This is a genomic window from Actinomyces sp. oral taxon 181 (assembly GCF_018370895.1).
GTDB lineage: Bacteria > Actinomycetota > Actinomycetes > Actinomycetales > Actinomycetaceae > Pauljensenia.
In genome coordinates this window covers 1-57,671 of sequence record NZ_JAGYZL010000003.1, presented here as the reverse complement: position 1 = coordinate 57,671, position 57,671 = coordinate 1, and the positions used below count along the sequence as shown (strand labels likewise).

Sequence of the window (57,671 nt, the reverse complement as noted above, 5' to 3'; positions counted from 1 at the left end):
GGAAGCGCCTTAGTTAGCGCGGCGAATTCTTGCGTGTGGGAGGGACGAATGAAATGTGAACGCCAGTAGCGAACCGCGGTCTGAGCGCGCAGCGCCTGTGCGGCCTCGTCGATAGAATGGGCGCAGCTCACTAGGCGGCAAACGAAGCCCAGCGCGACCACTCACCGACCACGCGCGAGGGCTAAGCAAGGAGGACTCATGGCTGGCGAATCATTCTTCACGCACGATCCAAACGAGGAAACACGCGCAGCGCGTGCGGAAGATGACACCCAGCTTCACGGCACGATTCCCGCAGATCTTATTCCCTACCTTGAAGAAGCTGATCGCGTTGATGATGAAGAATCAGTCAGCGACGATCAGCAAGAAGAAGTGAGCGAACGTGATCTTGCCCTGGAGGCTTTGGCTCTGAACTCCATGCTCTTGGGTCCGGATCCTTCTATTGTTGCTGAGCTCGAAGGCGACTACTCGCAGTGGGGTGAGGACTGGGAGGAAGAGCTTGCTGAACGCCGCGCAGAAGATGCGCATCGCGAGGCCCTTGATGATGCCGCACACACAGCAGCAGTCCTCGAGCGAGTTGAAGAAATCTACCAGCAGATCATCGCTCGCGTTCCTGAGCACCAGGTTCAGCCGACCCTTGATCGCGTGACCGAAACCCTGGACATCTTGGGTGACCCTCAAAATAGCTACCCCAGCGTCCACATCACCGGAACGAATGGGAAGACCTCCACGACCCGCATGATCGATGCGCTCCTGGGTGCTTTTGGCGTGCGTACCGGTCGCTTTACCTCGCCGCATCTGGTTGATGTTCGTGAGCGCATCACGATCGAAGGTGAGTCAATTTCTCCCGATGAATTCGTTCGCACGTGGGAGGATATTGCACCCTACATCGAGATGGTTGACCGTGCCCACGCCGAAACTGACGGCACGAAACTGTCTTTCTTCGAAGTCTTTACTGTCATGGCCTTCGCGGCATTCGCTGATCACCCCGTCGATGCTGCCGTCGTCGAAGTTGGTATGGGTGGTCGCTGGGACGCAACGAATGTGATCGATGCCGGTGTTGGCGTCATCATGCCCATCGCGATCGATCACGAAAAATGGTTGGGCTCGACAATTCGTGAAATTGCGGAAGAAAAAGCAGGCATTATCAAGCCTGGACAGATCGTGATTGTTGCTAAGCAACAAGAAGAAGCTCTCCGCGTCATTGAAGAGCGCGCCGCCCAGGTCGATGCGATTGTTCGCCTTGAAGGCAGGGACTATGAAGTCCTGGATCGTCAGCTGGGAGTCGGTGGGCAGATGATCACCGTACGTACGCCCGCCGCGGTCTACGAGGATGTTTTTGTCCCTCTCTTCGGTGATTACCAGGCAAGCAATGCGGCAGCTGCCATCGCAGCGGTTGAGGCCTTCATGGGAGGTCGTGCGCTAGACGCCAAGGTTGTCGAGGCCGGAATGCTGAGCGCCACATCGCCGGGGCGCCTTCAGGTCGTGCGTCACTCGCCGACGATTATCGTTGACGCCGCGCACAACCCCGCGGGCGCGCACACTCTGGGTGAGTCGATTTCCGAGGCCTTTGACTTCGAGCGAGTGGTCGGCGTGTACTCGGCAATGGGGGATAAGGATATCGAGGGAGTTCTCGGTGAGGTCGAACCCTATCTGGATTCCATCGTTATCACGCAGATGCCGGGGACTCGCGCCAAGCCTGCAGAAGAAATTGCACAGATCGCACGCGAAGTTTTTGGCTCCGACCGCGTGGATGTTCAAGAAGACATCCTCGAAGCAATTGCGACCGCAGTGAACCTTGGTGAATCTGGAGATGAAAGTGCACCTGTGACGGGTGTTGTCGTCTTCGGTTCGGTTTTATTGGCCGGCGAGGTTTTGCGATTAATGGATATTCGCCCCTGAACACCCGAGTTCTCTACTCGAATGCCCTAGTATTTTCAGGATGTACGCGGGTATTATGAAGCGAAGGTCCTGATCAAAGGGGTGGATACGGTTGACTGAATCGCAAGTTGTCATCACCGTCCGCTCAGATTCGCACCCTGCCCTCGCGTTCATTTCCGGTGGCGGTGGCGGACATGAGCCCCTTGACTCCGGATTTGTTGCTCCTGGGATGCTTCATGCCTGCGTGACGGGGCCTCGTTTTACATCACCCTCAGCACCTGACATTGCCCAGTTGATGGAAGAAGTTACCGCCGAACTGGGCGTGAACACGATTGTCGCATTGGTGAAGAACTACACCGGCGATGTAATGAATTTTGAGTTGGCCGCAGAGCTGGCGGCAGCTTCCGGGCTTGAATGCATAATGATTCGCGTCTGTGACGATTGCGCGACTCAAGAGGTGTCTCAAGGCGCTCGCGGAATTGCGGGGACCGTGCTCTATGAGAAGATTCTGGGCGCTGCAGCATGGCTGGGACAGACCAGCGAAGAACTCGCCTCGCTTGCCAAGCAAATCAGCGAATCCATTGTCAGTTACGGCGTCGCCTTCCGTGCTCCCTCATATGAGCAGGGTATTCCCGTTTACGATATCCCCGCAGGACAGGCCGAGCTGGGAGTGGGGATCCACGGCGAGAGGGGAGTAGATCGTCGTACCTTCTCGCAGCGCCGCGAAGTGATTGAGCACTGCGTCGATGAAGTCTTTTCCAAACTTTCCCCCGGAGATGATCCTTTGATCGTTTTGGTCAACGATCTTGGACAGGCAGACCCCAATGACATTGAAAGCGCGCTTCTGAGCGTCAATGAACGCGCAGAAGGCCTAGGTATGAGTATTGCGCGCACCAAAGTTGGACGATTCGTCACCAGTGCGGACATGGACGGGCTGTCAATCACACTTATGCGCGCAAATCCCGATATCCTTAGCCTTTACGATGCTCCGACACTTGCCCCCTCATGGAGTGAATAATGACCACCATCAACACACAATGGCTCGAGCAATGGATGGACCTTTGTGCCACCGCTTTGCTTCGAGATGAAGAACGACTGACCGAACTTGACCGACAGATCGGTGACGGTGACCACGGCATCAATATCACGCGTGGCTTCTCTGAGGTTCGTCAACTCCTTGGACAGCAGGCTCCTGCCTCCCTCTGCGAAGGGCTCACCCTGGTCGCAAAGACCTTGCTTGCTCACGTTGGCGGGGCCTCGGGTCCACTGTATGGAACCGGCTTCCTTCGCGGAGGTCGCGCCATTGCAGAGCATCCCGACCTCGGCGCCAGCGAAACAATTGCCCTCCTGTACGAGGCCATTGCGGAAGGTATTGCCCACCGAGGGAATGCCGAGGCCGGGGATAAGACCATGCTTGACGCGTGGCTTCCTGCCGCTCATGCCGCTCGCGATGCGTGTGAGAAAGGTGCCTCTGTTGATGAGGTTCTCTCCCGCGCTGCCCAAGCTGCGCAGCGCGGCGCTACCCTCACCGAAGGAATGAAGGCTCTGAAGGGGCGCGCATCCTACCTGGGTGAACGTTCCGTTGGGCATCTAGACCCGGGTGCCGTTTCATCCGCAATCATCATCATGCAGGCAGCGCGCGCTGCCGCTGAAGAATAGGACACCCCAATGGCGCGTGTTTCTTTTGTGATCATTTCTCACAGCCATGAACTGGCAAAGGGAGTCGTTGACCTCGCGACGCAGATGGCCCCCGATGTTCACTTTGAGATCGCGGCTGGAGATGACACTGGTGCTTTGGGTACATCCATGCACAAAGTAGAAAACGCGCTCGATCGCGCTTTGGCGCAGGTTCACAAACCAGGTGATGAAGAATGCTGCAGGGGTGTTCTTTTGATGTGTGACCTTGGCTCGGCAACCATGGTGGCCCAGACAGTCCTTGAACTCCGGGGCGATCCAAAAGACTGCATGTGCATCAATGCACCACTTGTTGAGGGCACAATTGCTGCAGCTGTTGCTGCACGAGGCGGATTGGGACTTCGTCAAGTTGCTGCAGCTGCCTATCAGAGCGTCATCGATATGGCGGGTAGAGCGCGCAGTGAACTTGGGCAGATCACTAGCGTGAGCCTTGATGCGAATTCGAATGTTCTTTCATCCCTTGATGCATCGAAGAAGTTTCGCGAAGCCGATATGGTTGTCACTGATCCTGCAGGCTTACATGCACGTCCGGCCGCTCTTCTTGTCCGTGCACTCGCATCCTTGGACGTCCAGGTGTGGATCAACGATGTCGATGCCTCGTCTGTTCTTGAAATTATGTCCCTGGGAGTACGTCATGGTGAGCACGTCCATGTTCGCGCTCAGGGGCCTGATTGCGACAAAGCGCTGGAACTTGCCCGCGATATGCTCGAGGGTGGCACGCATTGATCAATAATCCGCTGAAAACCTCCAGGAAGCTTTAGGCTGGGTCTCGTGCACCTGAAAACCCTGTCCCTGAGAGGATTCAAATCCTTCGCTAGCGCAACGACTCTTCGCCTTGAACCGGGGATTACCTGTGTCGTCGGTCCGAATGGTTCCGGCAAATCTAATGTCGTTGATGCTCTTGCCTGGGTGATGGGGGAGCAGGGGGCAAAAACTCTTCGTGGTGCCAATATGGCGGACGTGATCTTCGCCGGCACATCTGGCCGGGCCGCATTAGGGCGTGCTCAAGTCGATCTCACCATTGACAATTCAGATGGTCTTCTCCCCATTGACTATTCCGAGGTCACTATTTCGCGCACGCTTTTTCGCGGAGGTGGAAGTGAATACGCCATCAATGGAACTCCCGCTAGGCTCTTAGATATTCAAGAGCTCCTGTCGGATACCGGTATGGGCCGACAGATGCATGTCATTGTCGGCCAAGGCCAACTGGATACGATTTTGTCCTCGACTCCTGAGGAACGACGTGGCTTCATTGAAGAAGCAGCAGGCGTGCTCAAGCACCGCAGGCGGAAAGAGCGCGCGCTTCGAAAGCTCTCAGATATGGATCAGAACCTGGTTCGTGTTCTTGATTTAACCAGTGAGATTGAACGTCAATTACGTCCGCTTGCCCGTCAGGCAAAGATTGCCCGGCGTGCGTCGATCATTCAGGCGCGGGTACGTGATGCGAAGGCACGATTGCTTGCTGATGATTTGGTGATTGCTCGCGACAAGCTTCGTCGAGGTTCCGAGGACGCGGGCACACAGCATGAACGCTTGACCTCCCTTCAAGAGGAAGAAGCACGTGCACAGGCGCGTATCCGTGAATTGGAAGCAGAGGAAGAGCAGCGCCATCCGCATGCCGCGCAGGCAATGGAAGAATGGCAAGCTCTCACCGCAATCGCTGAACGCCTCAACGCGACAATGACGATTGCTCGCGAACGAGTATTGACGCATTCTCAGCCAGAGTTGGCACCGCAAAGCGAAGACCCAGCTTCTCTGGACGAACGTGCGCAGGCAGCAAGCCATGAGGATGCGCAGATCCTTCAGCGCGTGCAAAGTGCTTCAGAACGCGTCGATCAGGCGCTAAGACAGCGCGGTGAGGCTGAAAAACGTGATGACGAGGCCCAGCGTGCCCTTGCGCAGGCAAATCGTCTGCTTGCCGATTATCGCGAAGCAAGCGCACGACTGAGTGCTGGGGTGGCCTCGGCTGCATCACGTCTTGATGCTGCGCAATCGGAAGCGCAACGTGCGGCGCATCAACTGGATGCGGCGCGAGAGCGCGAGGCTCAAGCTGCGCGCGAGGCCGAAGCCTATTCGGAAAGCGATCCCCAAAACGATTCAACTGCCTCGAAAGCCCTGAATATCGCGCAAGCAAAGCGAGAGGAAGCACGCGAAAAGGTCGATGAACTTCTGGTGCGAGAGCGCGATGCTCGGGCAGAACGAGCTCGCTGGGAGGCACGCCGCGACGCGCTCGCCCAAACGCTTACTCCCAGTGACGGCACCGCCTCGTATATGAGTGCTCCCGGTGCGAAGGGTGACCTACCCAGCGCACTTCACATCCGTGCTGGCTATGAAAACGCAATCGCCCAATTGCTTTCTCCTTTTGCCGATGCCCTGGTCATCGATACCCCAGAATATGCGTGGCAGACCGCTGCCGATGCACGTCAAAAGGCGCAGGGCCAAGTGCGTCTTCTCATCGACGATGCCTCGAATTCTCAAAAAGCGCCGAAACTTGATGGCCTTGCAGGTGCATGGGCAAAGGATCTCGTCACTTCGACAGCATTCGATGGGCTTGTCGATGCTCTTCTCGTGGGTTCATGGGTCTGTGAGACTCTGGAGCAAGCTCGCCAAGCCTTGACACATCCAGAAATCGAACGTGTTGCCACGACTCGGGGAGATGTTCTCTCACGGACATCCATGTTGGTTGCAGGCGAAGAAAGCGCATCACCACTTGCACTTCGCGCGCAATATGAGGAAGCAGCTGGCGCAGCAAGCGCAGCTATGGAGGAAGAACGACGTGTCCAAGAAGAACTGACACGTGCCAACGCCGGACTCGACTTGGCAGTTCGCGGTGCGAATCAGGCTCTGAAGACCCTTCGTGAAGAAGATGCGCGTCAAGCAAAGATTGCGCAGGAAGCCGCGCGCGTTCACAGTGCCCTTCGAGCTGCCCGCGCTGAGACGACTCGCGCCGAGGAGACCCTCAAACGCGCGCAAGAACAGTTGGAGCAGGCGCGCGAATCTCATGAGAATGCACAGGAACGGCTGAAAAACGCAGCCATCGAGGCACCCGATGTTGATCTTGAGACCGCTAGCCGTCACGCCGAAGAGTGCGCGGCAGCCGCACGTGCAGCCCGCGACGAAGAAACCCAGGCGCGCTTGGCTTTACGAGCTGTAGAAGAAGAGTCACGAGGCGCCGCGTCCAGAGCGCGAAATCTTCGCCAAGCCGCCGCACGAAGTCGTGAAGAACGCATTGCTTATCAGCGGCGGGAGGAACGCCGTCGGCGTGAACTGTCACGCGCTCAAGGAGTCTTGGAGGAAGCGCAGAAAGGTTATGCTCGCGCTCAGAGCGCGGTTGCCTCAGCAAAAGCGCGCCGTGATGCGATTGAAGAATCACGAAAGGCTGATTCGGAGAAACTGACTGCCGTACGTCGAGAACTTGATGACGTTCGCTCGCAGATCTCGCAGCTTACTTTAGCCTCGCAGCAAGCTGAGATTCTGCGTGCCGAATTGCGGATGCGGGTTGAACAATTAGAGACGCGTGCCATGGAGGAGCTCTCTTTAGAAGGCGATGAACTGATTGAGCACTACGGTCCGCACAATCTTGTTCCTGTTTTGAGTGAAGAATCCGCAGAATCAGATGTCGAGGCAGTAGACGATGCTGATATCCCTGCTCGACCCTATGTTCGTGAAGAGCAGGTTCGTACCCTTGATCAAGCACTGAAAGAGCTTGAAAAACTTGGACGCGTCAATCCGCTGGCCTTGGAAGAACATGCAGCACTTGCCAAACGCCATGAGTTTTTAGTTGCCCAGGTACAGGATCTAAAGAAATCTAAGTCTGATCTGTTGACAATCATCGACGATGTTGATCGCTTGGTCCAGGAAGCATTTGAGGAAGCATGGGCGGACACCGCGCGCCACTTTGAGCATGTTTTTAGTGTTCTTTTCCCCGGGGGAGAGGGACGTCTGGTTTTGACCGATCCTGATTCCATGCTTGATACGGGGATCGAGATTGAGGCGCGACCTGCTGGGAAGAAAGTTAAACGGCTCTCTTTGCTTTCGGGTGGAGAGCGCTCTCTGGCAGCTTTGGCATTCTTGGTTGCAATCTTTAAAGCTCGTCCTTCTCCCTTCTACGTGATGGATGAGGTTGAAGCGGCTTTGGACGACATCAATTTGTCGCGTCTGCTGGAAATATTTAAAGAACTTCGCGCGACTTCGCAGCTGATTGTCATCACTCACCAAAAACGTACGATGGAGATTGCGGATGCACTCTATGGTGTGACGATGAGAGATGGCGTGACGCGTGTGGTTTCTCAGCGCCTCAATGATTGAAACGAATAAATCGTGTCCACTTGGCACAGTCGCGTGTGGGATGGGAAAGTTAAGGCATGATTGAAGGAATTGCGGTCTACATCGTCACGATGATCGTCATGCTTGCCATCGCCTCGGCCGTCATTTTAGGTTTTGCATTGCACCGGCGAAGTGCTGATCAGTGGAGAGATCATCTGCGCAATCAGTCCGGGCAAGAGATCCCCACCCAGATTCCGCACATTAGTGTTCGTGAAGAGAACATGAACGCTGTCCTTGAGTCCTCAAAGGGCTCTCGTGGGTACATGGTGGCCGATGGCCTTCCAGGTTTTGAAGCCGTTGAAGCAATGACTGAGCGCATTGAAGATATCGCTACCAGGCGTGGGGCACACGCGAAGCCCGCCCCAACTGAGGTCGATACCTCGAAAGATGCATAAGAGAAGCGCACTAAGGGAAGATTGACCTATGCAGGCTGTCATGGACTTTATTCATAACCCCGTGGCCCCCATCATTTTGGCGGGCGTCATTGTCGTTCTTGTCGCGGTTGTTTCGTTTGTTGTGCGTTCGCTCAAGTCGTCACGCACACACAGTGAAGTGCCCCCATCGACCTCCGTTGTCGTAGAGGCTTCGCTTCCGCAAGCTCAGGAAAGTGAAGCCGAAGGCGCGCAGCGTTCCCGAGATGGTCCTACAGCGCAAACCGCTGACCACTCCGAGGCTGCTGCCCCTCATGGCGAGCACGTGTCTTTGCAGGAGGAAACCCCGGCCTCGGGAATTGAAGAGGCACGCCCGGGAACCGCTTCTGTTGAGGTCCCCGAATCCATTCCTTCACGAATGGGACGTCTTCGTGCACGCTTGGCGCGTTCGGGAGCTTTGGGTAAATCCCTTCTTTCTTTGCTCTCTCGCGGCGATCTATCCGCTGCGGATTGGGAAGAGATGGAAGATTCTCTTCTGGTCGCAGATTTGGGCTTGGAGGCAACCGATGAGTTGATGGAAGCCCTTCGCACGCGAGTGAAGGTTGAGAACACTTCAGATCCACAGGTTGTGCGAGCTCTTTTGCGCGAAGAACTGCTCAAGCTTGTTGATCCCAATATGGATCGCTCTGTGAACTTAGCGGTTCGAGATGTTGACGGCGTTCAAGTCCCCGCGACTATCTTGATGGTTGGCGTGAACGGAACTGGTAAGACGACAACCACTGGAAAAATGGCACGTATTTTCCGCGCCGAAGGACACGAGGTTCTGCTGGGGGCGGCGGATACTTTCCGCGCTGCTGCCGCTGAACAGCTTGAGACTTGGGGAAGTCGTGTCGGCGTTGATGTTGTCCGTTCTGATCGTGAAGGTGCTGACCCGGCATCCGTTGCATTTGAATCGGTTGAAGAAGGTATTCGACGGGGCTGTGATGTCGTCATGGTCGATACCGCGGGCCGACTTCAAACAAAGTCTGCGCTCATGGACGAGCTGGGTAAGGTCAAGCGCGTGATGGAAAAGCGTGCACCAGTCAGCGAAGTCCTTCTGGTTCTGGACGCGACGACCGGTCAAAACGGTCTTCGACAGGCCGAAGTTTTTGCTGAGGTCGCTGGGGTAACAGGTATTGTGCTGTCCAAGCTGGATGGCTCAGCTAAGGGCGGAATTGTTGTTTCAGTCCAGCGAGCATTGGGTGTCCCCGTCAAGTTTGTGGGACTTGGAGAAGGGCCGGACGACCTTGCCCCCTTTGATCCGCAGTCCTTTGTTGATGCAATCGTGGGCTAAAACCCACTACTCTTAACATTTAGTTATTTAGAAATTGTGCTCGTGAGGAGTAGTCACAGTGGCTTTCTCGGATCTTTCTGATCGTTTGACCGCGTCTTTTAAGAGGCTCCGTTCGCGCGGAGTTTTGACGGAATCTGATGTCGATCAGACTATTAGCGAGATTCGTCGTGCCCTGATCGATGCTGACGTTGCTCTTCCTGTCGTTCGTCAGTTCACCACTCAGGTTCGCGAGAAGGCGTATGGAGCGGCTCGTTCCCGCGCGCTTAACCCCGGCCAGCAGGTTGTCCGTATTGTTCATGATGAACTTGTTGAGATCCTGGGTGGCGAAACCCGAGAGCTGCATTTTGCTCAGCGAGGCCCGACAGTTTTCATGCTCGCGGGTCTGCAGGGTGCCGGTAAGACGACTTTGGCCGGAAAGCTTGGTAAGTGGCTGCGTGAAGAGGGAAAGAGCGTCCTGCTTGTCGCCTCTGACCTTCAGCGTCCCAATGCTGTCGGCCAGCTTCAAATTGTCGGTGAGCGCGCGGGCGTTCAGGTGTGGGCCCCCGAGCCGGGTAACGGTGTTGGTGATCCGGTTCAGGTGGCGCGTTCCGGTTTGGACTATGCGATCACTCACGGCATCGATGTTGTGATTGTCGATACCGCGGGCCGTTTGGGTGTCGATCAAGAGATGATGGATCAGGCGATTGCTATTCGCCAGGCCGTCAATCCGCACGAAGTCATGTTTGTCCTTGACGCTATGATCGGTCAGGATGCGGTCAATACCGCGACCGCATTCCGTGACGGTGTTGGTTTCACCGGTGTCGTGCTTTCCAAGCTCGATGGTGACTCCCGAGGCGGTGCCGCCCTTTCCGTGCGCGGCGTAACGGGGGCTCCGATCCTCTTTGCCTCGACGGGTGAAGGTTTGGACGACTTCGAGCGTTTCCATGCCGACCGTATGGCATCTCGGATCCTCGATATGGGCGATATCATGACGCTCATCGAGCAAGCCGAAAAGCGCTTGGATGCAGAAGAAGCTGAGAAGATGGCCAAGAAGGCCATGTCTGGTGAGCTCACGCTTGATGACTTCCTTAGCCAGCTTCAGCAGGTCCGCAAGCTTGGGTCAATGAAGAAGGTTCTGGGCATGATTCCCGGAATGGCTCAGATGCGCGATCAGCTTGAGAACTTCGATGAGCGCGAAGTCAATCGCGTCGAAGCGATTGTCCGTTCAATGACTCCCGCTGAGCGTGCCGATGTTTCGATTCTCAATGGCTCTCGTCGCTCGCGCATCGCTCGTGGTTCGGGCGTGACGGTCGCTGAGGTCAATAACCTGGTCAAGCGTTTTGAGGCCGCAAAGACCATGATGGGGCAGATGGGTCAGATGGGTCCGGGAGGAATGCCCGGATTTGGTTCGATGCCCGGTAGCGGCGGTAAGGCGAAGCAAAAGGCCCAGGCGCGTAAGGACCGCGCTCAGCGCGCACGTGTTGCGAAGAAGGCGCGAAGTGGTAACCCGGCGAAGCGTCGTCAGCAGGAATTGGAGGCGATGCTTCCTCGTGAGCAGCGTCCTTCATCCCCGGCGGGATCCGCATTTGGTGTCACTGAAACACCCGCGCAGGCCCCCAATGCTCCGCGCCCAACCTTGGATGACCTTCCCGAAGATATCCGGCGTATGCTCGGCCGAGGCTGATGTATTTCGACGGGCATCTTTTTACTGATTCAGGATGGGTCAGTGGTCAGTGGAATTTAACTCCAGTAATCTCGCCCGTCGATGAGATTCCTACCTATTCGCAAGTTCTCAGTGGGTGGGCTGCACCCGCTTTCGCAGATGTCCACTGTCATATCGGTGTCGGTGCAGCTGCGACGTCTCTTGGCCGCACTCAACAGCGTGAGCAACTTGATGCCATGCTTCATGCGGGGGTGACTCTTCTACGCGATTGTGGATCTCCCGTCGACACTTCGTGGGTGAATGGTGAGTCCCGATATCCAACTCTCATTCGGTGCGGTCGTCATATCGCAAGGCCAATGAGGTATATCCGAGGTCTTGCGCGTGAGGTCAGCGATGTTCGTGAGCTACCAGATATTGCGTGTGAAGAGTGTGCCCGCGGTGACGGGTGGGTGAAGATCGTTGGTGACTGGATTGACCGTAGCGGGGGAGCACAGGCCGATCTTGAGCCTCTGTGGCCCCGCGAAATTCTTATCGATGCCGTCGCCGGAGTCCACGAGGCGGGAGGTCGTGTGGCGGTTCATGCCTTTTCCTCGCGCGTCATTGATGACCTCATTGAAGCAGGCGTTGATGATATTGAACATGCTAGTGGCATGGATAAAGATCAGATCTGCGAAGCGAAAAAACGCGGGATCGCGGTATCTGTCACCATGCTTCAGCGCGAATTGTTCAAGGAATTTTCTGAGCAGGCGGCACGTAAATATCCCAGATATTCAGCGACAATGAACACGCTGTGGCAACGCAGATACGAGCAAGCTCAAGAGCTCTTCGACTCTGGAATTACGGTCTTGCCTGCAAGTGATACGGGCGGCTACCAACAACCCGGAAGTATTCTTGCGGAACTGCGTGCCTGGGGTGAACTTGGATTGAGGCCTCGTGAAATTCTTCAAAGGGCAACGCTGGAAACGCGCCGCTATCTGGGAATTGGTGAAGGCCTCGTTGGAGGAAGCGCTGATCTTGTCGGATACTCAGCTTGTCCCGACGATATTGATGCGCTTCTTGCACCCCTTTGGGTGTGCCGAGGTGGAGAGCTTGTCGCGCTTTCGTCGACGTCTTCGCGTAAGCGGTGACCAAGACCACCGTGAATTGGCTTAGTCTGGCGCCGATTGGCTTGGAAAGACCAGCTAAAACTGGCATAATTAATCGCTGTACTCGACGTGCGAAGAGCCCTCTCATCTGAGTTCGTCGCGTCCCGGGATAATCATCGTCTGTGTTTCCCTACCTGACGTATGTCTATTCCACACCGATTTGAAACAGGAGTGACCACAACAGTGGCAGTTCGCATTCGTTTGAAGCGCATGGGCAAGATCCATGCACCCGTTTACCGTGTCGTTGTCGTTGACTCGCGCAAGAAGCGTGACGGACGCGTCATCGAAGAGGTCGGTCTGTATGATCCGACCCCGAACCCCTCGACCATCGAGATCAAGTCTGACCGCGTTCAGTACTGGCTCGGCGTTGGCGCACAGCCTTCGGACCAGGTTCGTAACCTGCTGGTCCTGACCGGTGACATCGCTCGCTTCAATGGCAAGGCAGACGCAGTGTCCCGCGTGCAGTACGCAGATGCCGACAAGGCAGCCGCTGCTGCTCAGGCGATCAAGGACGCCGAAGCCGCTGCTGAGAAGCGCAAGGCAGACGCCTCCGCCAAGAAGGCTGAGGAAGAAGCTGCTCGCAAGGCTGAAGAGGAAGCCGCACAGGCTGCTGCCGCTGAAGAAGCTGCAGAAGAGCCCAAGGCTGAAGAAGCCGGCGAGGAAGCCTGATCATGCTTGCTGATGCACTCGAACACCTGGTCAGCGGAATCGTTGATCACCCCGAGGACGTGCGGGTTTCTTCTCGCAATATGCGTCGTGGGCAGATGCTTGAGGTTCGTGTGAACCCTGAGGATCTGGGGCGTGTCATCGGCCGCGGAGGTCGTACGGCCCGTGCGCTGCGCACGGTAATGAACGCGCTTTCTCCCCGGGGAAATGTCCGCGTTGATGTCGTTGACACCGACCGCGAGTGACAACTTAGTGATCTCAAACGGGGACCTGACTTAAACAGGTCCCCGTTTGGCATACCCCCGAAAAGGATTCATCCCATGCTCATGACGGCAGCACAGATCGGACCCGCACACGGACTGCGTGGGGAAGTCATTGTGGATATTCGAAGCGACGATCCGCAGCTTTTTACCCCTGGAGAAAGCTTCTCGACCTCGAATACGGAGTTCCCCACGCTCACGCTTTCTTCAATTCGTCAGCAAAAAGATCGTGTCATCGCCCTTTTTGATGAGGTTTCAAGCCGCGAGGACGCCGAAGTACTGCGCGGCGCTCGTCTGCTTGTCGACGAGAGGGAAGAAGAAGATGCGTGGTATCCGCACCAGCTCAAGGGGCTGCGCGCACTTGATCCTCAAGGGAACGAATTGGGCGTGGTTCAAGGGCTTCAAATGGGTGCCGCTCAGGATCTCCTCTTAGTGAAGACCTCCGCAGGCACTGTCATGGTTCCCTTCGTCCATCAACTTGTTCCCAGGGTTGACATCCCAAACGGTACTGTGACGATCGAGCCGCTCCCCGGGCTTTTTGATGATCAAGCCATTGAGGCCCGCTGAGGAAGAGAAAGCCTATGCGTATCGATCTGCTGAGCATTTTCCCGCAGTACTTTGCCGCTCTTGACCTCTCTCTCATGGGGAAGGCCCGTCAAAGCGGTCAGCTGGACATTCGAGTCCATGACCTGCGTTCATGGACTCATGATCGTCATCGAACGGTTGATGACACCCCGTATGGTGGGGGTGCGGGTATGGTCATGAGGCCTGATGTCTGGGGGGAGGCGCTGGACACCGTCATCGGAACAGAGCCGGGAAAGTGCGTTCTAGCAATCCCCACCCCCTCCGGAATCCCCTTTAACCAGCGAAAAGCTGAGGAACTTTCACATTTCGACCGAATCATCGTCGCCTGCGGACGATACGAGGGCATTGATCAGCGCGTTGCTGATCACTACCGTAACCGAGGTGTCGTCGTTGAAGAATTCTCCATCGGGGATTACGTCCTCAACGGTGGGGAAGTGGCAGCCTTGGTCCTGGTTGAAGCTGTTGGTCGATTGATTGACGGAGTGATTGGGAACCCCGATTCTCTGGTTGAAGAATCCCACAGCGGTATTGGTCTCTTGGAATACCCGGTTTACACGAAGCCACAAGAATGGCGCGGGCACCAGGTTCCCGATGTATTGATGTCCGGGGATCACGCAAAGATCGATCGTTGGCGTTTAGATCGCAGTCTTGAGCGAACAGCGCAACGACGTCCGGATATCGTTGCCCGTATAGCGCACTCTTCAGCTGATCAGCTGAGTACTCGGGACAGGGAAATTCTGGCGGAAAACGGTGTGCTGATGCGTGAGGATCGCGTTGCACCCGTTGAGATTCGTGCTGCGCGCCCTGACGAGGCCGAGCGCATCAGTGAGCTTGCGAGCCTTACTTTCCCCATGGCACCTCCGGACTTTATTCCTGAGGAAGATGTCCAGGCTTTTATTTCTGATGGGTTGAATCCTCAGGTTTTTGAGGAATATCTTGCTGATCCCAACGCGCGCTGTTTCCTTGCAGACAGTGAAGGCCAGCTGCTTGCCTACACCTTGATTTTCTTGCATAGCCCGAAAGAAATGCCGCGTGGAAATGGCAAGTATCCCTTGGATGATCATGCTGCCTATCTTTCAAAGTGCTATGTGCGCGAAGAGGCTCACGGAACTGGTATTGCTGGTGCGATTCTGGAGCACACGATTCGTAGTGCCAGAGAAGAAGGCGCAAGCCAAATCGTTTTAGGAACACACATCTATAACGAACGCGCACAACGTTTTTATCGCAAGCATGGTTTTAAAAAGGCAGGAAGGCGTCATTTCCGTTTGAGTGCCAATACTGAGGCCACCGACGTCGTCATGATTCGTCCCATGGAGAGTTAGCGAAATCACCGCTTGGTGCTCACACTTCTGGGCTTTCGGGGTGTTCTTTAGTACCTGAGCTGTGGCAAAATTATACGGTCTGTGTGTGGCGTATCCTGCCGCGGGGGGCCGCCGGATCATGCAGATACATGAAGAAACGCAGGCTTGACCTGCCGAAAAGACGTGACTGACCTGCGGCAGAAGCGTCAAGGAGTGAAAATGCAAAAGCTGGACGCCGTCGATGCAGCATCGCTGCGCGAAGACATCCCTGCTTTCCGTGCAGGCGATACCGTTAAGGTTCACGTGAAGGTTATCGAAGGTAACCGCTCACGTATCCAGGTTTTCCAGGGCGTTGTTATCGCACGCCGTGGCCACGGTGTTTCCGAAACTTTCACCGTCCGCAAGGTTTCCTTCGGTGTCGGTGTTGAGCGTACCTTCCCCCTGCACGCCCCCACGATCGACAAGATCGAGGTCGTGACCAAGGGTGACGTGCGCCGCGCAAAGCTCTACTACCTGCGTGAGCGCCACGGTAAGGCCGCAAAGATCAAGGAGCACCGCTCCGGATCTGCCGAGTGACACTCGCTCGCGATATAAGCCCGGTATCCTTAAGGATGCCGGGTTTTCGCATACGTGTGAGAATTTACGGTAGACATAGGAAAGGGATCTGTTTATGAGTCGATCAGGTGCACGTGGGAGAGCCGTCCGAATGCCGGTTGCTCACGGCCCTTCGATTAAGGACATTGAGCGCGAAGAACGCCGGGCACGGAAGAACCCCTTTAATTGGCTGCGTGAGCTTGCCGTTATTGTCGTCTCTGCCTTGGTGATCTCCTCGCTTCTACGCGCCTTCATTGTGCAGGTCTTTTGGATCCCTTCTGCATCGATGCGTAATACTCTGGTTGAAAAAGACCGCATCGCTGTATCTCGAGTTTCCCACTTTACGGGAGACATCAAGCGCGGAGACGTTGTCGTTTTTGACGACACGTTGGGATGGCTTGCCAAGAGCAAAACAGATACCTCTTCGCCGTTGCGAAAAGTGGCTGAATTTACCGGATTGCTTCCGGCAGGTGGAGAACAAACCTTAGTGAAGCGAGTGATCGGTCTAGGCGGTGATCACGTGACTTGTTGTACAGCAGATGGCAAGCTTCAGGTCAATGGCGTCACGATCACCGAGCCCTACATTGCCAACCAGGGTGCGGCCTCGGCAATAACTTTCGACATCACTGTTCCTAAAGGCTCTCTGTGGGTTATGGGAGATAATCGTTCAAATTCTGCGGATTCTCGTTATCACATGGGGAATGGACAAACCCCATACGTGCCTGAAAGTGCAGTAGTCGGGCGTGCTTTCGCAGTAATTTGGCCGAGCAAACGCCTCAGTTGGTTGGGGGATCGCTCAGTCTTCGCTGATGTACCCGATACCAAATGAACGCATATCAGCAGACTTCCTCAAGCCGCGGAGAAACACCGAGGCGCTCGTCGAAAATTACTCCCACCCGTGAGTGGGAAGAAGAGCTCCAAGGTAGTTTCGGTGTGGTCGCCGGCATGGACGAGGTTGGACGCGGATCTCTTGCCGGTCCGGTATGCGTTGGCTTGGCTTTCGCTCCTCCTCCCGGGATTCCAGTTCTTCCGGGGCTTGCTGATTCGAAGATGCTCACTCTTCGCGCCCGCGAGGCTTTATTCGAGCCCGTTTTTCAGTGGAGTCCCTGTATCCAAATTGGTCAGGCAAGCAATGATGAGATCGATCGTTTTGGAATTATCGCTGCGCTTCGACTTGCCGGACGGCGTGCTTTGAAGGCCGCATCCGATCGTGGTTTTCAAGCAGATCTTGTCATTTTGGATGGAAGTCACGATTGGCTCAGCGATTCTCCGGATCTTTTTGATGATCTTGATGGTCCGCTTTATCCCGCAGTCTCTACGCCAAAGGTTTTTACTCGTGTTAAGGCGGATGCATCGTGTGCGACGGTGTCTGCTGCTTCAGTTGCCGCGAAAGTTTTTCGCGATCGCATGATGGAAGAATACGAAGACCCGGGATATGGGTGGGCATCGAACAAAGGCTATTCTTCGGCCGCGCATGTCGATGCTTTGAAGCGTTTGGGGCCCTCGGAGCTTCACCGGCGCTCATGGCGGCTTCCGGGTGTCGAAAGCTGAATTACTCGGTCGCGCTCTAAGATACTGGGAGCAACACAGGAGGCGATCATGGCTGGCGATATCGAATCGTATGAAAACAACCTCGAACTTGAACTGTTTCGCGAATATCGCGATGTCATTGGTTTGTTCAAGTATGTCGTCGAAACTGAGCGTCGCTTCTATCTGTGTAACCACGTCGATGTGCAGGCTCGTCCCGTTGGCGGGGATATCTTTTTTGAATTGACCCTGACCGATGCATGGGTCTGGGATATTTACCGTTCCTCACGATTCGTGCACTCAGTGCGCGTCGTTACCTACAAGGATGTCAACGTTGAGGAACTCAATAAGCCTGAGCTACCTCTCGCTTAAGTTGGTGTTGCTCGAGGAAAGCACGTGTCGGGTCATCCGATGCGTGCTTCATTGTCTGTTGCGCATCTCGTTGTCTCGGTGGGCGTATTGTCCACAGGGCTGACGCCTCATCGGTGTTTTCCACAGAATTTCATGTGAGCACTTCCCTGTAATCTCTGTTTTGTCATCCTTCCTTCAGCGGGAAGGAGCTGTGTTGGACTACAGAAAATACCTCGGTCAAGCGGGGGAAGACTATGCTTGTCGTTTCATTGAAGAACAAGGGCTAGAAGTTCTTGAACGGAATTGGCGCGACTCAAACCGCGGAGAGCTCGACATTCTTGCTCGCGAAGGAAATACCGCAGTCGTTGTCGAGGTTCGCACTCGCGTCGGTAGCTCCTACGGCAGCGCACTCGAATCAATTGATACACGGAAGGTACTGAAACTCCGCCGGCTTGCGGCCCAGTGGGCTCGCCAGCGCAGGCTCTTCTCAAAACTGCGTATCGACATTATCGCGTTGACGGTGTCTAGAGCCTGCGGACAAGAACTGCGAGAAGGCGGAACTGCAGATTTCTTGCGATATCCCCCGAAGATCGAATGGTTCAGGGGGATCGCATGACTTCTTCGCTTGCGCGCACTCGCGCAATCGCTCTGGTTGGCCTAGATGGAAATATCGTCGATGTTGAAACGCACGTGGGCCGTGGGTTAGTGAATTTCACTCTAGTCGGGCTTCCGGATGCATCCTTAAGAGAATCGCGCGATCGTGTTCGCTCAGCGCTCCAAGCTTGTGAGTTGGAAGTTCTCGACCGACACGTGACGGTCGGACTTTCTCCCGCTGGGCTACCAAAATCGGGCTCCGGATTTGATTTCTCCATCGCCGCCTCGATACTTCTGGCGACTTCTAAGATCCGAAGCGCAGGAGTTGCAGGTGAAGTATTCATCGGTGAACTTGCTTTGGATGGTAGTCTGCATACTCTTCCGGGGATTCTACCCGCGGTAATTTCGGCGCGACGATCGGGTATTACCCGAGTATTCGTTCCTCTTGAGGCGCGAAACGAAGCCCTTCTCGTTCCAGGGATAGAAGTGTGCGCATTCGCCCACCTCGCGGACTTCGTCCAGGCATTTGGTGGGCAAGCAAAACGAGCGCCAGTGCTTGGGGTAGCCGCTCAAGAATCGGTGCTTAAAAACACCGCGGAAGAAGAAATGCGAAGTGTGGGAGCAGGAGACTTTTCTCAAGTACGTGGGCACAACTGCGCAATCGAGGCTGTCGCCATCGCGGCCTCGGGTGGCCATCATCTCATGATGATCGGAGAACCTGGAAGCGGGAAGACGATGATGGCTTCCAGACTCCCTTCAATCCTTCCAGAACTCGAGCAAAGCGATGCCTTAACCGCTAGCGCTATTCATTCGATCGCCGGGGACTTGAGTAGCGGAGAATTGCTGACAGAACCACCATTTCAAGCCCCGCATCACTCCATGTCGATCCCTGCAATGGTCGGTGGAGGCAGCGGTCTCATCCGCCCAGGTGCCGCTTCATTGGCACATGCAGGAATTCTGTTTCTTGATGAAGCGACAGAATTTGCGCCGGCAGTTCTGGATTCTCTTCGACAACCACTGGAGTCAGGGTGGGTGCGTATCCAACGTTCAGGCCATACGGCGCGTTACCCGGCTTCTTTCCAATTGGTGATGGCAACAAATCCCTGTCCGTGTGGGCACCTGGGTGGACGAATCCGTTCGTGTTCCTGCTCTTCCATCCAAAGGAGGCGTTACCTGGCACGTCTTTCGGGACCTCTGATTGATCGCATCGACATCACACTGTCAATGCGTGTTCCCAGCCAGGCGGATCTTGCTTGTGCATCTCACTTCACCTCGCATTCACTTAAAGACAAGGTCTGCGAAGCACGTGAACGAGCTGCTCATCGGCTTAAAGATACTCAATGGCGACTGAATCGGGATGTCGCGGGCTCGTGGATTCGATCGCTTCACCCACCTTCGGATCACATCCTGAGCATGATTGACCGCTCAGTTGATCGAGGACGGCTCTCAATGAGGGGAGCGGATCGCTTACTGCGACTTATGTGGACCTGCGCAGATTATTCGGGAAAAAACTCGATTGGACTGGATGAGTTCTCTGCTGCTCTCCAGCTCAGGCAAGGAGGGGAGAACTATGGCATCGGATGAGACACCTGAACTACTCGACGAAATCTGGTGGAATAGCGTGAGCGAACCATCGGATATGCATCTTGATCTTTTACGACAGCGTTTGGGAGACGAAGAAGCAAAATCCTGGATTTTAGCTCCGGCGCCCGTAATCCCTCAGTGCTTGAGAAATGAGGAAGAAGTATTTCGTTCCTGCTGGAAGCGCTGGCGACCGCGCGCTTTGGCTGCGAATCCACACGTTGAATTGGAGATCTTGAATAAAATCGGTGGGCGTCTTGTTCTTCCGAGTGATCCTGACTGGCCACGTGGGTTTGAAAAACTAGGGGAGGGGCAGCCTCGAATACTCTGGGTCATCGGTGAGATGCCAAAGTCTCCTTCTATTGCAATCGTTGGTGCTCGAGCCTCATCGCACTATGGAAACGAAGTAGCTAGTGAACTGGCTTCGGAGCTGTCTCATCATGGTTATGGGACAATCTCGGGCGGAGCAATAGGAATAGATACCGCGGTGCACCAGGGAAGCGTGAATGTCCGAGGCCAGACCTGCGCCTACATGGCTGGCGGGTTAGGAAACCTCTACCCAGCCAGTAATAGCGACCTTTTTCGTGCGATTCTCAGGTGTGGAGGGGCATTAGTATCCGAAGTCCCCTGCACTTTCCGGCCCGCTAAGTGGCGCTTCTTAGGAAGGAACCGCCTGATCGCTGCCGCTGCCGCTGGGGTTGTCGTCGTCGAGGCTTCGCTGCGCTCGGGTGCACTAGCAACTGCGCGTTGGGCACTTGAGATGGGGACCCCCGTTGGCGGTGTTCCCGGTTCGGTCTATGCTGAGGCCTCACGAGGCGTCCATGAACTGTTACGTAATGGCGGGATAATCGTTCGTGACTGGGCAGATGTCATCGACATGATCGGGGAGAAGCTTCCTGAAGAAAACCAGATGCCACTATTTGGGGACCCAACAACTCCCGATGATGGGATCGATGCGCTCGAACCGCTGATGCGCAGAGTATTTGAGGCGCTTCCGCAGAGGCGTTCAATGACGATTGAAAGAGCGGCAGTTGCTGCTGGTCTGGATGAGGAAAGCGTGAAGATTGCGCTTGTTCGGCTTCAATTAGAAGGTTATGTCGCAAACGATGAGCGCGGCTGGCACCGAAGTAAAACCCCGCATCGCTAAACTGCACGGTATGGAGGAAAGACTGCTGGAGGCGTGGGAGACCTACCTGCGCGCTAATGTTGCAGTTTCTCCGCATACCTTGCGTGCCTATACCGCAGACTTGCACTCATTTCTTCAAGATTCCGGTACTGAAGAGATCACAGCAGAAAACGTCAATGATGTTGTTACCTTGCGCGCAATTCGTATGTGGCTTGCAGATGAACTTCGCAAGGGGAATTCACGGTCAACTGTGTCACGCAAGACTGCCTCGATACGCTCATTCACGGCGTGGGCGCACCGTCGGGGTTATCTCACAACTGATCCTGGACTGCTCGTGACCAGCGCTCGCGGTGATCAGAAGCTTCCTCAGGTCCAAACAGTTTCTGACACTGAACGCCTCCTTGCATGTGCTGCGCGCCAAGCCACTGATGATCCCTCGCCGGCAACAGTACGAGATTGGGCGATTCTGGAGACCATTTACGCAACTGGAATACGTGTGAGCGAAGTCTGCTCCTTGGATACGACTTCGGTTGATCAACAGGGAATGACCCTTCGCGTGATCGGTAAAGGAAACAAGGAACGCATTGTTCCGTTTACTCGAACTTGTCTCAACGCCCTTCAGCGTTGGCTCAATGGGCCAAGGCAAGAGCTTTCCCATCCAGAAGCGGGGAAGGCGCTCTTTGTCGGAGACAAAGGTAAACGCATCGATCCGCGCGTAATCCGAGGAATGCTCCACCGCATGTGCGCACGTGCCGGGGTTCGAGATATTGCACCTCACGCCCTTCGGCATACCGCGGCAACGCATATTTTGGCTGGGGGAGCCGATCTTCGGGCGGTGCAAGAAATGCTTGGACATTCCTCGCTTCAGACGACACAGAGGTATACGCATGTTGATGCCCAGCGTCTGAGTGCGATTTATCGGCAAGCGCACCCTCGTGCCTAGTGTGTTCAAAGGGTTTTAAGCCGTGGGTGCCCAGTGAGCATTCGCAATGGGTTGATATATCGAGTGCGTGAGACTTTCGCGCCCCAGTGAATCTCTCCCTCTCGAATAGATGTGCTTGTCCATTCGCTCCCTAAGGGAAGAACTGACGCAATTTGCTCTCCGCGCCTCACGCTTTGGCCGGTGTGCAGCGTGGTAACCACCGGTTCGAAAGTCGAATGGATCCCGCCGCAGTCAATTGAAAGAACCTTTCGACCAGCGAGCTCGGCACCGTAGATCACCCTGCCGTCGCATGGTGATTCGATTGTTCCTTGTGGATTATGGAGGTTGAGCCATACTCCCCGAGATCCACTGAGCCAGGTCTTATCCGGTGGGTTAAAAGCTTTAACCAGGGTGAAGCCGCCTCTGAAAGGCTGGTGCCACTGCGAAGTGGAATCGTGCGGAGAGGCACCATATGTTGGTTGGACTAGAAATCCGAAAACGACGAATGCCACCAGCCCTATGTGTGTCAGCATCTTGCGAAGATCAGGAAATGTCGCCATAGTCCACGATCTCTCTAAAAGTCATCTGTATGCATGAGCATGCTTGAACCTGTGGAAAACACGGAGAGGACGTACGACCTGTGGATAAAAAGTGAGCAATCACAAGCTCAATTTCGTCATTGCACACCTTCTGAAGGCCGAATCTCCGTGACGAATACGGTAGGATTGAACAGCATTCGCTATGCGGATGACTTCGCGTGCCATTTTCCGAGCACCTCACGGAAGTGAAAGTGCCGGGGCAGTTGCGTCACGGTCCAATGGGTCGCAACGTCATGGCACCAGGGCCGAAAGGCACATTAACCGAGAAAACCGGGGGAAACCCCATGATCCCGCTCAGCGGGGAAAGGACGATGCAATGGCAATCGTCACCATGCGCCAGCTTCTGGAATCTGGCGTTCACTTCGGGCACCAGACCCGTCGTTGGAACCCGAAGATGAAGCGCTTCATCCTGACCGAGCGTAACGGCATCTACATCATCGACCTCGAGCAGACCATTGCCGATATCGATATCGCCTTCGACTTCGTCAAGGAAACCGTTGCACACGGCGGAACCATCCTCTTCGTCGGCACCAAGAAGCAGGCACAGGAAGCTGTCGCCGAGCAGGCACAGCGCGTTGGCATGCCCTATGTGAACCACCGCTGGCTCGGTGGTATGCTCACCAACTTCTCCACCGTTTCCAAGCGCCTCCAGCGTCTGAAGGAACTTGAGCAGATCGACTTCGATGATGTTGCCTCTTCCGGTCGCACCAAGAAGGAACTGCTTATGATGCGTCGCGAGAAGGACAAGCTCGCTCGCACCCTCGGCGGTATCCGCGATATGGCCAAGGTTCCTTCCGCAGTGTGGATCGTTGACCCCAAGAAGGAACACCTCGCTGTTTCTGAAGCTCGCAAGCTCAACATCCCGATCGTTGCCATCCTGGACACCAATGCTGATCCGGACGAGGTCGACTACCGCATTCCCGGCAACGACGACGCGATTCGCGCGGTTGCACTGCTGACCCGCGTGATTGCAGACGCAGTTGCTGAAGGCCTGCTTGCACGCAGCGCCGGCCGTAAGAATGCTTCTGAGGATTCCTCTGCAGTTGAGCCTCTGGCTGAGTGGGAGCGCGAGCTCCTCGAAGGTGAAGTTGCGGCTGACGAGTCCGCAGCAGAAGCCGTTGTCGAAGAGTCCGAAAAGCCTGCACAGGACTGAGCTGAGAAAGGAATTCAGTAATGGCTAATTTCACTGCCGCTGATGTGAAGGCTCTGCGCGAGAAGACCGGCGCAGGCATGATGGACGTCAAGAAGGCTCTCCAGGAAGCCGATGGCGATGCCGAGAAGGCTCTCGAGATCATTCGCCTCAAGGGCCTCAAGTCGCTGTCCAAGCGTGAAGGTCGTCAGGCATCTGCAGGCCTGCTTGCCGCTTCGGTTCAAGATGGCGTGGGTGTTATGGTTGAGGTCAACTCCGAGACCGACTTCGTCGCAAAGAACCAGAAGTTCATTGACTTCGCTAAGTCAGTACTCGAAGCTGCAGTCGCTTCTGGTGCTTCTGATGTCGACTCGCTGCTTGCAGCCCCCATGGCTGACTCCACCGTTAAGGAGCAGCTTGATGCAATGGCCGCAGTTATCGGCGAAAAGCTCGAGATCCGTCGCGTGATTCGTGTTGAGGGCGAGAACGTTGATCTCTACCTGCACCAGACCAGCCCCGACCTGCCCCCGCAGGTTGGCGTCTTCGTCGTCACCGACGCAGCTGGAGCAGGCGTTGCACACGATATCGCGATGCACGTCGCTGCCTACATGCCCGCTTACCTTGACCGCGACTCGGTCCCGGCCGATATCTTGGAAAAGGAACGCGCCACCCTCGAGAAGATCACCCTCGAGGAAGGCAAGCCCGAGAAGATCGTCCCCAAGATCGTTCAGGGACGTCTTGAGGCATTCTTCAAGGACAACTGCCTGGTCGATCAGGCATTTGCTCGCGATCCTTCAAAGTCCGTCGGACAGGTCCTGCGCGAGGCTGGTGCAAAGGTCACCCAGTTCGTGCGCGTCCACGTCGGCGCCTGATTTCGTGTGATGGCCCCGCTTCTGGCGGGGCCATCGCCCTATCTCTTTCGACTCAGCACATATTCAAAGGAGAAGAATTCATGCCAGCTGCTCGTCGTGTCCTGCTCAAACTCTCAGGTGAGGCTTTCGGCGGAGGTTCCGTCGGTCTCGATCCCACGGTAGTCCGCTCAATCGCAGAACAGATTGCAGATGCCGTTCACGCTGGGATCCAGGTTGCAGTCGTCGTTGGTGGCGGTAACTTTTTCCGTGGTGCTGAGCTCTCTCGGCAGGGGCTTGACCGCTCCCGCGCAGACTACATGGGAATGCTCGGAACCGTCATGAATGCCCTGGCGCTTCAAGACTTTATTGAGCAATCCGGTGTTCCGGCGCGTGTTCAGAGCGCGATTGCCATGCAGCAGGTCGCGGAACCTTACATTCCTCTGCGCGCAATCCGTCACTTGGAGAAAGGCCGTGTTGTTCTTTTCGGTGCTGGTGCGGGCCTTCCATATTTCTCCACCGATACTGTCTCTGCGCAGCGAGCCTTGGAAACTCATTGCGATGAACTGCTTGTCGCAAAGAATGGCGTGGACGGCGTCTATGATGACGATCCCCGCATTAACCCCGATGCGAAGAAACTTGACTTTGTCACCTACCAAGATGCCTTGAGTCGGGGCCTGAAAGTTGTCGATGCGGCAGCGTTTGCTCTTGGGCAGGAAAACGGTCTCACAATGCGCGTTTTCGGCATGTCCGAAGCTGGTAACGTTACTGCAGCGCTACGAGGCGAAAAAATCGGTACGCTTGTGCTCAGCGAATCACACTGAAAGGAACACTTCCGTGATTGATGACATCCTGCTCGAAGCAGAAGACAAGATGGATAAGACGGTCGAGGCTGCCCGCCACGAGTTTGGAAATATCCGTACTGGCCGCGCAAATGCCGGCATGTTTGAACAGCTCTTGGTGGACTACTACGGTGCCCCGACTCCCATGCAGCAACTTGCTTCTTTCCAGATTCCCGAGGCCCGCACGGTTCTGATTTCTCCTTTCGACCGCACCGCGACTCAAGAAATCATTAAGACCCTGCGCGAGTCGGATCTGGGCGTCAACCCGACCGATGATGGCAATGTTGTCCGTGTGGTTCTGCCTGCGCTGACTGAAGAACGCCGTAAGGAATACGTGAAGCAGGCTAAGAACAAAGCCGAAGACGCTCGCGTTTCTGTTCGTTCTATCCGTCGTAAGGCCAAGGAAGCTCTTGATCGCCTGAAGAAGGACGGCGACGCAGGTGAAGATGAGGTCGAACGCGCAGAGAAGGCTCTCGAATCCGTAACGAAGGCGCGAGTTGAGCTGATCGACAAGCTCTTGGCTACGAAGGAAAGCGAACTCCTGACAATCTGATGTCGGCTTCATCCCATCAACCGCGTCCCTCAGTGTTTTCGCGCGTCTTCTCTCCGGAGCCGCGCGAAAACACTCAGCCACTTGCACCCACCGGGCGTGCGGGTCGGAACCTTCCGGCAGCCATTTCTTCCGCTGTCGTGCTGATTGCTCTTCTTGTCGCTTCACTGCTTGTTGTTCAAGGTATTTTTGTCGCCTTTGTATGCTGCATTGCCCTCCTCGGTTTATGGGAGTTGGGTGGAGCCTTTGCTCGCGTGGGCACACGTCTTGCCATGGCGCCGCTGTATCTTGGCGCAATTGGGATGATGGTGTGCGCGTGGTTCTTGGGCCCCGAGGCCGTCACAATGGCGCTGTACTTGACGGTTTTTGCTGTCGTCGCATGGAGACTGGTTGATGCGCCGACTCCTTCCAGAATCACTGACATCATTGCGAGTGTCTTCAGTGCCGTTTACGTTCCTTTCTTGGCCTGCTTTGTTGTCCTCTTGCTGCGAGATTTTCGCTCGCCCGCGGTGATCGGTGTTTATGTCCTTATCACCGCCTTTAATGACATCGGTGGATGGCTTGCGGGAATTATGTTTGGTAAACACCCCATGGCACCGCGACTGTCTCCGAAGAAGTCATGGGAAGGCTTTATCGGCTCTTTGCTTTTTTGCATCCTCACGGGAATCGGCGGATTTATGCTGCTGGGCGCAACGTGGTGGTGGGGTGTTATTGCCGGTGTCTGTGGCTGTGTGTGTGCGACGATCGGGGACCTTACCGAATCTTTAATTAAGCGTGAGGTTGGGCTCAAAGATATGTCGGGATTGATCCCCGGGCACGGTGGTGTGCTTGATCGTATCGATTCACTGCTGATGACCGCCCCGGTTTTCTATGTGATCTTTATTTTCGCTTTGCGTTAAGTTCGCATCTGAATGAAAGCACTTGAGGGTGCATGCGACTAGGCTATGCACGGGGAGAGGAGGAGCAACGAATGAGCACAAGCAATCGAGTAAGACGAGAAGTTCGCCCGACAGACCAGTTACCTGAGGGTGCGACCTCGCCTGATGCGAAGCCTCGAGTTACTTTTACAGCGCGTCGGCGCGGTAAGGCTCCTCGCCACCTTGCAGATTTCGATCAGAAGGACCGCAAGGAGTTTGTGTCCGAGGCCGGACTTCCTTCCTTCCGCGCTGATCAGTTGTCGCGCCACTACTTTGAGCGTCATGTCAGCGATCCTGCCTTGATGACGGACATGCCAAAGAGCGCCCACGATCTTATTGCATCGACTCTCCTTCCCTCTCTCGTTCGTGAAGTTGCTGTTCTGGAAGCTGATGGCGGAGAAACACTCAAACACCTATGGGAGCTTTATGATGGCGCCCGTGTTGAATCTGTTTTGATGCGTTACACCGACCGTACGACGCTTTGCATCTCTTCCCAAGCTGGATGCGGTATGGGCTGTCCTTTCTGCGCTACAGGTCAGATGGGACTCACCCGAAATCTCTCAACCGCTGAGATTATTGACCAAGTGCGCGCTGCTCACCAGGCATGTGAAGAAGGGCAGGTTGGGGGCTCGCCAACACACCTGTCAAATGTGGTCTTCATGGGAATGGGGGAGCCTTTAGCGAACTACAAGGCAGTAGTCGCAGCCCTTCACCGCATCATCGATCCCGCACCTGCCGGTTTTGGGATGTCTGCACGGAACGTGACGGTTTCAACGGTCGGTTTGGTTCCCGCAATTGATCGTCTCTCTCAAGAAGGTCTGCCGGTGACTCTTGCGGTCTCACTGCACACCCCGGATGATGATCTTCGTGATGAGCTCATCCCCATTAACTCCAGATGGAAAGTGGGAGAGCTTCTGGATGCGGCACGTAGGTACTTTGTAGCTACTGGTCGGCGTATTTCTATCGAATACGCGCTGATTAAAGACATGAACGATCAGGTTTGGCGTGCTCAGTTGCTGGCAGATGAGCTCAACAAGAGAGGCAGGGGATGGGCACACGTCAATCCCATTCCTTTGAATCCCACCCCTGGTTCGATCTGGACCGCATCCACCCGTCGGGCGCAGGATGCATTTGTGAAGACGCTGCGAGACAATGGAATCTCGACAACGATTCGAGACACACGTGGTTCCGATATCGACGGGGCTTGCGGCCAGCTCGCAACGGCTGTTAATAACCGTGAGCGTGCACGTCAGAGTGCACGTGAGAATAGTGCATACGAAGAGGAGAAGTGATGGGCGACGCTTTCCCGACTACGGGAATCTTCCGGCGCGGTTACGGTAGGGATGCCGTAGATGAGTTCTTCATCGATGCTCGTCATGCATACGAAGGAGGGCTTCCGGCTGAACAGTTCAGTGCTGAACAGGTTCGTCAAGCGTCCTTCCCAAGGCAACGTAATGGCTATGACACCCAAGCGGTAGATGCGGCAATGAGTCGACTTGAAGCTGCTTTTGTTCAGCGTGACCGCGCCGACCATATCGCTGTTAATGGCGAAGGCGCTTGGTACGAAAAAGTAGCCGATCGTGCGACGACACTGTATCCGCGTCTGCTCCGCCCCTATGGACAGCGTTTTTCGCACCCTCGTTCGGGAATTGGCTACAACGCTGAGCAGGTCGATGACCTTTTGGATCAGATTGCAGCTTTCTTTGATGATCGTGAGGATCTGGCTGCTGACGATGTGCGGCATACGCTTTTCAAGTCCGCGCGTGGTAAAAAGGCCTATGCAATGGGTCCGGTCGATGCCTATCTAGGGCGCGCCGTTGAAATCCTTCTTTCAGTCAACTGACACATGAGTACACAGGTTGTTCTTCTTGGTTCTACGGGATCAATTGGTACACAGGCGCTTGAGGTTATTGACCAGCACCACGAAAATTTCGAAGTTGTTGCCCTGAGCGCTGGCGGCCGTTCTCTTGAGCTTTTGGCAGAACAATGCGTTCGTTATCGACCTCGGGTCGTTGGAATCCACGATGGTGATGCGCACAGGCTTGAGCGCCTGATTGCTGCGGCCGCTGGTGAAATTCCAGAGATTTTGGTCGGACCGGATGCTTCATCACAAATTGCGGGGTCCTTCCCTCGCGCAGTCGTCCTCAACGGTATTACCGGCGGTGTCGGACTTGGTCCCACCCTTACTGCCCTCGAGGCCGGATCGACTCTTGCCTTGGCAAATAAAGAATCTCTGGTTGTTGGTGGGCCTCTAGTCCGGCGTGCAATGAAGCGTGATGGGCAAATTGTCCCTGTCGATTCAGAACACTCGGCCATTGCCCAGTGTCTCGCCAGTGGAGTTCACGAAAAAGGCTTGACCGCACAGCGAGTCACCGGCAAGAGCGAGCTTGCGCAATTGGTGCTCACGGCCTCGGGAGGGCCTTTTAGGGGGAAGAAACGTGCTGATCTGGCGGAAGTAACCCCGCAGCAGGCGCTGGCGCACCCAACGTGGAATATGGGACCCGTTGTCACCATTAACTCATCCACTCTGGTTAATAAAGGCCTAGAACTCATCGAGGCACATCTTCTGTTCGATGTTCCGGCCTCGGATATTGTCCCAGTCGTTCATCCTCAGTCCATCGTCCACTCGATGGTGACTTGGAAGGACGGGGCGACGATTGCGCAAGCCTCACCCCCCGATATGAAGCTTCCTATCGCATTGGGATTGACATGGCCCAAGCGGCTTCCAGATATCGAAAAACCGGTGGATTTCCTTCAGCGACAAGAATGGACTTTTGAGCCGGTTGATTCCCAAACATTCCCAGCAATCAATCTGGCACGAGCGGCTGTTAGTGAATCTCCGACCCATCCGGCTGTGTACAACGCTGCAAACGAAGTTTTCGTTGAGGCATTTCTACGCGGAGAGCTTGCGTATCTGTCGATCGTGGATCTTCTTGAGGAGGTTCTGGCCGAGCACCAAGGCATCGATGAGCCTACGCTGGACGATATTCTTGGCGCCCAAGAGTGGGCCAAAGCTTCTGCTCGTTCTCGCATTATGTGAGAGGAAAGAAAAGGTTTTTCGTGGGAATTATTGGTGTTCTCGTCATCGTCGTGGGGTTGTTGATCTCTGTCGCACTTCACGAATGCGGCCATATGATTCCTGCAAAAAAATTTGGCGTTTACGTTCCTGAGTTTGCTGTCGGTTTTGGACCTCAGATTTTTGGCGTCAAAAAAGGGGAGACAACCTATTCTCTTCGAGCGATTCTTTTGGGTGGCTACGTCCGGTTGGTAGGGATGTTTGCACCGGCTCGCGACGGGGTGAAAACGACGAATCGACGCGGGAAACCGACCCTTGCACAGGAAGCTCGCGAGGCCAGTATAGAAGAAATTCCGGAAGGCTACAGCTCTCGCGCATTTTATCTTCTTCATCCCGCACAGAAGATCATCGTCATGATCAGTGGTCCTCTGGTCAATCTGTTCCTTTCGATTCTCTTCCTATCGATTGCTCTGGTTGGGATTGGAATTCCCAAAGCCTCTTTGACCCTGAGCGAGGTTCCCCAGCAGTTGACTACCCAGGGGGCCACTATCGATGCGCCGGCGTACGCCGCAGGTATTCGAGCGGGGGATACGATCACGGGAGTCAACGGTAGCGCCGTGACCTCGTGGGAGCAGATGCGTCAAAGCATTGCAGGCTCACAGGGCAGTATCGATATTGACTACCTGCGAAATGGCCAACTTTTCCATGTGAAAGTTGATCCGTTGCGATCGGGAGATAGCGTCAGCATTGGTGTCATTGCGGGGACTGAATATCAAGCCGCCGGCGTAGGAACTGTCGCCTCCGCCGTAGGGGAGACCTTTACCGGCACAGTGAGCGTTGTTGCCCGCCTACCAATTGCCCTGTGGGATGTTGGCCGTTCGATTTTTACGGGTGCACCCCGTGATTCGGGTGGCGTCATGTCGGTTGTCGGTATCGGCAGGATTGCTGCAGATGCAACGTCGTCTGATGTCACGGCAAGTAGCGGTGGCTGGATGCGATCGGCGGCGCTATTACTGTCGATTCTGGCTTCTCTCAACATGGCGCTCTTTGTGTTTAATCTTCTTCCTTTCCCGCCGCTCGATGGAGGACATATCGTTCCGGCAATCTATGAATGGATTCGGCGAGGCCTTGCTCGGGTACGTGGAAGGAACGTGCCGCCACCGGTCGATACTGCGCGGCTCATGCCACTGACATACGCGATGGGCACCATCTTGGTAGCGATGACGGTTCTGCTGATGATTGCAGATATTGTCGTTCCAATCAGCCTGCAATAGGCTGCTCACAGCATTGCGAGCTTTCATCGGTTTCATCAGCGTCTGGTTGGCCCGGGTGCCAGCTGCATACAAGTGGGAGATAATGACAAGGTGACTGAAATTAACTTAGGGATGCCCAGCGTCCACGAAGCTCCTTTTCCGCGCCGCAAGACTCGTCAAATCATGGTGGGGGATGTGCCTGTTGGCGGGGGTGCTCCCGTTTCTGTTCAGTCGATGACCACAACGAAGACCCACGATATCGGCGCAACGCTGCAGCAGATTGCAGAGCTCACCGCTGCGGGCTGTGACATTGTTCGTGTCGCCTGCCCGACCGATAAGGATGCTGAAGCGCTGCCGATTATTGTTAAGCAATCGCGTATTCCCGTTATTGCTGATATTCACTTCAACCCGAAGTATGTTTTTGCAGCGATTGAGGCCGGTTGCGGTGCGGTTCGTGTGAACCCCGGAAATATTCGTAAGTTCGATGATCAGGTCAAGGAAATTTGCCGCGCTGCTTCCGATCATGGAACCTCGCTACGTATTGGTGTGAATGCGGGTTCTTTGGATCCGCGTCTTCTTAAGAAGTACGGTCGTGCGACCCCCGAAGCACTTGTTGAATCAGCGGTCTGGGAAGCATCGCTCTTTGAAGAGAACGACTTCCATGATTTCAAGATTTCGGTTAAGCACCACGATGTTTTGACCATGATTCAGGCCTACCGTTTGCTCTCTGAAAAGGGCGATTGGCCGCTTCACCTTGGTGTGACCGAGGCCGGGCCGGCCTTTCAGGGAACCATTAAGTCCTGCGCGGCTTTCGGTGTGCTTTTGGCTGATGGTATTGGCGATACGATCCGTGTTTCTCTTTCTGCACCTCCTGTTGAAGAGGTCAAGGTCGGTACGAAGCTCTTGGAATTCATGGGCCTACGTGAGAAGACCCTCGAGATTGTTTCCTGTCCGTCCTGTGGGCGTGCGCAGGTTGATGTCTGGACGCTGGCAGAAAATGTCACTGAAGGCCTCAAGGATCTGACTGTTCCCCTTCGCGTTGCCGTCATGGGCTGCGTTGTGAATGGGCCAGGCGAGGCTCGTGAGGCAGACCTCGGTGTGGCCTCGGGCAATGGCAAGGGACAGATCTTCATCCGTGGGGAGGTCGTCGAAACCGTTCCTGAAGATGACATTGTCCCAACCCTCATTAAGCATGCGAACCTGCTTGCTGAAGAAATGGGACTTGAAGAAGGTGAAGGATCTGTCGAGGTTCTTCCGGTTATTCGATAAAGGCACCAACCGCGAAAAATTCACGTATCCTTCCGTATAAGAACATTGAATGTAACAGCCTGATCAAAGGGGATTTGTTATGAAGATTCGTACCGTAGCTGCTCTGGGGGTCCTGGGCTGTGCTGGCGCAATTTACGCGACGGGTTTTCCGCGTCGTATTGGACTGACTCGTTCCGAGGCCTCGGTTTCCCTTCCCGGTGATCTTGAGCTTCCCAATGCCGATGTCGTCGTTGATCGTGCGGTAGAGATTGACGCACTGCCGACTCGCGTGTGGGAAGTCATCGATGCTGCTTTTGAAGAGGATGAGGACGGTCGTGTCCTGATCCGCCAGGAGGGCGATTGCCTGGTGATCCGCGTTCCCGCCCCGGGACGCAATTTGGAGTGGGAAGACGAAGTGGATGAGTACACCGGTACTTGCACTTTTGCTCTTCTTCCCGAGGCCAATGGCCGTACCCGCCTTCACCTGCGTGAGCGCCACCAGGCTAGCGAGTCGACTCCGCTCTGGCGCCTCTGGGCTGGCGTGTGTGCCGAGTCCTACTCAACCATGTCGATGCTGCGTGATTTGAAAGAAGCAGCAGAGGCTTTGTGAGCTGAACAATAGTCCACGGCGGGTGCAGGCTTCGTGCCTGTGCCCGCTGTGCTTTAGGATTGAGGTGTGTTAAGAACTCTTTCCTCTTTCTTCCTGCGCACGCTGCGCGAAGATCCGGCTGATGCCGAAGTTGTTTCCCATAAGCTCCTTGTCCGTGCGGGCTACATTCGTCGTACTGCCCCCGGTATCTACACGTGGCTTCCTCTTGGCCTGCGTTTGTTGCGCAAGGTAGAGGCAATTGTTCGTGAAGAGATGGACCGTATCGGTGCCCAGGAAGTCCACCTTCCTGCACTTCTTCCTGCAGAGCCCTACAAGGCGACCGATCGCTGGGATGAATATGGCCCGACCCTGTTTAAGCTGCAAGACCGTAAGGGCGGGGACTACCTCTTGGCTCCTACCCACGAGGAGATGTTCACCCTCTTGGTGAAGGATCAGTACTCCTCGTACAAGGACCTGCCTCTGACGATCTACCAGATTCAGACGAAGTATCGTGATGAAGCCCGTCCGCGCGCGGGTCTGATCCGCGGCCGTGAGTTCATCATGAAGGATGCATATTCCTTCGATATTGATGATGCTGGTCTGGATGCTGCTTACCAGAATGAGCGCGATGCCTACGAGCGCATCTTTAAGCGTCTGGGCTTGGAGTACGTCATTGTTTCCGCTATGTCGGGTGCCATGGGTGGTTCTCGTTCCGAGGAATTCCTTCACCCCAGCCCGATCGGTGAGGATACTTTCGTGCGCTCTCCAGGAGGCTACGCCGCCAACGCCGAGGCCGTGGTGACGCCTGCTCCGCAGCCGCTTCCGTTCGATGGCATTCCCGAATCTGAGATGCGCGAAACTCCTAATGCGCCGACTATCGAGGCCTTGGTTGAGCGCTCCAATGAGCTTTACCCCCGTGATGATCGCCCGTGGCAAGCCTCGGATACATTGAAGAGCTTCGTTGTCACGCTCACGCACCCTGACGGTGAGCGTGAGGTTGTCCTCTTGGGTGTGCCCGGTGATCGTGATGTCGATATGAAGCGTCTCGAGGCTTCGGTCGCGCCAGCAGAAGTTGAGATGGCCGGTCCGGAAGATCTGGCAAAGCACCCTGAGTTGGTTCCCGGTTACATCGGTCCCATGGCTGCAGGACCGAATTCACCTGCTCGCCACCTTGATGAGGATGGTAATCCTGTGGGTGGTATTCGCTTCTTGGTTGATCCTCGCGTGGTTGATGGAACCACGTGGATCGCTGGTGCAAATACTCCCGGAAAGCACGTGTACTGGCTGACGATGGGGCGCGATTTTACCGCCGACGGTACCATCGAGGCCGCCGAGGTCCGCGAGGGCGATCAGGCTCCAGATGGCTCTGGTCCGCTTCACTTGGAACGCGGTATTGAAGTTGGTCATATCTTCCAGCTTGGCCGCAAGTACGCAAAGTCTTTGGGCCTGACTGTTCTCGACCAAAATGGCAAGAGCCAGGTGGTCACCATGGGCTCATACGGCATTGGTGTTTCGCGCGTCCTAGCCGCACTTGCTGAATCCAATAGCGACGAGCGTGGTCTGGCATGGCCTGCGAATATTGCACCATTCGATGTTCACGTTCTTGCTACGGGTAAGACGGACGAGGTTTTCGAGGCCGCTGAGTCGATCTCATCGGCATTGGACCGTGATGGCTTTGATGTCCTCTTTGATGATCGCCGCAAGGTATCTGCCGGTGTGAAGTTTGCCGATGCCGAACTGGTCGGTCTTCCGATTGCGGTTGTTATTGGCCGCGGTTTGGCAGAAGGAAAGGTCGAGATTCGTCTGCGTGCAAATGGTGAATCTTTCGAGGTTCCGCTTGACTCTGCGGTTGAGCGTATCGAGCAGCTTCATCGTGAGCTGATGGGGGAGGGCAAGTAAATGGCTCTGCGTGAGATCCGTGTGATCGGTGATCCGGTCCTTCGAACCCCCTGTGATCCCATTACTGATATCGATGCTTCGGTGAAGGCGTTGGTCGAAGACTTGCTTGAGACTGTTGATATGGATGGTCGTGCAGGTCTTGCGGCAAACCAAATCGGTGTGGGGCTGCGTGCGTTCTCCTACAACATTGATGGAGAGATCGGCTACGTTCTGAACCCGAAGATTGTTGAGCTCAGCAAGGATGAGTATCAGGACGGTGATGAAGGCTGTCTGTCTGTTCCCCAGCTCTGGTTCCCCACGCAGCGTGCGTGGTATGCCCGCTGCGAAGGTGTTGACTTGGATGGAAAGCCAGTAGTTATTGAGGGTGAAGAGCTGATGGCTCGTTGCATTCAGCATGAGTGTGATCACCTTGATGGCATGCTCTATATTGACCGACTGGATCGCAAGACGCGTAAACGCGCTCTGCGTGAAATTCGCGAGGCAAACTATTAAAAGACAGATGTCGAACTGATCTTTGCGCAACTGCGGCGGATCCCACGTGATCCGCCGCAGTTTTGCGTTAGTATGTACATACACCGTTTGCTGTGGCATTGGATTGAGGGCGTAGGGGAAGACGATCCTCAAACACAGGAGGCCACAATGCGAGGGTCCTATACCCGCGGTGTACTTTTTGTACACTCAACGCCGCCCGCTCTTTGTCCGCACATCGAGTGGGCTGTCGGTGCTGCCTTGGGAAGCGAAGTTCACCTTCAGTGGACCCCCCAAGAGGCGGCCCCGGGAATGCTCCGCTGCGAATACTCCTGGGTGGGAAGTGCCGGTACGGGAGCCCGCTTGGCCTCGGCACTACGCGGCTGGGAGCACCTGCGCTACGAGGTCACCGAAGAAGCCAGCCCCTCTTGCGATGCAGGACGCTGGTCGCATACGCCGTCATTGGGCATTTTCCATGCGCAGATGGACAGCGTTGGCAATGTCGTCGTTCCCGAAGACCGCGTGCGTGCAGCTATCGAAAAGGCAAGTTCCTATGAAGAACTGCGTGAAGGCCTCGATCTGGCTTTGGGCCAGGCGTGGGATGATGAGCTGGAGCCCTTCCGTCATGCAGGAGCAGGAGCGCCTGTTCGCTGGCTCAACCGCGTAGGCTAATGATCTATGGGTACTATCGGTGACCTTTTAGGCGATGCGCTGGGACAGGCATTAGCCTCGAACTCTGAAGCTGCGCCCATTGAGGCAATTGAAGGGGCACGTGAGCAGGCTGTAGAGGAACGCGCTAAGCATGTGCGTCAGGTTGTACAGGATGCGCTTGTTTCAAACGCTTCAGTAGTTCCAGAGAATATCGATGATGCATGCTTATTGAGCGCGCTTGATCTGGACACCTTATCTCTGTATGCCGCTGTTTCAACCGTCGAGCATGAACTGGCTATCAGTATCCCGGATGCCGTGGTGTCCCAATGGGTGACCGTTGGAGATATTGCGAGCAGTGTCGGTGAGCTGGTGAGGTAGTCTCAAACTTCTGACCTAGAATGGTGTTATTGTCTGCGACCACACCAACTCAAGGAGAATCACAGGTGGCACGAATCGAAGAGGATCTGCTGGGTACGCGAGAAGTTCCTGATGATGCATACTGGGGAATCCATACGCTTCGCGCCCTTGAGAACTATCAAATCAGTGGACGGACAATTAACCAAGTTCCTGAGATGATCCGCGCAATCGTCCAGGTAAAAAAGGCCTGTGCTCTGGCAAATCGCGAACTTCACGTGATCAGCGCTAAGACCGCAGAGGCTATTGTTGCGGCTTGTGACGATATATTGACTAATGGAACCTGCATGGATCAATTTCCGATTGATCAATTCCAAGGTGGCGCGGGTACCAGCGTCAATATGAATGCCAATGAGGTCATCGCGAATCGCGCACTGGAGATGCTGGGGCTTCCTCGCGGTGATTATGACGTGATCAACCCCAATGACCATGTGAATCATTCACAGTCGACGAACGATGCCTATCCGACTGCGTTCCGCTTGGCACTTCACGGAAAGATCGAGAGGCTTCGCAGGGCTGTGGAGGATCTTGCCGATGCCTTCGCAGCCAAGGGCGATGAATTCCGTGATGTGCTGACCATGGGTCGTACTCAGCTGCAGGATGCGGTGCCAATGACGCTTGGGCAGGAAATGTCGGCCTTCGCAGTTACGCTTCGTGAGGAAGATCCGCGTCTTGAAGTGAATGCAGAGCTTCTCCTCGAAACAAACTTGGGTGCAACGGCGATCGGTACGGGGCTAAATACCCCTACTGGTTATCAGGACGTTGTTGTCCGTCACCTGCGTCGCATTACCGGCTCTCGAGTTAAGGCTGCGACCCATTTGGTTGAGGCAACTTCCGACACCGGTGCATATGTGTCCATGCATGCAGCGATTAAGCGCACAGCCGTGAAACTGTCGAAGATCTGTAATGATCTTCGTTTGCTTGCTTCGGGGCCACGCGCCGGTTTGAATGAAATTAATCTTCCTGAGATGGCTGCAGGTTCGTCGATCATGCCTGCAAAGGTGAATCCGATTATTCCCGAGGTCGTCAACCAAGTGTGCTTTAAGGTCATCGGAAATGACCAAACTGTGACAATGGCTGCTGAAGCTGGCCAGCTTCAGTTGAATGTCATGGAGCCTGTTATTGCGCAAGCAACCTTCGAATCCATCGATCTTCTTGTGAATGCGTGCGACACTCTTCGTGAGCGCTGCGTCAATGGAATCACGGCAAATGCTCAGGTTTGCCGCTCCTACGTTGAGAATTCTATTGGTATTGTTACGTACTTCAATGATGTGATCGGGCACCACCTCGGTGATGTTGTGGGTAAGCGCGCTGCTGCAGAGGGGAAGACCGTCCGCGAAGTGATTGCAGAGATGGGATTGCTTTCGGATGAAGAGGTCGAGGCGATTCTTTCGCCGGAAAACCTTGCGAACCCTCATTACCGAGGCGCACAGGTCGATTGATCTTCTTGTTCAGTTTGGGAGCGGGAGATTAGCTCTCTCGTCCCAAACCAGGTGGGCTCCTAAATTGGTGGTTATTTCAGGATGAAATAATCGCCGATTTGGCTATATCCTGATTGTCTGCTTCAACGCGGATAAATGCTTGATTTACCTCTGTCACCGCATGCGATATACCTGCAGCAGCGAATACTATCTGATCGGCTAGATTGTTCATTTCACCAATCAATGAATCGAGTATCTCCTGGCTGGTGCCAGCAGCTGGGATAGATGAGAGTCGTGTTTTTGCCGCGCTTTCTCCGGCGTCATCAGCTTTTTTCGCAGCTTGAGCCACGTATTCTGGATGCCATTCGATATCCTGAGACACCTTACCTCCTAGAGGTTGAAGTAGTTGGCGAGCTCGCACCAGAGCATCGTTTGGTAGTAGCCCTCGAGCCCAACTCGTGCCGGATCTGAACGTTGTTTACGAACCATGCAGGGCGGAGCGAGGTAGCTGGATGGCACACGTGAGGTTGCGACCTTGTAGCTTGCCGAAGGAGTTGATAGCGTTGCGATGCTGGAAATTGGCTCATAGCGCCTGGCAACGCGCTTCCATCGAGTCCACGCCGAATATTCCCAGTTATCTTCCTCAATTTCCCGGTGAAACCTTGGATTCATATATCGAGTCGTCCGATCTACGAGCAGTCCTTTGGCTTCTTCGATATCACCTCTACTAAGTGCGTCAACTGCCTGCGACTGAATGTATCTTGGAGCGTCGAAATCGTTCTCACGAGTGAAGATCGGGGAGTTTGCCAGTAAAACGTGGGGGGTTTCTTCTGTATCGATCAGATAGATATGACTTTCTTCTCCGACGGAGCGTAAAACTGTTGTCGAAACCGGGGCCTGAAAAATACAGAGCTGACGTATTACGCTGGGTGTGTAATGAGGTGAGAGCGAATAAATAGTGATCGGATGAGTGCTCTTCTGGATAGGGGCAAACAGATTCACCGCGTCCTCGGTCAGGCAGCCTGCAGAAAAAACGGATTCAACGTGCTGTCCAGCCGCTTGTTCAGCTTCTACCCATACTCTTTCGCCATTCTCTGATGTGAGAGCCGCAGTGCGAAACGCTTCTGTGAGGCAAGTCGGAATTGAAATCGTGGGGCGACCTTTAGTATTCATGAAATCACCTGCAAAGTCTCTAGCATCCGGGGAAGTTGATCAGCGATTGAATTAATTGAAGTCGTTGTTGCGGTTGCTGTCGCATAGAGGCGGACAGTTCTGTTACTAACTGTCTGAGTCCAGGTCCACTGGATCGCTGTGTAGGAGAGTCCTTCGTCAACGTAAAGGCCGGTAGTCATTAGTGTGTCATCACTTGGGATCGGAAAACGTGTCTGTTCGATAGTCATCCAGCCGGGAATAATTTCATCGAGGGGTATCGGGCTTTCCCCCATTAAATCGATGGTCACGATGAAATTCGGTCGGAAGCCTGTCGTTTTTTCCGGAATTCCGACTGCAACAAAGAGAGCATCATCTAACGGGGAGCGGGGGTGCGCGGAGGTCGCGTTAACTATTGGCGGAATCTGTGGAGTGAGTATCGCTTTCGGATTCGGGAGAGATAACGCCCTCCACGTGTCGGGGAGTTCCATTGTCGCGGTTAAAGACATTGAGATATCTCCAAACGTGAATGTCAAAGTATTGACCTGGCTCGGTGTAGGAGCGATGATTTGGCGATTTTCATCGAGAAATCCTTGGCGCTTGTGCCACTGCCACTGCGCGTCTATGCAGTGAGGGACCGGGAGCGGAAGGAAATAGAGGACAGCAATGAGAAGAAAGAGAAGCCCGAGGATAGCAATGATAAGAACGAGTGAGTGCGGTGCACCAGCGCTGTCTAGAAGTATACCTGTGCCGCTGGAAATTGCGAATAAGGTCCATGCGAGGCGGCGTATGCTCGCTCCTCGTTTTGAATAGAAATCACTGGACATATCCCTCCAGAAAACAGCGATTTGTGCATCGCTGTATGTTTCTGAACACCAGATAATTAATCCGATGAGAAAGAGAATCAATCCTGGGAGAACCTTACCAACTTCGCTGCTCATTGCTAACTGTGCTTTCGACCGATGCTTATATGTCGAGATTTCGGTATTACTTGCCTTTATTGTGACCGTAAATCTTATCTGTTTCTAACGCATGGCGGTTCTGTTCTTCTGCTTCCTGGAAGGCTTGATTGACTGCTGTTGTTGCTTGGGAGACTCCAGCGCATGCAAGTGTGAGACCTGCGATAAGCCCGTTAATTTCTTGAATAAGTTCGTCGAGGGCTTCTTGGTGTTGAGTACCGGTAGAAATTGAGGCGAGCTTGCTATTTGAGAAGATCTCACCTGCAGCATCGCACTTTTTTGCGCCCTCGGTTACCTGTTCGGGGTTCCATTCGATAAAGTCATACATTTAATGGCTCCTAGTGTTTAAGCGTGTGTGGCGTGAAATTAAAGTAGGCCGCCAGTAAGCACCAGAGCAGTGTTTCGTAGCAGGGCTCTAGGGGAGCGTACTGTCTATTTACTGCCTTTGATGGTAACGAGGTAGTAGAGGATAGATAGCTCTCAGGAACTATAGGTGTTTCAAAGCGATAACTTGACGCTGGCGTGGAGAGTGCGGTAACGCTTGAAGTAGGCGCATAGGTCGTGGCTGTTCGCCTCCATCGTGTCCACGCTGTGTATTCCCACAGCCCGTTTTGTATATATGACGCGAAATTGCGGTACTTATCTTGAGCGGTGGAGTCAACAAGGAGCCTTTGTACTTGCTCGAAATTTGCGTGGCTCATTGCGCGAATTGCTTCATCAAAAATATAGTTCGGGGCGTCATTGTCCCCTTCTCTGGTGCGTAAAGGGCTATTTGCTAGGACCACATGAGGAACTTCCTCGGTATCAATGAGATATACGTGAGTTGTGTCGCCAACGCTACGAAGGACTGTTGAGTGGTCCTTTGCTTGGAATACGCATAACTTGCGTGTGGCATCGGGTGTATATGCGGGGGAGCATGAATAGAGGGTAATTGGTCCAGTGCATGCGGTAATTGGCGCGAGTAGCGCCTGCGCAGTGGGCGTTAGGGAGCTACCCGTCGATACTTCCGATAAGTGGCGCCCGGCGCGTGTTTCCACATGTTGCCATTCTTCAAAACCATTACGGGGGTCGATGGCCACACTGATCAAAGAGTGAGCAAAGGTTGTGGGGATAACGATCGCGGGGCGATTGGGATTTGGTGTATTGGTGTTCATTGTGTGATTTCTAGGCTACTGATCATGTCTGGGAGGTCGTCGGCGATGTGGTTGATGTTGGTTGTTGTCGAGGTCAGTGTGGCATAGACGCGGATATTATGTTCTGCAATTCTTTGTGTCCACGTCCATTGGATAGCGGTGTAGGACTGGTGGTCATCTATGTAGATTCCGCTTGACATGGTTGCGTCTGGACCGTGGATGGGGAATGGTATTTCCTCGATCGTTAGCCATCCTGGGATTGCGTCTTCCGGGGGAATGGGGTTTTGGCCGGTTGGTTCCATTGTGATGATGAAGTTAGGCCGGAACCCTGTGGTTCTTTCGGGGGTGCTGACAGCGATGAAGAGTGAGTTTTTGAGGTTGTTGAGTGTCGTCGATGTATGGGGGAGATGAGGGATGAGGGGAGAATTGGGGTTATTGAGATCGAGTGCTCTCCATGTCTCGGGGAGTTCCATGCTTGTTTTGATGGTCACGGTTTCACCTCCAAGGACGTACGAGCAATAATTGGTTTGGTGAGGGGTTGGGGGGATGATCTTCCCGTTTTCGTCAATAAGCCCGTGGCGCTTATGCCACTGCCACTGTTGGTCTACTATGTGCGGAATTGGAATCGGTAATAAATAGACGATGCTGAGTATGAGGAAGAAAGGAATACTTCCAGCAATAACCGATTGGATGTGCTGTGGCAGAGCGATCTTTATAGAAAACAGAAAGAGAGCACCTGAAATCATGCAAAGCATCCACAACGGAATGGCAATTTCGTTGACGCGCTGTGGCACATTCTCCTTGCTGTATGCCCGCCAAAACTGAGCCAATGGGGTGTCCGTATATGTCTCCACGTACCAGACGTACAGTCCCAAACCGCCAAAAGGAAGACCTAAAGCAGTAAAAAGAATGTTTGAATCCATAATTTCCCCTAAGAGGACAGCGCGTAACTGTTGAAAAGTGTTGCGCTACCGTTGATACGTCTAGCGGCATAAGCGTCGTTCGCTGCGTTGGTAAGGTTATCAATCAAAGTTTGGAATAGGGTGTCGGCAGCAAACATTGCATCAACATTTGTTGTGAAATCCCATGAGATTGTCTCAATCCCGTTGTAGCTTGATTGGGGAGTTCCGGACACAGTGTTGCTGAGGTGGGGTAAGCACTGCAGATTCAGGTAACACGCCACTTGCCTCCATATCGCCACTGACACGGTGCATCGATTCCTACATAACAGACACTACGCCGGAGACTGAAAGCATGCAAGCAGTTTCGACTTTCAGACTCCTGCTTTTAAATCTGTGTTGTTTTGATAGCAGATTAAAAAGTGGGTGGTGAGGTTTCGAGAACCTCACCACCCAGCACTTTTGCCTGCACTTGTCGTTACGCAGGCTGAGAAGTGTTTACTCTTCGCCGGTGTGATCCGCTCCGGAAATCGCGTAGTTGAAGAGCTGGTAGCGGTCGATTGCCTGCTGTACGACTGAAGGATCAATCTGGCCGCGGTCAGCCAGGGCCTTCAAAACACGAACCGTCATAGATTCGGCATCGATGTGGAACCAACGGCGAGCCGCGCGACGAGTATCAGAGAAGCCGAAGCCATCAGCACCCAAGACGTAGTAGTCACCGGGCACCCACTGACGAATCTGGTCGGGCAGAAGGCGGTCAAAGTCAGAAGACGCCACGAAGGGGCCTTCGGTTCCCTGCAGCTGGCTGGAAACGAAGGGGGTGCGCTGAGGCTCGTTCGGGTGGAGGAAGTTGAACTCTTCCACATCCAGCGCCTCGCGACGAAGCTCGGTCCACGAGGTGACCGACCAAACTGCTGCATCGACACCCCAATCACGTGCAAGCAGCTCTCGTGCCTCGCGTGCCCACGGCACGCCCACACCTGATGCGAGCAGCTGAGCCTTCGGGCCTCCGAAGTTCGCGTGATCATCGACTTTGTAGATGCCCTTAATAAGCCCGTTGACATCAAGGTTTTCGGGCTCTGCCGGCTGGTGAATAGGCTCGTTGTACACCGTCAGGTAGTACATGACATTCGGATCGCGTCCACCTGCATCGCCGTACATACGTTCAAGGCCGTCGGCCATGATGTACCGCAATTCGTAGGCATAAGCGGGATCGTATGTGACAAAGGCATGGTTCGTAGATGCCAGAACGGGGGAGTTGCCATCCATGTGCTGCAGGCCTTCACCGGTGAGGGTTGTACGCCCAGCGGTTGCGCCGACAACAAAGCCCTTCGACAGTTGATCGCCAGCAGCCCAGAACTGATCGCCCGTGCGTTGGAACCCGAACATCGAATAGAAGATGTAGAAGGGAACCATCGGCAGGTTGTGAGTGGCGTAGGCGGTACCAACCACCTGGAATGCTGCCGCACTACCGGCCTCGGTAATACCGGTGTGCATAACCTGACCTTGCTCAGACTCGCGGTAGGACAGCATCATATCTGCGTCAACCGGAGTGTAGGCCTGACCCGTCGTGTTGAAGATCTTCGCCGAGGGGAAGATTGCATCCAGACCGAAGGTACGTGCCTCGTCAGGAATGATCGGAACGAAGTACTTGCCAACGTTCTTGTCCTTGATGAGGTCCTTGATCAGGCGCACCAAAGCCATAGTGGTGGCAACTTCGAGCTTGCCGGATCCCTTGGAAAGGGCCTCGAAAGGCTTCGAAGGAAGCTCGGGAAGCTTCGGCTGGTGATCGCGGCGCTCGGGAACCCAACCGCCCAGCTTCTCACGCAGCTCCTTCATGTACAGCAGAGCAGGGTGATCTGCCGGCGGCATGTAATAGGGGGGCATGTAGGGATCGCGTTCCAGCTCTTCGTCGGTGATGGGAAGCTGCAGACGATCGCGAAGAAGCTTCGCGTCTTCCACGGTGAGCTTCTTCATCTGGTGCGTCGAGTTACGACCAGCGAAGTGGCTACCCAGCGCATAGCCCTTAATGGTGTGAGCCAAGATAACGGTCGGTTGACCGGTGTGCTCGGTTGCAGCCTTGTATGCCGCGTACACCTTTCGGTAGTCGTGACCACCGCGCTGCAAGGCCCAAATCTGATCGTCGGTCCAGTTTTGAACCATTGCTTTGGTACGCGGATCGCGGCCAAAGAAGTGCTCACGAATGTATGCACCATCATTTGCGCCGAAGGTCTGGTAGTCGCCATCCAGAGTTTCGTTCATCAAGTGAACAAGCGCATCATCCTTATCTGAGGCCAAGAGCTGGTCCCAACCGCGACCCCAGATGACCTTAATAACGTTCCAACCCGCACCCTTAAAGAAGGCTTCGAGTTCCTGGATGATCTTGCCGTTGCCACGAACCGGGCCATCAAGGCGTTGCAGGTTGCAGTTCACAACGAAAGTCAGGTTGTCGAGTCCCTGCTGCGCGGCAAGCTGAAGCATGCCACGAGATTCAGGCTCGTCCATTTCGCCATCACCTAAGAAGGCCCATGTGCGCTGCAATGAGGTGTCTTTAATGCCACGCAGGTGCAGGTACTTATCAAACCAAGCCTGGTAGATCGCCTCTGCTGGCCCGAGGCCAAGGGAGACGGTTGGGAACTCCCAGAAGTTAGAGAGTTGGCGAGGGTGGGGGTAAGAGGGGAGTCCGTGAGGAGTGGAGACCTGTTGACGGAATCCGTCCATCTCTTCTTCGGAAAGACGCCCTTCAATGAAAGCGCGTGCGTAAGGTCCGGGAGAGGCATGGCCCTGGAAGAAGACGTGGTCACCACCGCCCGGGTGATCCTTACCGCGGAAGAAGTGGTTGAGGCCAACCTCGTAGAGCGTTGAAACCGAGGCGTAGGAGGAGATGTGCCCACCGACCTTGACGCCGGGGCGCTGAGCCCTGGTTACCTGGACTGCCGCATTCCAGCGGATCCAGCGGCGGTACTGGCGTTCCATGGCCTCGTCACCGGGGAAGTAAGGTTCTTGATCGACAGGAATCGTGTTGACGTAGGGGGTCGTGTATTCCTGAGGAAGTTGGATTCCCTTACGGCGTGCCTCTTCGAGCATGTGCAGCAAGATGTAGCGTGCACGTGGGCCGCCCTTTTCTTCGATCAGGCCACTCAGTGACTCGACCCATTCTGAGGTTTCTGCGGGGTCATTGTCGGGTACCTGGCTGAGTAACCCGTTGACGACGGGGTGGTTCTCGCTCACTGGATCTCGAACTCCTCTGATTAACTTAGCGGAAGCGCCTGGTAGGGCACGCCCTCGTGCTTACAGGTCTATTTTGGTACCTGCGAGTGGAAAATGCGAGTGAAAATGGGACTTCCGGCCCATGATTCACGCCTCATTTGTTAAGGCCAAAGATGGTGCTTTGCTGAGAAAATCACAGGAATCGAGAGAAATAAAAAATAATTGCGCTGTGTGCATTACGATTGAAGCCGTGAAAAGCGATGTAACACTGTCTGTGTCGTGGCTCGAAGGGGAACTCCGGTGAGTGTCAAGCTAGGGTTCACGAAGGGTCAGATTATTCAAGAGTTCTACGTTGACGATGATGCGGATCAAGCGCTGCGCCAACTTGCTGAAGAAGAGAGCGGTCATCAGCTTGTCGATCCCGACTACGAAGATGTCGTCGATGGAGCGATCGTATGGTGGCGCGCGGATGATGCCGAAGAGGAAGATCTGGCGGACCTGTTGGTTGATGCCATGTCAAACCTTGACGATGGAGGACTGATCTGGGTCTTGATTCCCAAGCCTGGACGCCCCGGAACTGTCCCGGTTTCTGATGTTGAAGAGGCTGCTCACACTGCCGGCCTCCACGCGACTTCAGCGAGTGCGCTGGCTCCTGAATGGGCCGGAATCCGTCTCACCGCACGTTCAAGAAAGCACTGAGTTTTCGCGCGACTTCGTCTTGCGTGACCGCATTGCGCTCACTCTTTTGCAGTGTGCGCAATGCATCTCACAGCGTCTGATTCCAAGTAATTGCTGCTTGTACTCTATGCTGTACTGGTGCGTTCATTAAAGAACGTGCTTTGGGCCTTTAGCTCAGTTGGCTAGAGCATCTGGTTTACACCCAGAAGGTCATCGGTTCGAGCCCGGTAGGGCCCACAGAATTGGGGTCGGAAGCTTAAAGCTTCCGACCCCAATCTTTTTGTAGACCTACGCGGCGTCTACTCAGCGTTATGCGGCTGCGAACCCTCGGCCTCGTGAGATTCTTCTTGGGCTGCCTGAACGATCTCTTCGACGACGTCTTCTCCGGCGACAAGCTTGCCGGAAACGCCGCTGCCCAGCTGCTCCATCGCTAGACGTGCAACCAATTGCTGGTTTGTGGTCGTGCGTTGGGAACGAGCGCCGGAAAGGAAGCTGAAGAACCAGTTCACCAGCGTTCCCACCTGCGACTTAAAGCCAACGATATAGAGCAGGTGGAGGAAACACCACGAAACCCATGCCATGAAACCAGTCAGTTCCATCTTGCCCATCTGTACGACAGCCTTAAAGCGGGCAATGGTCGCCATGGATCCCTTGTCGAAGTATGAGAATTCACTTCGCTTGGGGGAGCGGTTGTTAAGGCGAGCCAGAACCGTATCTGCCGCAAAACGCGCGGACTGGATTGCTCCCTGTGCAACTCCGGGGACACCCGGGAAAGACATCATGTCGCCCAGGACAAAGATTTCAGGGTGGCCGGGAAGAGTCAGATCCTTATTGACCAAGACGCGGCCTGCTCGATCAACCTCAGCACCCGTGGCCTTTGCGATCTGTGCTCCAAGGGGGCTGGCTGAAACGCCTGCTGCCCATACCTTGCAGACACATTCGATGGTTTCTTCTTCACCTGATTTGTACTTCAGGGTCACACCTTCAGCATCAACATTGGTGACAAAAGCATCCATCTTGAGCTCAACGCCCAACTTTTCCAGTTCTGCCCAGGTCTTATGGCCAAGCTTCTCGCCGAAAGGCGGCAGCGGGAAGGAAGCACCATCGACCAAAATGACTCGTGCCTGAGTCGGATCGATACGCCGGAATTCTCCCTTGAGCGTCTTAGAGGCCAACTCTCGGATCTGTCCTGCCATCTCAACACCAGTGGGGCCCGCACCAACGACGACAAAGGTCAGGAGCTTCTCGACCGCAGCTGGGTCGGTCTCGATCTCGGCCAGCTCGAAGGCGCCGAAAATGCGCGCTCGTAGCTCGAGGGCGTCGTCGATCGTCTTCATGCCCGGCGCGAAGACCGCGAAGTGATCGTTGCCGAAGTAGGACTGGCCGGCGCCTGCTGCGACAAGCAGGGTGTCGTATTCTGTCTGCTCGTGCTTGTTGTGGTTACGCCACTTGACAATTCGGTTCTCGACATCAATATCTTCGACGAGCGCCTGGAAGATCTCGACGTTCTTTTGCTTGCGTAAAATTTCACGCGTGGTTGGTGCGATATCACCCTCAGAAAGAATTCCAGTAGCAACCTGATAGAGGAGCGGCTGGAAAAGATGGTGTGATGTACGGGCAAGAATGGTGATGTCGGCGTTTGCATGCTTGAGGCGACGTGCGGCAGTCAATCCTGCAAAGCCGGAACCAATGATGACAATACGATGACGCGACATATACCTTCCTTAATTAGATAAGGGAAAGCTTACTAAAATCCCTATTATCATCAAAGGCATACGTATGTGTTTTCACTCATCTCCGATTAGAGCATAAGGAGCTTATTGGGTTGACGCGGTTGAAGACCGAGCGATAAGTGTGGGTTCTTGATCGGAAACTGTGCGTGGGCTTTCGCCGTGTAGTTGCTCAAGGAGGAGTTGCGCACCCGCAAACCCAAGCGTTGCAGGATTTCGAGATATAGCAGTTACAGCGGGAGAGAACATTCCTAACATAGGGGAGTCTTCGCAGGAGCAGACCCTAATATCCTTACCGGTTTTCAGTCCCGCGTGAGTGATTGCCTGCAGGCCGCCTAAGGTCAGGATTTCGTTTGCAAAGATGATCCCGTCGGGGAGGTTGGTTGTAGCTAATAGTGCTCGTGTCGCATGAAGGGCCGAGGCCTCGGAAAACTCGTTATTCGCCGCGATAGTAATTGAGATTCCACGCTCCCGACCAAAATCGTGCAGGGTGGCAATGCGTTGCTGGATGTGTGTGAAGGATGAAGAGCCGCAGACGAATGCGATGTGTCGGCACCCTTGCTCGGCCAAGTGAAGTGCAAGAAGGCGCACCATCTGTTCATCGTCACCAATAACTGCGCCGCATTCATCAAACTTTTGCCCAATAACGACGGTCGGAAGCCCGTATTCGTTGAGTTTTGCCGGACGGGGATCGTCATCACGAGGGTCAACCACAATCGTTCCGTCGACGCGTCCTTGGGCCCACCAGTTTTCGTATGCCTTGAGTTCTTCTTCCATTGAGTGGGAAAGGTGAAGGAGAAGATCAATGCCGCTGTTGTCTAAAGCGTCTTGGACGCCGGTAATGAATTCAAAGAAGAAACGTTCTGAAGAATTATTGACACGTGGACGTTGTAAGACCAAGCCAATTGCGTTGGAACGTGAGGAAGAAAGTGCACGTGCTGTTGCATTTGGGCGCCATCCCATCTTGGCTGCGATATCGATTATTCTTGCTCGCGTGGTAGGCGAAACGCCGGGACGATCGTTGAGGGCGAATGATACGGCTGCGCGGGAAACGCCTGCTTCTCGCGCAATATCACGGATTGTTGGACGCGCCATCGCGACACCTTCTCTGGTCGTAATCGGATTGTTACAAGTTTACCTCGTACTAAACCGGATTAGTTGTTATTCTGAACGCAGTGCCTCGAAGTAGAGGCACTGCAGAAGACGGAGACGTGATGCACGATAATCAAGAAATCCTCATGCAGCGTGTGACACGCACATTGAAGGAACGAATCCTTCCGCGCGAGTACACGAAGATTTCTTCACTGCATGTCACTCAGTGGCGCCAGCCCTTAGAAGACGGTGTCATCTCGGAGCCAGTTCGTTTTGCACAGGCAATGAAAGCTGACTTCACTCCTTTTGAATTGGGACAGACATGGGGCGGAGCATGGCAGACAACGTGGTTCAAGCTCCACGGTCAAGTTCCCAACGACGTGGAACTTTCGCAAAGTCAGCGTCTTGAGCTTCGAATTGATCTGGGATTCGAAGAACACTCTGTAGGTTTCCATGCTGAAGCACTGGTAAGGGATCTGTCGGGGAAGACTATCAAGGCCCTGAACCCTCGAAGCCGGTGGCTTCCTGTCGCGCAAAAGGCAGGAAGTGACATTGACTACGTCATTGAGGCAGCGGCAAACCCCTTACTTTTGGGCATTCCTCCCTTCCAGCCCACTCACGATGGCGACAAGCTCACGGCTTCGCACCAAGAGCTGTACCACTTCCGCCAAGCAGACCTTGTCGTCGTCAACGAAGATGTCTACGGGCTGGCACTGGATATTCAAGTTCTGCACGAGATGATCGAGGCGGCGCCTCACTTTGGTGATCATGAATGGGATGTCCTATTGGGACTCAATCGTGCACTTGATTGCCTTGATCTTGACGATGTGGTTGCAACTGCCGGCGCAGCACGTCAACTTCTTCAGCCTTTTATGGAGGCGGCTGCTTACCCCGGAGCGCACCGAATCAGCGCTGTTGGCCATGCACACATTGACTCTGCATGGCTGTGGCCACTGCGCGAAACACGTCGCAAGGTCAACAGGACTCTTGCCAACGTCGTCCGTCTGATCGAGGACGGTTCTTCCTTGATCTTTGCCCTTCCTGCTGCCCAACATGCCGCCTGGCTTAAGGAAGACGACCCTGAACTTTTCGAACGCGTACGTGAGCTCGTTGCAAAGGGCCGAATCGTTCCCGTAGGCGGAATGTGGGTCGAACCGGATGCTGTTCTTCCCGGCGGTGAGGCAATGTGCCGTCAGTTGGTTGAGGGCTTGGACTTCTTTGAAAATGAACTTGGTGCCTCGTGCCAAGAAATCTGGCTTCCTGACTCCTTCGGCTATTCTGCCGCACTTCCTCAAATCGCCCGAGAAGCCGGAATTGAACGCTTCCTGACGCAAAAGATTTCATGGAACCAGGTCAATACCTTCCCGCACCACACTCTGTTGTGGGAAGGCATTGATGGATCGCGAATTTTTACGCACTTCCCGCCGATGGACACCTACGGTGCGGAAGTTACCGGCCAAAACCTCACTCACGCCGTCGAAAACTTCAAGGACAAGGGACATGCAAGTGTTTCCCTCATGCCCTTCGGCTACGGTGACGGTGGTGGCGGCCCCACCCGTGAAATGCTTGAACGCATTGACCGCTTCCGCTCCCTCCGCGGCGCGCCTGAAGTTGTCATGGAAACTCCCAAGGAGTTCTTTGATCGGGCGCTGGAAGACGCTGACCAGATCCCGGTGTGGGTCGGTGAGCTCTATCTTGAGCTGCACCGCGGCACTTTCACCTCACAGATCGATGCGAAGCAAGGGAACCGTCGCGGTGAATCAATCCTGCGCGAGACTGAACTGTGGTGTTCTTACGCTGCGATTCAAGGCTTGATGGATTACCCCTATGAGGAGCTTCGTTCCTACTGGCGCACCCTCTTGCTGTGCCAGTTCCACGACATCCTGCCCGGGACGTCGATCGCTTGGGTTTACCGCGAAGTCCGTGAGCTTCACAAGCAGATTCGTGAAGGCTGTGAAGCGCTCATTCAGAAGGCGCTCACGGTTCTCACTGCCTCAAATAAGGACAGCCAAAGCGGGGAATTGCTTGCTAATGCGTCCTCCTTCCCGCTTCACGGGACTGCACCTCTGTCGGTTACCGCGCCTGCAGAAGAAAAGGGCTCTCAGGGTGTTCACCTGCTCCAGGTTGACGATGGCTACGAAATTACGAACGCCTTCTTCAAAGCGCGTGTTTCTGCAAGTGGTGAACTGATCTCGCTGCGAGAAATTGAATCTGATCGTGAATGGATCCCCGCTGGTCAAAAGGCAGGAGAATTCCATATTCATCAGGACTTCCCGAATATGTGGGACGCTTGGGATTTGGATCCCTTCTACCGCAACTCCCTGCGTGTTGTCACTGACCGTTCAGTGTCCAATGTCGTCGTTGAACACGATCGGGTAGAGATTCATTCCACCGCGCGTATTGATTCTTCCAGCATGGAGCTGGTCTGGATTTTCACCTCTGGAAGCAAAGCAATTGACCTCCATGTTGAGGCCGATTGGCACGAGCACGAAAAGCTTCTCAAGCTTTCGATCCCGGTTGAACTCCACACCGATCATGCCCAGTACGAAACGCAGATGGGCTACATTACCCGTCCGACCCATGAGAATACCTCGTGGGATGCCTACCGCTTTGAGGTTTCTGCTCACCGCTGGGTCCGCTTGGAAAATGCCTCGTGTTCGTGGGCGATCGCAAATGATGCCACCTATGGGTGGGATGTCACGCGTCACCAAAATGACAGGCGAGGTACCTGGTCGCAGGTGCGTGCCACCTTGGTCAAGTCGGCCCGATTCCCCGATCCCGATCAGGATCAGGGGCACCACCAGTGGAATTTCAGGATCGTTCCCGATGCCTCGGTTCTTGAGGCAGTCGCTGCCGGTCAGCAGATTAACCTGGGTGAGCGAGAGGTCAGCGGCGCCCCCGTCGATGCTCCTTTCAGTGTCGATGGTGCGGTCGTTGAGTCTGTTGCCTTGGCTCCTGACCGCAGTGGTGACCTTGTGATCCGCCTGTACGAGGCCGAAGGTGGGCCCTCACGCGTCACATTCCGCGCCCCTAAGGCTGGCTCTGTCACCGCTTGCGATCTGCGTTACCGTCCGAGCGATAGCGAACCCGAGCTCCGCGGCGGCCAAGGGGAGTGGACCTTCGATCTGTCTGCATTCCAGATCACTACGCTGCGGGTTTCCTTCGCGAAGTGAATAGGTGAGTCGTCATGAAGTTCGGTGTGAACTACACTCCGCGGCAGGGATGGTTCCATTCGTGGTTGGATTTTGACTCCGAGGCCGTGCGGGATGATTTCCACGCGATCCGCGCTATCGGTGCTGACCACGTGAGGATTTTCCCGATTTGGCCGCTCCTTCAACCCAATCGCACTCTCATTCGCTCAAAGGCAATTGACGATGTTGCAACCGTGGTTGAAATTGCGGGGGAGTGCGGTCTTCAGGTGACTGTGGATGTCCTTCAAGGACACCTCTCATCTTTTGACTTCCTGCCTTCGTGGGTCACCTCTTGGCATCGACGCAATCTCTTCACTGACCCGGATGTCGTTCAAGCAGAACGCAATCTGGTCAGCGAGATGGCTCAGGCTCTGCGTGGTATCCCCGCCGCTAGTGGCTTGTCGATTGGCAATGAGTTCTTCCAATTTGCCGCATCGCGTCATCCTTTTCCTCACAAAGTAACTGAGGAAAAAGCAGGACGCTGGTTAGAGCAAATGCTCGGTACTGCCCGTGAAGAATGGCCCGAAGGTGTTCACACCCACAGTCATGATGACGATCTATGGTTTGAAAACGACCAGCCATTTTCTCCCCAAATGGCCACGTCATTGGGAGATCTCACCACTGTCCATTCATGGATTTTTGGTCGGGTTGGTCCGCGTCTTGGTGCTCGTGCCCCGCAGCTCGTGTGGTTTGCCCGTTACCTGTGCGAACTCGCAGCTGCGTGGGCCGAGGACCCCTCGCGTGGAGTATGGCTTCAAGAAATCGGTGCACCTGAGAACTACGTGGATCCAGAAGAGGCTCCTCAGTTCCTGACAGACACCGTAGAAATTCTCATGGGAGAACGAGGCGGCGGAGTATCTCCCGGCCTCGAAGGAGTCACCTGGTGGTGCTCCCACGATGTCTCCCGTGACCTCTCAGATTTCCCGGCACTCGAGCATTCCTTGGGACTGCTGGGACAGGATGGCAATCCAAAACCCATTGGAGAGGCCTTCCATCGTGCTGCTCAGCGTTGGGCGGATGTGCGAGCTCATGGTGAGCAACGTTCGTCCCTCCCCCTGACTGCACAGGAGTGGACGCGCGTCGACACCGACGCTCGGCACGAATATTTCGATCGCTGGATGGAACTCGCATTAGCGGGCGATGTCCGGCGTATCGAATTGAATCGTTCTTGTTATCGCTCTTTGGGTGAGAGCAAGGACGAGGAAAAGAATATTTTCCTCTCAACGTGGGATTCCTAATTCCACAGCGTTCATCGAAAAACCTTCGAAGGAGAAGACCATGCGTAAGACGCGCACTATCGTGACTGGCGTCGCACTTGCTGCGGCATTCAGCCTCGCTGCTTGCACCGGCGGATCCGGCTCAAGCTCCACCTCCAGTGCTTCTAGCTCAGCAGGCGGTACTACTGAGATTTCCTTCCAGACTTGGTCACTGAAGAACGATCGTTTCACCCCCTACTTCGAGCAGTTGGTGAAGGACTTCGAGGCTGAGAATCCCGACATCAAGGTCAAGTGGATTGATCAGCCTGGTGACGGCTACGAGGATAAGATCCTCCAGCAAGCTAACTCTGGTGAGCTTCCCGATGTTCTGAACCTGCCCCCGGGCTTTGCATACAAGCTTGCGGATACCGGACTTCTTGTCGACCTTGACAAGGTTGAAGGAGCGAAGGTCTCCGAGTATGTCGATAGTGCTGCGAAGGCTTACCAGTTCCCGAATATCGAGGGCCACTATGGATACCCCTGGTACCTTGGCACTGATCTGAACTGGTACAACGTCGGCAAGATGAAGGAAGTCGGTGTCGATACCTCTAAGCTTCCGACCACCCTCGACGAACTCTTCTCGATGGCTTCCGACGTTGCAAAGGCCAGCAACGGCGAGGTCAAAATGATCTCTTCCGTTCCAGATATTGGTACTTTCTCTGCTGCCGGTATTGATATCTACAAGGACGGCAAGTTCGTCTTCAACACCGATGAAGCTGCCAAGATCATCGACCAGTTCCAGAAGGCCTACAAGGATGGCGCAATGCCCGCCGAGGCGCTGAACGCCGACTACCAGGGCAATGCAGCACTCTACAAGCAGGGCAAGAGCACCTGGACAACCGGTTCAGCTGGCTTCGCATCCGCGCTTAAGGCAGATGCTCCTTCTCTGATCGACCAGACCGAGGTTACCCCGCGCATCGGCCACGCACCGGTGTTCATCCAGGGTATCTCTGTTGCAAAGAACTCTAAGAACCAGGCCGCTGCCGTCAAGTTTGCGCAGTACGTGACCAACACGAAGAACCAGGTTGAGTTCGTCAAGATCGCTCAGGGCTTCTTCCCCGGAACCAAGGCCGGTAACGAGAAGCCCGAGGCTTTCACCTCTGTTGTCTCGCTTGACTTGCAGAAGAAGGCTACTGAGCTGGCCGCAAAGGAACTGCCCAACACCGTTGAACAGTCTCCGCTGCAGTTCACCGACGAGATGGGTACCTACGTCAAGCAGCAGCTTGCTCTTGCCGTGAAGGGTGAAATCTCCTCGAAGGACGCCCTTGATAAGGCAGTCAAGTACTGCAACGACAACCTGGCAAAGTGATTCTCTGATCACTTGGTGGTGTTGGGAGCTAGCTTCTCCCAACACCACCGCCCCCGCCGCTCTTGTTATCAATGGCGGCACTGTGTACCGACTTCCTTTGGGATAAGGAGGAACAACACATGAAATCCCACTCAAAGCTAACTCCCTATCTTCTGCTTGCGCCGGCAGTCATTTGGGTCTTGGTATTTTCCATCTGGCCCTTCTTGAACACCGTTGTTCTTGCATTTACTGATGCGCGCCCGCTCAAGCCTGCCAAATTTATTGGACTGACGAATTTTGTCACTCTCTTCAGTGATGAGCGCTTTGGCTACGCTCTGACGACTTCACTGGTTTACGTTCTGGTCTGCGTCCCCCTCTTAACTTTCCTGCCCCTTCTTCTTGCGCTACTGGTTGAGAAGAAGGTCCCCGGAATTTCTATTTTCCGGACGAGCTATTACTTCCCGGTCATCGCCTCGGTCGTGGTAGTCGGTATCATCTGGTCCTGGCTATTTGACTCGAAGGGTCTTATTAACCAATCGCTTCAATTCGTCGGTATGACGGACCACTCGATTAACTTCCTCGTTGATCGCTGGCTCATTCTTCTGTCGTCAACGTCGCTGACAGTGTGGAAGGGCCTCGGCTACTACATGGTCGTGTATCTTGCGGCTCTTGCCGGCGTAAATAAGGAACTACACGAGGCTGCCGCACTGGATGGTGCGGGCGCGTGGCGTCGTTTCTGGACCGTAACCGTCCCTGCCGTCAAGCCAGCAATGTTGCTGATCTCAGCGCTCATTACGGTCTCGGCAATGCGAATCTTCTCTGAGATTTACGTGCTGACCAATGGATCTGGTGGGCCAGGCGGTCAAGCTCAGTCAATTGTGATGTTGATTCAAGCAACCGGAAAGGGACTCCGCGGAAATCTTGGCTATGCTTCCGCGCTGTCGGTAGCTCTCTTCTTCCTGACTATTGGTCCTCTCTTGCTGGTTGCGTGGATTAATCAGGGACCTGAAATCCGTGCTGCTCTTCGCCTGCGAAAGAAGTCCAAGGCGGCACAGAAGGCTCATGAATTAAGGCTTAAGGAACAATCATCTCTGAAGGAGACGAATGTTCACGTTGGACGCGAAGAACTTGCCGAGGCATGCGCATCAAACACGGAGGGGATCAGGCAATGAGTAACGCAACCGTGAATACTCGAAGTGAAACCCCCAGACGTGAGCTTCCATGGAAGCGACGTGGGGAAGCAGGTTTTGACAAGCCAACGCTTCCGACTTTTATCGGTCGTTATCTGCTGTTACTTTTCTGTTTCGTTATCACTGTTGGCCCCTTTCTTTGGGAACTTTCAACCTCCCTCAAAGGGCCTGGGGATGATATTTACGCCTTCCCTCCCAGCCTGATCCCCAGTAACCCAACGCTGGATAATTACTCAGAGGTTTTACGCACTGTCCCCGTTATCAGCTACGCGTGGCACTCGCTTCTTGTTGGTATTGGAACAGTGCTGACAAATGTTGTCTTCTCGACCTTTGCTGGTTATGCCTTCGCTCAGATGAAGTTCAGGGGCAAGGGGCTGTTCATGGCAATCATGCTGTCAACCCTGCTGCTTCCCGGTGAAGTGACGCTGACTTCTCAGTACCTCACTATCAAGTCTTTGGGCGCTGCGAACAGCCTTGTTGGGGTCTTCCTTCCGGGTGCAATTTCGGCGATGAATGTGCTGTTGATGTACACCGCAGCACGTGCAATCCCAAATTCGATTCTGGATGCAGCCGCAATTGACGGTGCAACCACATATCAGCGTCTTCGCCATATCGTGTGGCCAAACGTCAAAGGTATGGCATCGGTTGTTGCGCTCATGTCATTTATCGGTGCGTGGGATGACTTCTTGTGGCCGTTGGTTGTTTTGAACGAGCCCGAAAAGTACACCTTGACGGTTGGTATGCAGTATCTTCAGTCATCATTTGGTACAGACCAACGCGTCGTTGCAGCTGGAACAATGATTGCTTTGATCCCCTTGATCATTCTCTTTGCCTTTGCACAGAAGTACTTCTTCAAGGGCGTTGAGGCAGGCGGTGTCAAGGGCTGAGTATCGGGCAGTGATCGCTTTATGGGCTCTTCAGAGTTGAGTGTGGGTGGAGGCGTCTAGGCCTCCTGCGATGAGGAGCATTCGGAGTTGGTGGTTGGTGGGGTTGTGGTAGCCTCTGGCGGTGCGTCTGCCTAGTTCGATAATGTCCGTTGATGGCTTCGGTGGGGCCGTTGCTGGCTCCTCCTGTGTCGAGGTAGGCTAAGAAGGCGTCCTTCCACTTGCGTGGGGTCCGGCCCAGGCGGGTGATTTCGGGGATGGGATACGTTGGCAGGCTCTCGATGAGGTGTGCGGCCAGGCGTTGGCCTTGGACGGGTGTGGCTTGGTGGAAGACCTCGCGCACTTGCCCGGTGAAGGTAGGCGACTTCGACACTGATGTGCGCCTCATGTGCCGTGAAGGCTGCGCGGAGGCGTTCTTGTTGACGCTTCGTGAGCCGATCATGCGAGGCGCGTAGGAGAAGCCGGATCTGATAGAGGGGATCACCCTTGCGTCCACGGTGTCCCAGTGTTTCTTGCTGGACGCGGCGGCGTACCTCATCGAGAGCGTCCGCGGCGAGCTTGACGATATGAAAGGCGCCTGGCACGCTGGTTGCGTCTTGGAGCTGGTCGTCAATGGCGTTTTTATATCCTTGGAAGGGATCCAGCGTCGCGATCTGGATACCGGAGCGAAACTGTTCGCCGCGCTCGGCCAGCCAGTTCTTGTACACGGTGCCAGACCTTCCTGGGATCAGGTCCAACAGACGGGCCGTGGGGTGATCCTTCCCGCGTGTCAGGTCCACGATGCCGGTGAGTTCACGTGGGCCCCGGCGGCGTCGGTCTTGGTGGTGCCATACGTGCTCATCGACTCCCAGTACCTGAACCCCTGTGAAACGGGCGGGGTCATCAGATGCGGCTTGCAGGCACGGCTTGATATGGGACCACACGGTATTCCACGTAGTTGCCAGTTGTCGAGCCAATCCTGCAATGGTGGCTCCCTCGAAGCGCAGTTGACCAGTCGACCAGTGAATCGCCCGCATCCCCAGACGCGCCCTGGGAGCACACACCGAGTGGTTCTGCTCAGTGAAAGTCGCGATCTGGCAGGTGTGTTCGCGGCATATCCATCGGCGTTTGTGCCATCGGATCCGCACCGGGACCCCGGCCCAGGGCGCGTCGATCACCTCTACCACCACACGCCCGTGACCTTGAGCGATTACCCCACACCCGGGGCAGCCAACCAGCTGGTTGCATGACTCAATATCGAGCACCAGAGCCTGTGGGGTGCGGGCCACGCT

General features: G+C 54.8%; 51 protein-coding genes, 1 tRNA gene and 1 pseudogene. 44 read left to right on the top strand and 9 right to left on the bottom strand.

Going from position 1 to position 57,671, the window contains the following annotated elements; genetic code table 11:
* Positions 1-198 precede the first annotated feature (198 nt).
* The 37 genes from KHW85_RS02155 to aspA all read left to right on the top strand — a co-directional run bounded on the left by KHW85_RS02155 (position 199) and on the right by aspA (position 37,762).
* Positions 199-1,899, top strand: coding sequence for a folylpolyglutamate synthase/dihydrofolate synthase family protein (locus KHW85_RS02155; RefSeq protein ID WP_291458616.1), 1,701 nt, complete (start codon positions 199-201; stop codon positions 1,897-1,899).
* A gap of 91 nt (positions 1,900-1,990) precedes the next feature.
* Complete coding sequence (locus KHW85_RS02150; RefSeq protein WP_291458615.1) at positions 1,991-2,896, top strand: dihydroxyacetone kinase subunit DhaK; 906 nt, start codon at positions 1,991-1,993, stop codon at positions 2,894-2,896.
* On the top strand, positions 2,896-3,537 hold the full coding sequence (gene dhaL / locus KHW85_RS02145) for a dihydroxyacetone kinase subunit DhaL (RefSeq protein WP_291458614.1): 642 nt from the start codon (positions 2,896-2,898) through the stop codon (positions 3,535-3,537). Before KHW85_RS02150 ends, dhaL begins: the two co-directional genes overlap by 1 nt.
* 9 nt (positions 3,538-3,546) lie before the next feature.
* Entirely contained in the window at positions 3,547-4,299 is a 753-nt protein-coding gene (gene dhaM / locus KHW85_RS02140; protein WP_009748050.1) for a dihydroxyacetone kinase phosphoryl donor subunit DhaM, read from the top strand.
* Positions 4,300-4,344: 45 nt separating this feature from the next.
* On the top strand, positions 4,345-7,881 hold the full coding sequence (gene smc / locus KHW85_RS02135) for a chromosome segregation protein SMC (protein WP_291458613.1): 3,537 nt from the start codon (positions 4,345-4,347) through the stop codon (positions 7,879-7,881).
* Between the two features lie 56 nt (positions 7,882-7,937).
* Positions 7,938-8,294, top strand: a complete 357-nt coding sequence (locus tag KHW85_RS02130) for a hypothetical protein (RefSeq protein WP_178706222.1) — start codon at positions 7,938-7,940, stop codon at positions 8,292-8,294.
* 28 nt (positions 8,295-8,322) lie between these two features.
* Entirely contained in the window at positions 8,323-9,603 is a 1,281-nt protein-coding gene (gene ftsY / locus KHW85_RS02125; protein ID WP_291458612.1) for a signal recognition particle-docking protein FtsY, read from the top strand.
* Positions 9,604-9,661: 58 nt separating this feature from the next.
* Positions 9,662-11,266 (top strand): signal recognition particle protein, encoded by a 1,605-nt coding sequence (ffh, locus tag KHW85_RS02120; RefSeq protein WP_178706229.1) that lies wholly within the window; start codon positions 9,662-9,664, stop codon positions 11,264-11,266.
* On the top strand, positions 11,266-12,372 hold the full coding sequence (locus KHW85_RS02115) for an amidohydrolase family protein (RefSeq protein WP_178706231.1): 1,107 nt from the start codon (positions 11,266-11,268) through the stop codon (positions 12,370-12,372). The genes ffh and KHW85_RS02115 overlap by 1 nt, the downstream gene beginning before the upstream one ends.
* Before the next feature lie 201 nt (positions 12,373-12,573).
* Positions 12,574-13,059 carry a 30S ribosomal protein S16 gene (gene rpsP, locus KHW85_RS02110; RefSeq protein ID WP_019127084.1) on the top strand — a complete coding sequence of 162 codons (486 nt, stop codon included), beginning with the start codon at positions 12,574-12,576 and terminating at the stop codon, positions 13,057-13,059.
* A gap of 2 nt (positions 13,060-13,061) precedes the next feature.
* A complete protein-coding gene (locus tag KHW85_RS02105) occupies positions 13,062-13,301 on the top strand; it encodes an RNA-binding protein (RefSeq protein ID WP_019127083.1) in 240 nt (79 codons plus the stop codon).
* Between the two features lie 75 nt (positions 13,302-13,376).
* Positions 13,377-13,883, top strand: a complete 507-nt coding sequence (gene rimM / locus KHW85_RS02100) for a ribosome maturation factor RimM (protein ID WP_178706233.1) — start codon at positions 13,377-13,379, stop codon at positions 13,881-13,883.
* A gap of 14 nt (positions 13,884-13,897) precedes the next feature.
* The gene (gene trmD, locus KHW85_RS02095; RefSeq protein WP_291458611.1) at positions 13,898-15,223 is read left to right on the top strand and encodes a tRNA (guanosine(37)-N1)-methyltransferase TrmD; all 1,326 of its coding nucleotides are present in this window, start codon (positions 13,898-13,900) and stop codon (positions 15,221-15,223) included.
* A gap of 198 nt (positions 15,224-15,421) precedes the next feature.
* Positions 15,422-15,778 (top strand): 50S ribosomal protein L19, encoded by a 357-nt coding sequence (rplS, locus tag KHW85_RS02090; RefSeq protein ID WP_019127080.1) that lies wholly within the window; start codon positions 15,422-15,424, stop codon positions 15,776-15,778.
* A gap of 130 nt (positions 15,779-15,908) precedes the next feature.
* Positions 15,909-16,625: a signal peptidase I gene (gene lepB, locus KHW85_RS02085; RefSeq protein WP_291458711.1), complete on the top strand. Its 717-nt coding sequence runs from the start codon at positions 15,909-15,911 to the stop codon at positions 16,623-16,625.
* Positions 16,622-17,347, top strand: a complete 726-nt coding sequence (locus KHW85_RS02080) for a ribonuclease HII (protein ID WP_291458610.1) — start codon at positions 16,622-16,624, stop codon at positions 17,345-17,347. The genes lepB and KHW85_RS02080 overlap by 4 nt, the downstream gene beginning before the upstream one ends.
* 48 nt (positions 17,348-17,395) lie before the next feature.
* Positions 17,396-17,695 carry a DUF2469 domain-containing protein gene (locus KHW85_RS02075; RefSeq protein WP_009748064.1) on the top strand — a complete coding sequence of 100 codons (300 nt, stop codon included), beginning with the start codon at positions 17,396-17,398 and terminating at the stop codon, positions 17,693-17,695.
* 190 nt (positions 17,696-17,885) lie between these two features.
* Positions 17,886-18,290, top strand: coding sequence for a YraN family protein (locus KHW85_RS02070; RefSeq protein WP_291458609.1), 405 nt, complete (start codon positions 17,886-17,888; stop codon positions 18,288-18,290).
* Complete coding sequence (locus tag KHW85_RS02065) at positions 18,287-19,852, top strand: YifB family Mg chelatase-like AAA ATPase (protein WP_291458608.1); 1,566 nt, start codon at positions 18,287-18,289, stop codon at positions 19,850-19,852. Before KHW85_RS02070 ends, KHW85_RS02065 begins: the two co-directional genes overlap by 4 nt.
* Positions 19,839-20,996, top strand: coding sequence for a DNA-processing protein DprA (dprA, locus tag KHW85_RS02060; protein ID WP_291458607.1), 1,158 nt, complete (start codon positions 19,839-19,841; stop codon positions 20,994-20,996). The genes KHW85_RS02065 and dprA overlap by 14 nt, the downstream gene beginning before the upstream one ends.
* 10 nt (positions 20,997-21,006) lie before the next feature.
* Positions 21,007-21,918 (top strand): tyrosine recombinase XerC, encoded by a 912-nt coding sequence (locus tag KHW85_RS02055; RefSeq protein WP_291458606.1) that lies wholly within the window; start codon positions 21,007-21,009, stop codon positions 21,916-21,918.
* Positions 21,919-22,812: 894 nt separating this feature from the next.
* On the top strand, positions 22,813-23,649 hold the full coding sequence (gene rpsB, locus KHW85_RS02050) for a 30S ribosomal protein S2 (protein WP_178706255.1): 837 nt from the start codon (positions 22,813-22,815) through the stop codon (positions 23,647-23,649).
* Between the two features lie 20 nt (positions 23,650-23,669).
* Positions 23,670-24,497: a translation elongation factor Ts gene (tsf, locus tag KHW85_RS02045; protein WP_178706258.1), complete on the top strand. Its 828-nt coding sequence runs from the start codon at positions 23,670-23,672 to the stop codon at positions 24,495-24,497.
* 80 nt (positions 24,498-24,577) lie between these two features.
* The gene (gene pyrH / locus KHW85_RS02040) at positions 24,578-25,297 is read left to right on the top strand and encodes a UMP kinase (protein WP_009748073.1); all 720 of its coding nucleotides are present in this window, start codon (positions 24,578-24,580) and stop codon (positions 25,295-25,297) included.
* Between the two features lie 13 nt (positions 25,298-25,310).
* The gene (gene frr / locus KHW85_RS02035; protein WP_291458605.1) at positions 25,311-25,868 is read left to right on the top strand and encodes a ribosome recycling factor; all 558 of its coding nucleotides are present in this window, start codon (positions 25,311-25,313) and stop codon (positions 25,866-25,868) included.
* Positions 25,868-26,764, top strand: coding sequence for a phosphatidate cytidylyltransferase (locus KHW85_RS02030; protein ID WP_291458603.1), 897 nt, complete (start codon positions 25,868-25,870; stop codon positions 26,762-26,764). The genes frr and KHW85_RS02030 overlap by 1 nt, the downstream gene beginning before the upstream one ends.
* 71 nt (positions 26,765-26,835) lie before the next feature.
* Positions 26,836-28,074 carry a 23S rRNA (adenine(2503)-C(2))-methyltransferase RlmN gene (gene rlmN, locus KHW85_RS02025; protein ID WP_291458602.1) on the top strand — a complete coding sequence of 413 codons (1,239 nt, stop codon included), beginning with the start codon at positions 26,836-26,838 and terminating at the stop codon, positions 28,072-28,074.
* Positions 28,074-28,625: a DivIVA domain-containing protein gene (locus KHW85_RS02020; protein WP_178706266.1), complete on the top strand. Its 552-nt coding sequence runs from the start codon at positions 28,074-28,076 to the stop codon at positions 28,623-28,625. Before rlmN ends, KHW85_RS02020 begins: the two co-directional genes overlap by 1 nt.
* A gap of 3 nt (positions 28,626-28,628) precedes the next feature.
* On the top strand, positions 28,629-29,822 hold the full coding sequence (gene dxr, locus KHW85_RS02015; protein ID WP_291458600.1) for a 1-deoxy-D-xylulose-5-phosphate reductoisomerase: 1,194 nt from the start codon (positions 28,629-28,631) through the stop codon (positions 29,820-29,822).
* 20 nt (positions 29,823-29,842) lie between these two features.
* The gene (locus tag KHW85_RS02010; protein ID WP_291458599.1) at positions 29,843-31,072 is read left to right on the top strand and encodes a M50 family metallopeptidase; all 1,230 of its coding nucleotides are present in this window, start codon (positions 29,843-29,845) and stop codon (positions 31,070-31,072) included.
* A 111-nt stretch (positions 31,073-31,183) separates the two neighbouring features.
* Positions 31,184-32,320 carry a flavodoxin-dependent (E)-4-hydroxy-3-methylbut-2-enyl-diphosphate synthase gene (gene ispG, locus KHW85_RS02005; RefSeq protein WP_019127067.1) on the top strand — a complete coding sequence of 379 codons (1,137 nt, stop codon included), beginning with the start codon at positions 31,184-31,186 and terminating at the stop codon, positions 32,318-32,320.
* A gap of 79 nt (positions 32,321-32,399) precedes the next feature.
* Positions 32,400-32,909 carry a hypothetical protein gene (locus KHW85_RS02000; protein ID WP_291458598.1) on the top strand — a complete coding sequence of 170 codons (510 nt, stop codon included), beginning with the start codon at positions 32,400-32,402 and terminating at the stop codon, positions 32,907-32,909.
* 66 nt (positions 32,910-32,975) lie between these two features.
* Positions 32,976-34,787 carry a proline--tRNA ligase gene (locus tag KHW85_RS01995; RefSeq protein ID WP_291458596.1) on the top strand — a complete coding sequence of 604 codons (1,812 nt, stop codon included), beginning with the start codon at positions 32,976-32,978 and terminating at the stop codon, positions 34,785-34,787.
* A complete protein-coding gene (def, locus tag KHW85_RS01990; protein ID WP_291458595.1) occupies positions 34,788-35,279 on the top strand; it encodes a peptide deformylase in 492 nt (163 codons plus the stop codon).
* Between the two features lie 147 nt (positions 35,280-35,426).
* Positions 35,427-35,927: a DUF3145 domain-containing protein gene (locus tag KHW85_RS01985; protein ID WP_009748084.1), complete on the top strand. Its 501-nt coding sequence runs from the start codon at positions 35,427-35,429 to the stop codon at positions 35,925-35,927.
* Positions 35,928-35,933: 6 nt separating this feature from the next.
* On the top strand, positions 35,934-36,284 hold the full coding sequence (locus KHW85_RS01980; protein ID WP_291458594.1) for an acyl carrier protein: 351 nt from the start codon (positions 35,934-35,936) through the stop codon (positions 36,282-36,284).
* Between the two features lie 65 nt (positions 36,285-36,349).
* Positions 36,350-37,762, top strand: coding sequence for an aspartate ammonia-lyase (gene aspA / locus KHW85_RS01975; RefSeq protein WP_291458592.1), 1,413 nt, complete (start codon positions 36,350-36,352; stop codon positions 37,760-37,762).
* A 76-nt stretch (positions 37,763-37,838) separates the two neighbouring features.
* On the opposite strand, the gene KHW85_RS01970 is transcribed toward aspA, so the two are convergent.
* From KHW85_RS01970 to aceE, 6 genes are all read right to left on the bottom strand, one after another.
* On the bottom strand, positions 37,839-38,123 hold the full coding sequence (locus tag KHW85_RS01970; protein WP_291458591.1) for a hypothetical protein: 285 nt from the start codon (positions 38,121-38,123) through the stop codon (positions 37,839-37,841).
* Positions 38,124-38,131: 8 nt separating this feature from the next.
* Positions 38,132-38,914: a hypothetical protein gene (locus KHW85_RS01965; RefSeq protein ID WP_291458589.1), complete on the bottom strand. Its 783-nt coding sequence runs from the start codon at positions 38,912-38,914 to the stop codon at positions 38,132-38,134.
* Positions 38,911-39,831: a hypothetical protein gene (locus KHW85_RS01960; protein ID WP_291458587.1), complete on the bottom strand. Its 921-nt coding sequence runs from the start codon at positions 39,829-39,831 to the stop codon at positions 38,911-38,913. Before KHW85_RS01960 ends, KHW85_RS01965 begins: the two co-directional genes overlap by 4 nt.
* 46 nt (positions 39,832-39,877) lie before the next feature.
* Positions 39,878-40,177, bottom strand: a complete 300-nt coding sequence (locus KHW85_RS01955) for a hypothetical protein (RefSeq protein WP_291458585.1) — start codon at positions 40,175-40,177, stop codon at positions 39,878-39,880.
* 822 nt (positions 40,178-40,999) lie between these two features.
* Positions 41,000-41,905 carry a hypothetical protein gene (locus KHW85_RS01950; RefSeq protein ID WP_291458584.1) on the bottom strand — a complete coding sequence of 302 codons (906 nt, stop codon included), beginning with the start codon at positions 41,903-41,905 and terminating at the stop codon, positions 41,000-41,002.
* A gap of 474 nt (positions 41,906-42,379) precedes the next feature.
* Positions 42,380-45,112, bottom strand: a complete 2,733-nt coding sequence (gene aceE, locus KHW85_RS01945) for a pyruvate dehydrogenase (acetyl-transferring), homodimeric type (protein WP_291458582.1) — start codon at positions 45,110-45,112, stop codon at positions 42,380-42,382.
* Positions 45,113-45,391: 279 nt separating this feature from the next.
* Between aceE and KHW85_RS01940 the strand changes: the two genes are divergently transcribed.
* Together KHW85_RS01940 and KHW85_RS01935 are read left to right on the top strand one after the other, a co-directional pair.
* Positions 45,392-45,790: a DUF3052 domain-containing protein gene (locus KHW85_RS01940; protein WP_178707325.1), complete on the top strand. Its 399-nt coding sequence runs from the start codon at positions 45,392-45,394 to the stop codon at positions 45,788-45,790.
* Positions 45,791-45,932: 142 nt separating this feature from the next.
* A tRNA-Val gene (locus tag KHW85_RS01935) sits at positions 45,933-46,006 on the top strand.
* Between the two features lie 62 nt (positions 46,007-46,068).
* Here KHW85_RS01935 and KHW85_RS01930 read toward each other — a convergent pair.
* The gene (locus tag KHW85_RS01930; RefSeq protein ID WP_291458579.1) at positions 46,069-47,484 is read right to left on the bottom strand and encodes an NAD(P)/FAD-dependent oxidoreductase; all 1,416 of its coding nucleotides are present in this window, start codon (positions 47,482-47,484) and stop codon (positions 46,069-46,071) included.
* A gap of 102 nt (positions 47,485-47,586) precedes the next feature.
* Positions 47,587-48,594, bottom strand: coding sequence for a LacI family DNA-binding transcriptional regulator (locus KHW85_RS01925; protein WP_291458577.1), 1,008 nt, complete (start codon positions 48,592-48,594; stop codon positions 47,587-47,589).
* Between the two features lie 119 nt (positions 48,595-48,713).
* Between KHW85_RS01925 and KHW85_RS01920 the strand changes: the two genes are divergently transcribed.
* From KHW85_RS01920 to KHW85_RS01900, 5 genes are all read left to right on the top strand, one after another.
* Complete coding sequence (locus KHW85_RS01920) at positions 48,714-51,764, top strand: glycoside hydrolase family 38 C-terminal domain-containing protein (RefSeq protein ID WP_291458575.1); 3,051 nt, start codon at positions 48,714-48,716, stop codon at positions 51,762-51,764.
* Between the two features lie 14 nt (positions 51,765-51,778).
* Positions 51,779-53,020, top strand: coding sequence for a hypothetical protein (locus KHW85_RS01915; RefSeq protein WP_291458573.1), 1,242 nt, complete (start codon positions 51,779-51,781; stop codon positions 53,018-53,020).
* Between the two features lie 40 nt (positions 53,021-53,060).
* A complete protein-coding gene (locus KHW85_RS01910; protein WP_291458571.1) occupies positions 53,061-54,347 on the top strand; it encodes an extracellular solute-binding protein in 1,287 nt (428 codons plus the stop codon).
* 119 nt (positions 54,348-54,466) lie between these two features.
* Positions 54,467-55,498: a sugar ABC transporter permease gene (locus KHW85_RS01905; RefSeq protein WP_291458569.1), complete on the top strand. Its 1,032-nt coding sequence runs from the start codon at positions 54,467-54,469 to the stop codon at positions 55,496-55,498.
* Positions 55,495-56,403, top strand: a complete 909-nt coding sequence (locus tag KHW85_RS01900; protein ID WP_291458567.1) for a carbohydrate ABC transporter permease — start codon at positions 55,495-55,497, stop codon at positions 56,401-56,403. Before KHW85_RS01905 ends, KHW85_RS01900 begins: the two co-directional genes overlap by 4 nt.
* A 19-nt stretch (positions 56,404-56,422) precedes the next feature.
* On the opposite strand, the pseudogene KHW85_RS01895 reads toward KHW85_RS01900, so the two are convergent.
* Positions 56,423-57,557 (bottom strand): annotated as a pseudogene (locus KHW85_RS01895) (ISL3 family transposase).
* Positions 57,558-57,671: the final 114 nt, after the last annotated feature.

Coding starts and splice junctions, on each gene's coding strand:
- KHW85_RS02155 (WP_291458616.1), top strand. CDS start 199: ATGGCTGGCGAATCATTCTTCACGCACGATCCAAACGAGGAAACACGC.
- dhaL (WP_291458614.1), top strand. CDS start 2,896: ATGACCACCATCAACACACAATGGCTCGAGCAATGGATGGACCTTTGT.
- dhaM (WP_009748050.1), top strand. CDS start 3,547: ATGGCGCGTGTTTCTTTTGTGATCATTTCTCACAGCCATGAACTGGCA.
- KHW85_RS02130 (WP_178706222.1), top strand. CDS start 7,938: ATGATTGAAGGAATTGCGGTCTACATCGTCACGATGATCGTCATGCTT.
- ftsY (WP_291458612.1), top strand. CDS start 8,323: ATGCAGGCTGTCATGGACTTTATTCATAACCCCGTGGCCCCCATCATT.
- KHW85_RS02115 (WP_178706231.1), top strand. CDS start 11,266: ATGTATTTCGACGGGCATCTTTTTACTGATTCAGGATGGGTCAGTGGT.
- KHW85_RS02105 (WP_019127083.1), top strand. CDS start 13,062: ATGCTTGCTGATGCACTCGAACACCTGGTCAGCGGAATCGTTGATCAC.
- rimM (WP_178706233.1), top strand. CDS start 13,377: ATGCTCATGACGGCAGCACAGATCGGACCCGCACACGGACTGCGTGGG.
- trmD (WP_291458611.1), top strand. CDS start 13,898: ATGCGTATCGATCTGCTGAGCATTTTCCCGCAGTACTTTGCCGCTCTT.
- rplS (WP_019127080.1), top strand. CDS start 15,422: ATGCAAAAGCTGGACGCCGTCGATGCAGCATCGCTGCGCGAAGACATC.
- lepB (WP_291458711.1), top strand. CDS start 15,909: ATGCCGGTTGCTCACGGCCCTTCGATTAAGGACATTGAGCGCGAAGAA.
- KHW85_RS02080 (WP_291458610.1), top strand. CDS start 16,622: ATGAACGCATATCAGCAGACTTCCTCAAGCCGCGGAGAAACACCGAGG.
- KHW85_RS02075 (WP_009748064.1), top strand. CDS start 17,396: ATGGCTGGCGATATCGAATCGTATGAAAACAACCTCGAACTTGAACTG.
- KHW85_RS02065 (WP_291458608.1), top strand. CDS start 18,287: ATGACTTCTTCGCTTGCGCGCACTCGCGCAATCGCTCTGGTTGGCCTA.
- dprA (WP_291458607.1), top strand. CDS start 19,839: ATGGCATCGGATGAGACACCTGAACTACTCGACGAAATCTGGTGGAAT.
- KHW85_RS02055 (WP_291458606.1), top strand. CDS start 21,007: ATGGAGGAAAGACTGCTGGAGGCGTGGGAGACCTACCTGCGCGCTAAT.
- rpsB (WP_178706255.1), top strand. CDS start 22,813: ATGGCAATCGTCACCATGCGCCAGCTTCTGGAATCTGGCGTTCACTTC.
- tsf (WP_178706258.1), top strand. CDS start 23,670: ATGGCTAATTTCACTGCCGCTGATGTGAAGGCTCTGCGCGAGAAGACC.
- pyrH (WP_009748073.1), top strand. CDS start 24,578: ATGCCAGCTGCTCGTCGTGTCCTGCTCAAACTCTCAGGTGAGGCTTTC.
- KHW85_RS02030 (WP_291458603.1), top strand. CDS start 25,868: ATGTCGGCTTCATCCCATCAACCGCGTCCCTCAGTGTTTTCGCGCGTC.
- rlmN (WP_291458602.1), top strand. CDS start 26,836: ATGAGCACAAGCAATCGAGTAAGACGAGAAGTTCGCCCGACAGACCAG.
- KHW85_RS02020 (WP_178706266.1), top strand. CDS start 28,074: ATGGGCGACGCTTTCCCGACTACGGGAATCTTCCGGCGCGGTTACGGT.
- dxr (WP_291458600.1), top strand. CDS start 28,629: ATGAGTACACAGGTTGTTCTTCTTGGTTCTACGGGATCAATTGGTACA.
- ispG (WP_019127067.1), top strand. CDS start 31,184: ATGCCCAGCGTCCACGAAGCTCCTTTTCCGCGCCGCAAGACTCGTCAA.
- KHW85_RS02000 (WP_291458598.1), top strand. CDS start 32,400: ATGAAGATTCGTACCGTAGCTGCTCTGGGGGTCCTGGGCTGTGCTGGC.
- def (WP_291458595.1), top strand. CDS start 34,788: ATGGCTCTGCGTGAGATCCGTGTGATCGGTGATCCGGTCCTTCGAACC.
- KHW85_RS01985 (WP_009748084.1), top strand. CDS start 35,427: ATGCGAGGGTCCTATACCCGCGGTGTACTTTTTGTACACTCAACGCCG.
- KHW85_RS01980 (WP_291458594.1), top strand. CDS start 35,934: ATGGGTACTATCGGTGACCTTTTAGGCGATGCGCTGGGACAGGCATTA.
- KHW85_RS01965 (WP_291458589.1), bottom strand. CDS start 38,914: ATGAATACTAAAGGTCGCCCCACGATTTCAATTCCGACTTGCCTCACA.
- KHW85_RS01960 (WP_291458587.1), bottom strand. CDS start 39,831: ATGAGCAGCGAAGTTGGTAAGGTTCTCCCAGGATTGATTCTCTTTCTC.
- KHW85_RS01955 (WP_291458585.1), bottom strand. CDS start 40,177: ATGTATGACTTTATCGAATGGAACCCCGAACAGGTAACCGAGGGCGCA.
- KHW85_RS01950 (WP_291458584.1), bottom strand. CDS start 41,905: ATGGATTCAAACATTCTTTTTACTGCTTTAGGTCTTCCTTTTGGCGGT.
- KHW85_RS01930 (WP_291458579.1), bottom strand. CDS start 47,484: ATGTCGCGTCATCGTATTGTCATCATTGGTTCCGGCTTTGCAGGATTG.
- KHW85_RS01925 (WP_291458577.1), bottom strand. CDS start 48,594: ATGGCGCGTCCAACAATCCGTGATATTGCGCGAGAAGCAGGCGTTTCC.
- KHW85_RS01920 (WP_291458575.1), top strand. CDS start 48,714: ATGCACGATAATCAAGAAATCCTCATGCAGCGTGTGACACGCACATTG.
- KHW85_RS01915 (WP_291458573.1), top strand. CDS start 51,779: ATGAAGTTCGGTGTGAACTACACTCCGCGGCAGGGATGGTTCCATTCG.
- KHW85_RS01910 (WP_291458571.1), top strand. CDS start 53,061: ATGCGTAAGACGCGCACTATCGTGACTGGCGTCGCACTTGCTGCGGCA.
- KHW85_RS01905 (WP_291458569.1), top strand. CDS start 54,467: ATGAAATCCCACTCAAAGCTAACTCCCTATCTTCTGCTTGCGCCGGCA.
- KHW85_RS01900 (WP_291458567.1), top strand. CDS start 55,495: ATGAGTAACGCAACCGTGAATACTCGAAGTGAAACCCCCAGACGTGAG.